Below are 55,534 nucleotides of genomic sequence, written 5' to 3' on the forward strand. Positions count from 1 at the left end.
GCTTCTTCGGCCCCTGCGGCCGGCGATCCCCACGGATCTCGAACACTGCAACCCCTGATCAGGTCAGGCGTTGCAACGATCCCTAGAACCCAAGGATCCGGGGGCCTCTTGCGTAGTACGGGTCAGGCCTTCTCGTGGGCCTTCGCCATGTCAACGAACGCCCGCCAGGCCTCCGGCGCGAAGACCAGCGCGGGGCCGGCCTGGTCCTTCGAGTCCCGAACGCCAACGACGCCGGGAAGGTTGTCGGCAACCTCGACGCAGGCCCCTTGATTACTACCGCTGCGGGTGCTCTTGCGCCAGCGTGCGCCGGTCAGGTCCATGACTTCGCCACTTCCGTTATCAGCTCGGTGGACTGTTGCAGGGTCAGCGCCTCGGCAAGGATGGCTTCCCACTGCTCACGCAAGGCGGCTAATTCGGTGGTCCGCTCGACCACCTGACCCCGGAGGCGGTTGTCGAGGTAGCCCACGTCAGCCAGATCCGCCAGGGTAGCGAGGACAAACGGCCCGTCGAGCCCAGCGTACGCGCCGACTCCACGTGGAACGACATGGATTCGCACCCGCCGCCGGTCCTGGTTGAGCTGCGCCAAGTGGAACAGTTGCTCACGCATCACGGCCGCACCGCCGACCGGACGCCGCAGGACGGCGTCGTCCAGGACCGCCACGAGATGAGGCGGGTCGTCGCTGGTAAGAAACTGTTGCCGCGCAAGCCTTCCAGCTACCCGCGTCTCGATTTCCTCGGCACTTACCCTGCCATCACTAGCGAAAACGCTGCGGGCATACGCCTCGGTCTGCAATAGACCCGGCACCCACGCGACCTCACACCATCGCAACGTGCGGGCCTGTTGCTCGAACGTGATCCACTCACGCAGCCAGAGTGGCGCGGCGTCAAGGTCGGAGAGCCGATCGAGCAGCCGAGCGAACAGACCTCCGGTCTTCAGCGCCTTGTCGATGGCCGTGGCGTAATCGCCCGTGGGCGGGCGCGAGCCAGTCTCAACGGCGCTGACGTGCGTACCCGAATAGCTGATGAGCTTCCCGAAGTCGTCCTGACTGAGTCCGCGTACGGCCCGAGCCTGCCGTAGCTCGTCGAGCAGGATTTCGGCGGCCGTCATGCTCATGTCCCCAGCCCTTCCCCACCTTCGGCCGGCATGCCCTCATGTCTCCCCACCAGGGCATTCGCTGACCGTCGCGGTCTCTCCAACGCGGTCGAACACCTTCCGACACTAGGCGGTCACGCACCAGAGTGGAATCCAGACGGCGCGGCCGGTAGGGACCCGAACCCGGCGGACGCGTTCGTGCCGGGGCCGCCCCTGACGGGCGAGCACTCACAGGGGCGGCCCATCCCACGACAGCGCGAAGGAGGCACCGTGCGCTTCACGTTCTGGCGCAGCGAGACCGTCCCGAGGGTGGGACACCTGACCCGGACGCAGCGGGAAAACGGGGGTCGAGGGTGATCTCCGCGCAGGTGTCCGGCCCCGAGCGCGGGCCGGTCGCGGACCGTCCGCGCCGGCACGGCCAGGCCCCGCCGCACACGCCGCTACGACCGCACTGGGCCTGCCGCGCCGACGGCCAGCCGTGGCCCTGCGCGACCGCACGCCTCATGCTCAAAGCCGAGTACGAGAGCAAGACGCCGAGCCTGTCGATCTACCTGGCCGGGCTGTTCTACGAGGCGATGCGGGACCTGTACCACCTCAACCCGCACGACGGGCCGAGCCCTCGAGCCCTGTACGACCGGTTCGTGGGATGGGGACCGTTCCGCAGACCGATCGTGGAGCCTGCGACCTCGCACAGCGATACGTAGACGATCTGTTCCAAGCACTCCGCGCGCGAAGGCGTCGGCGCGTCTGATGGTCGAAGACCGTGCCGGCGACGTCGTCCAGAGGCGCGGGAGGCAGCCAGGAGGGTAGATCTTGGACACTTTCCGTTCTGAGCTGACGGAAAGTGTCCAAGATTGCCAGCGATGGCGGTTGAAGCTTTCGGAGACCGGAGGTCGACTCGCCGCGACACGTCACGAACCGACGGGCGTTCGACCAGGTTGCTAGCAGTTACGCAGGATGCGCTCCACGTCCGCGCCCGACCGAATGACCAGCGCGCCGGCGCGAAGCTCCTCGGGGAGGTGGTGCCGCTGCCCCTCGTGCGCGAGCAGGGTGGGGCAGCCAGGTGGAAGCACCACGGCATCGGCAAGCCCGATGAACGTGACGAGCATGTCGAGAACCGCGCCGAAGGAGAATCGACTGATCATGAGACTCCCGAGCGTGTCGTCGGCAAGGTCGGCGTAAAGGTCTGCCGTGCCGCCGTCATCGGCGCTGATGTGCCGGTAGCGGTCTTGCGGTTCCCGGCGGTCGACGCGGGACTCAAAGACGGCCAGGAACGCGTCGGCCGCCATCGGGGCGGCATCGCCCTGCTCGAACCGCTGCACGAACAGGTCGTAGCTCACCTGCGCACGTTAGCGCCTTGAAGCCAGTGGCTCCGGGCGGCAGCCTCACGGTCCTATCAGACGAGCTGGAGGATCTCTAAGAGTCGGGAGAAGGTCGGGGTGACGATCCGCCATGAGCACTGCTGCGGATCGGTCCAGAAGTCACTGGCCACGACCTGGGGGTCGGCGGCGTCGGCGCGATAGTCGAGGGCCATTGCGACGTCGTCACCGGGGATGCGGTTGACCGCAATCAACACTGCCTGCTCCGCGTCGAGCCAGGGCAGCTCGACGCTGGCGGTGGCGGTGCTGCCGCGTGCCTCCCGGAACAGGTGCGACGACGGAGGGTCGTCGGCGAACATGGCGAGCGATCTACTCTCGCGGCGCATCCCCTCGACGCTGGTGAGGAAGTCCAGCGGAGATTCGAACCAGGGCATGAGATGGCGGAGAACGTCGTCACCTGGATGCCGCCAGCGGCCGGTGTTGAGGAGTTCGGTCATCAAGGCGGGCAGCACCAGGCCATTGACGTGCAAGGGGTTCTCCACGCGCACCGCCGCATGTTAGCCCTTCCAAAGCTGCGGAGGATGTCGTCCGACGCCTGCGACCGGGCAACGACCCTGGCGGGCTGGCCGTGCAGTGGATGGCCAGGTGCCACCTCGACCCAGGGGCCACAGGTGATCCACTCCAGTTCAGCGATGTCGGGGCTTCCCGCGCGACGGGATGCCCCGACATCGGCGACCTGGAGACGATCAAGGCGCCGGAGCCAGCCGGACCGCTCTGATTCCGCAGGGCGGCTACCTCAGCCGAGGCCATAGGCCGCCAGGGCGGCGTCGAGCATGCCCTCCTGCTGATCCGCCGGGTAGGCAGCGGGATCCGCGGCGGCGAGAGCTGCGACTCCCTCGGTCATTGCGATCAACCCCAGAGCGACCGTGCCGACCCGGTCGGCGGGCCAGTCCGGGGCGGCTGCGGCGACCAGCCGCTCGGCCCGCTGCCGCCAGGCCCGGTTGTTGCGGCGGTGCATGTCGATCAGTTCGGCGTCCGCTACCGCCGCAGCCAGGAAGCCCAACCAGACGATGCTCCAGTTGGTCGTCTCCGGATCGGTCGCCATGCCCTCGCGGAGGACCGCGCGCAACGCCGCCCGTGGCGAGGTAGCCGCGGCTTCGAGTGCCTCGACCCGCTCCCGGGTGATGTCGTGCAGCAGTTGCCGGGCGTGCAGCAGCAGCGCTCGACGGTTCGGGAAGCGGTGCATGACCAGGCCGGTCGTGCAGCCGGCCGCCGCGGCGACCGCGCGCACCGTCAACTTTTCCAGGCCCTGCTGCGCGAGCACGTCCCACACCGCGCGCGACAGTGCCTCGCCCTGGGCCGCTCGGTCGGCAGGCAGCGACACGATTTTCACCCTCCATTGTCGTCGTAACGGATGTTACCGTAACGCCTGTTACCGAGCATTGGTGAGGAGCGGCATGACCTGGATCATCACGCAGCGGCCCTGGACCGACCCGGCGGGAGAGGCGCTCCGGCTGGCGCAAAGAGCCGAACTCGACCTGCGCTACGGTACCGACGACCACGAGCCCGGCCCGCCGCCGACCGCCGAGGACATCGACCTGTTCCTGGTCGCGGTCGACGACGCCACCGGCCAACCGATCGGCTGCGCCGCGCTGCGCCGCCTCGACCCGGTCACCGTCGAGATCAAGCGGATGTACGTGGTGCCGGCACGCCGCGGCTCGGGGCTGGCGACCGACCTGCTCCGGGGGCTGGAGGACGCCGCACAGGAGCGCGGTTGGACGACCATCCGGCTGGAGACCGGGACGGCCCAGCCGGACGCGATGCGCTTCTACGAGCGCGAGGGCTACCGCGAGATCCCGCTGTACGGCGCGTACGTGGGCTCCGACAACTCGGTCTGCTACGAACGCGCCCTACCGGACAGAGCACCCGATGGCGGCCACGTCGTGGGAAGCGTTCAGATGCACGATCCCGGGTCGTCGGCCGAGCCGATGATGGCGTAGAGGGCCCGTCGCAGCTGCGCGACCTCGGCCGCCGGGATGGGCCGGACCGCGTCGGCCTCCCGAGCCTCGGTGCCGGCTGAGATAGCCGCCCGCACCGCGTCGCCCTTCGGGGTGATGGCGACGATGCGGGCCCGCCGATCTCGCGGGTTGACGCGCCGTGAGACGAGTTCCATGCGTTCGAGCCGGTCGATCTCCGCAGTGAGGGTCGTCTTGTCCATGCCGAGGGCCTGCCCGAGTTCGACCTGGGTGAGATCGGCGGTCTTGTGCAGGGCGCTGAGGACGATGTGGTCGCGCAGCGTCAGGCCGTGGCGTTCTGCTTCCGCGCCGACGAGTGCGTGCATCCGCTGGGCCGCCCGGTGCAGGAGCCACGTGAGTTCGGAGTCAGGCCCCGGTCCCAGGGTGGGGCGCTGCGGTGCCTCGTCGTCGATCGTCGGGCCGGGGCGGCTCGAGGCGGGTGAGGCCGGCATGGTCACAGTGTGCCGCTCGGGAACCGGGACGGCGGGAGCGGGATGCTGTCGTAGGCGGCGACATCGTGGGCCGGAACGACCTGCAACACGCGGCTGAGGGCGATGCTGCGCCGCAGGCCGACCCGGACGGTCTCGGCGTCGACATCGGCGACGCGGCGCATCAGCCACGGGCGTTGCGCACCACGGGAGATGCCGTCCATCTGCCAGGTGAGATCGCCGATGAACGCATACCGCTTCCCGGCGGGCAGCGTGACGAACACGACGACGGAACCCGAGGTGTGCCCCGCGGCGAGGGCCACGATCACCGAGCCGTCTCCATAGAGGTCGAAGCTCGCCGGAAAGCCGAGGTACTCCGGGCCGTCGAAGGCGTACTCCCGGATCTCCAGGCCTTGCGACACCGCGCGGAAGACCCTGCCGTGCGAGTCGTCGGCGCCGTAGCGGATCTCGGCCTCGTTGATCCACACCGGCACCCGCAGGGAGTCCAGGCCGCTGACGTGATCCCAGTGCACGTGCGTGACGAGCACGCCCAGAAGCCGGGACCGGTCATAGCCGGCCGCATCGAGTTGCTGCGCCGCGGTCCGGCCGAGCCGGTAGGGAGCACGCTCCACACGCGCCAACATCTTGATGTGCTCCGCCACGTGCTCGCCGAACCCGGCGTCGATGAGCAGGTCGCCCTTCGGGTGGGAGACGAGCACGGCGGTGGCCGCGAAATCCCGCTTGTCCCGGATGGACCCTCCGGTCACGGCGAACACCGCGCGCGTCGTATAGGTGCCGGTGGGCAGGCGGTACAGCGCCATGTCCGCCGGCGGAGTCGCCTCGGGCAGCCGGCCCGTCCAGTACGAGGAAGGTGAGATGACCACACCTGAAACCGTACGACCCAGGAACATCCGAGTCAAGACCATCCGACCCAAGAGGATCCAGTCCTGCCATCCGCGCACGGCACGGCTATCGCACCGTCGATCTTGCACTTTCTGCGGGGCCATAAGCCCTGAAACCGCTCATCTCGGCGACTGAAAGTGCAAGATCGACGGGCCGAGACCACGGGGCTCGGAGTAAGGGTTCGTCCCCGCGCAGGTGCCACCAGGGATTGCTGAGACCGGGTTGCCTGGCTCGCCCGCTCTCGTCCACGGCGGCGATCCTCCGACTGTCACGGGCGCGGCGATCCTGACCGCGCCCGGACCAGCGGTAACCCCACTCGCCGCCGCCTTTCAGCCACGGGCGAGGCAGGATGAGGGTATGGAGCGCGACAACTTTGCCACCCTACGGGAGCAGGCAGCAGCCGGTGACCAGGACGCAGTCGGCCAACTGGTCGAGCTGCTGGCCGAACGCGGCGATATGGCCGAGCTACGTCGCTTCGCCGACGCCGGCAGTCGCGACGCCGAAGACCTGCTCGTCGAACTCGCCCAGGAACGCGAGGACGTCGACGAGCTGCGGCGTCTCGCCGAGCGCGGCAACCAGGACGCCGCCGACATCCTGACCGAACTCGCCCAAGGCTAGGTGCCGACGGAGACGAGCCGATCGCGTGGATGATCCACTCGAGGTCGGCGATGTGGGGGCATCCCGTGGCGGAGGAAGCCCCGACATCGGCGATGTCGAGTGGATCAAGGACGAAAGGCCGCAGCGCCGAGGCCGCGCGCCTCAGGACACCGCGAAGATTCCCGCGACGCCCAGGATCACCATCACCAACACCGCTACCAGCGCCCCCCGTTCGCTCTCCACCGCCGGCTCGCGGTACTCGTTCACGGGGTTCGTCGTTTCGCGGGGCATGGTGTGGCCTCCTTGGCTGTTGTCGCTGCTCGCGTGGCGTCATCCAGGTCACCGGTCGGGCGGCCTGGCATGCGGACCCGCGTCGGGGGTCCTACCGTGAGGACGTTGTCGACCTCCGGGGGGCTGGACGTGCCGTTACAGGACTGGTTCCTCACTGCGCAGGAACGCGCCAACCCGGTCTCTGGGTTACCCGTTTGGACCAGGGGAAACCTCGCCGAGCCGTTGATTCACGGCGCGGCGTACTTCGACCGGCTGGTGGACGAGGTGGAGGCGTTGACCGCCGGCGACCACCTCTTCTTCACGGACTGGCGGGGTGACCCGGACCAGCGGCTGCGCCCGGACGGCCCCACCGTGGTGCAGCTCTTCGCCCAGGCCGCCCAGCGCGGCGTGGTGGTCAAGGGCCTGATCTGGCGCTCACACCTGGACGTGCTGGCCTACAGCGAGGCGGAGAACCGCAACCTCAGCGAGACGGTCTCGGCGGCCGGCGGCGAGGTGCTGCTCGACCAGCGGGTCCGCCGGGGCGGTTCGCACCACCAGAAGCTGGTGGTGTTGCGGCACGTCAACGCCCCGGAGCGGGACATCGCCTTCGCCGGTGGCATCGACCTGTGCCACAGCCGCCGCGACGACGCCGCGCACGGGGGCGACCCCCAGCCGGTGCAGATGTCGTCCCGGTACGGCCCGAACCCGCCCTGGCACGACGTGCAGCTCGCGGTGCGCGGGCCGGTGGTCGGCGCGCTGGACACCCTCTTCCGGGAACGCTGGACCGACCCGATGCCGCTGGACTCGGAGAACCCGATGGCGTACGCGCGGGACCGGCTGCGCGGCGCGGACCTGCGTCCGGACCCGCTGCCCGACCAGCCCGCCGACCCGCCCGAGTGCGGGCCGCACCAGATCCAGGTGCTGCGCACCTACCCCGCCGTACGGCCGCGCTACTCGTTCGCACCGGACGGCGAGCGGACCGTTGCCCGGGGCTACACCAAGGCGGTACAACGGGCCCGCCGCCTCATCTACCTGGAGGACCAGTACCTCTGGTCGACCGAGGTGGCGAACCTGTTCGCCCAGGCGCTGCGGGAGAACCCGGACCTGCACCTGGTCGCCGTGGTGCCCCGGCACCCGGACGTGGACGGCCGGCTCGCCCTGCCGCCCAACATGGTCGGCCGCGAGCAGGCGCTGTCGCTGTGCGAGCGCGCCGCGCCCGACCGGGTGCACGTGTTCGACGTGGAGAACCACGCCGGCACCCCGGTGTACGTCCACGCGAAGGTCTGCGTGGTCGACGACGTGTGGGCCAGCGTCGGCAGCGACAACTTCAACCGCCGCTCCTGGACCCACGACAGCGAGCTGTCCTGCGCCGTACTCGACGACACGCGCGACGAGCGGACGCCCACCGACCCGGCGGGCCTCGGCGACGGGGCCCGCGCCTACGCCCGGGACCTGCGGCTGCGGCTCTGGCGCGAGCACCTGGACCGCGACCCGGACGGCGCCGACGACGCCGATCTGCTCGACCCGGCCGACGCCGTCGCGGCCATCACGGCCGCGGCCGACGAACTGCAACGGTGGTACGACGGCGGCCAGGTCGGCGAGCGTCCGCCCGGCCGGCTGCGCCCGCACCGCCCCGAGCGGCTGCCCTGGTTCACGCGGGCCTGGGCGCTGCCGGTGTACCGGCTGGTCTACGACCCCGACGGCAGGCCGCTGCGCGCGAGACTGGCCGGCACCTGGTGAGCCGGCCGGGTCGGCTCTGGTAGACCGGCCCCGCCCGGGTGCACGCTGAGCCCTCCGGGGTAGGCGAACGACGAGCGCGGTGAGAAGTAGCCGAACCCGATAATCAGCGGGTTGGCGGGGCGCAGCGCGTACATCGGGTGTCGGGGTTGCAGGAACTCCACCGACTCGATCTCGAACGGCGTGACCGGCTCGGCCACGTACGGGTAGACCGAGCTGAGCAGTTGACCGTCGCGCTGGGTGAAGTAGCGGTGGTGCCCGCTGCTGATCACGTGCCCGGTCTGTCCGACCCGACACCGTGCGCGGATCAGCGGCACCCCGTCCGCCTCGGTCTCGGATTGCAGCGCCTCGCCGTTGAGCTTGATCGTGGTCAGACCGGCCTGCACGGGAGCGCCGCGCGCGGTGGCGTACTCGCGGACGATCCGGCTGGAGGCCACGTAGTGGGTCCACCAGCCGCCGGGGCTGAGCCCGCCGGGGGCGTCCACGCCAGCCAGCGAGACGCCGAGGTACGTCAGCGAGTACGCGCCGAAGCCGGAGGTCTGCGTCTCGTCCTCGACGACGTACTGGTTGAGGAACACCTGTCGGTCGGCACGGGGGTGCAGCCCGGTGGGGACCAGGGCGGCGACCGCGTCGGGATCCGCTGGCAACCAGCTGAAGTAGAGCGTGTGACTGTTCACGACGAGCTGGGGAGCGGTTGGATCGAGCATGGTGCCTCCGAACCGGGTGTCTACTCTGCGACGCTACGGCCGGTCCCGCCGACGGGACAACGACGGATAGGCGACAGACCTGCCCGGTTGTCGGATTTCATGTTGACCGGTCGGTGGAGCCTCCCGGACCGACCGGTCAGACCCACCGGTTGACCGGACACCGCAGGATCGCCCCGAAAATGGGTAAGGGGCCTCACAACCTGCGCGGTCGTCGCCGCTTATGGGCGTTTTGTGGCTCGACACACCTTAAGTACATCAACCTTTCGGCTAGATTTCCGGGAGCCGATCAGGTTAAGGTGACTCCCGAACGGCCCAACTGAAGCTAAACCAAAGCGCCACTTCCTTTTTGTCCGCGGACGAGGTGCAGGGAGGACCACCATGACCGCGTCAACGATCACCGAGCAGGCGAGCACCACGGCAGTCGAGCAGAAGAGCACCACCAAGCTGGACCCGCGCGCGCTCACCGACAGCGCCGCCGATCTCCTCAACGCGATGGCCGCGCTGCCCGCCAACCACCCGTCGCGTGCCGCTCTGCGGGACCGCGCGATCGAGGCCTGGCTGCCGCTGGCCAACCACCTGGCCCACCGCTACAGCGGGCGGGGCGAGCCCACCGACGACCTGGCGCAGACCGCCGCCGTCGGCCTGATCAAGGCCATCGACAAGTTCGACCCGTCGCGCGGCGTCGACTTCGCCGGTTACGCGATCCCCACCATCATCGGCGAGCTCAAGCGCCACTTCCGCGACCGCACCTGGGACATCCGGGTTCCCCGTCGTCTCCAGGAGCTGCGGCTCGCCATCTCCGACGCCAACAGCTCGCTGCTGCAGACCCTCGGCCGTTCGCCGACGGTCGCCGACATCGCCGCCCACCTCAAGCTCACCGAGGAAGAGGTCCTGGAGGGTCTGGAAGGCGCCCGCGCGTACAACGCGGTGTCGCTGTCCACCCCGACCGGCGACGGTGACCGGGCCACCGAGCTGGGCGACATGCTCGGCGGCGAGGACAACGAGTTCGAGCTGGCCGAGCTGCGGGTCGCCCTCGGCCCGGCGCTCGCCACGCTCGACGAGCGGGAGCAGAAGATCCTGACCCTGCGGTTCTACGGCAACCTGACCCAGTCGCAGATCGCCGACCAGATCGGCGTGTCGCAGATGCACGTCTCCCGGCTGCTCGCTCGGGCGCTGACCAAGCTGCGGGGCCAGCTCGACGGCACCTACTAGGGACTTCACGATCGGGGGCGGGTCAGCGTCGCCCCGGTCCTCGATCGTGTGAACACCGGCCGGGTCGCTTCCCTTCGGGGCGGCGGCCCGGCCGTTCGCGTCGGAGCCACCCGCCGAAGCGGCCCGAGGCCGTGCCGGCCATGCGGCCCCGAGCCAGGCCGGCCAAGCGGCCCGGAGCCAGGCCGGCGAAGCGGCCCGAGGCCGTGCCGGCCATGCGGCCCCGAACCAGGCCGGCCATGCGGCCCCGAGCCAGGCCGGCGAAGCAGCCCGAGACCAGGCCGGCACGCTGAGCCCGCCGGGGGCCGGTGCGAGACTGGGTCGTGCTCTCCGACGTGACAGTGGACCTGCCGGTCCGTCCCACCCTGCCGGCGGTGCTCACCGCGCTCGACGCGGCCGGCGCGGCGGTTCTGGTCGCGCCGCCGGGCACCGGCAAGACCACCCTCGCGCCGCTGGCGGTGGCCGACCGGGTCGACGGCCGGGTGGTGATCGCCCAGCCCCGTCGGGTGGCGGCACGCGCCGCGGCCCGGCGGATGGCCGACCTGCTGGGCGAGCGCGTCGGCGACCGGGTCGGTTACGCCGTACGCGGCGAGCGGCGGGTCTCCCCGGCCACCCGGATCGAGGTGGTCACCACCGGCCTGCTGGTCCGCCGGCTGCACCACGATCCGGAGCTGCCCGGCACGGGCGCGGTGCTGCTCGACGAGTGCCACGAGCGGCAGCTCGACGCCGACCTGGCACTTGCCTTCACGGTGGAGGCCCGGGCCACGCTGCGGCCCGATTTGTGGCTCCTCGCCATGTCCGCCACGCCGGACACCGACCGGTTCGCCGCGCTGCTTGGTGGGGCCACCCCGGCCCCGGTGGTCCGGGCCGAGTCGGCGCTGCACCCGGTGCGGCGGATCTGGACGCCGCCGCCCCGGCCCGTCGCGCCGCCCGGCGCCGGCCCGGTCGACCGCGCGCTGCTCGACCACGTGGCCGCCACCGTCCGCCGGGCGCTGCGCGAGCAGGACGGCGACGTGCTGGTCTTCCTGCCCGGGGCCGGTGAGATCGCGGCGGTGACCGGGCGGCTCGCCGACCTGCGGGACACCGTCGCGCTGCTGCCGTTGCACGGCCGTCAGCGCGGGGCCGAGCAGGACGCGGCGCTGCGCCCCCGGACCGACGACCGGCGTCGCGTGGTGCTGTCCACCGCGCTCGCCGAGACCAGCCTCACCGTGCCGGGCGTACGGACGGTGGTGGACGCCGGGCTGTCCCGCGTGCCCCGCATCGACCTGGCCCGTGGACTGGGAGCGTTGGTCACCGTGCCGGTCTCCCGGGCCGCCGCCACCCAGCGGGCCGGACGGGCCGGCCGCGAGGCGCCCGGATGCGTCTACCGCTGCTGGTCCGAGGTCACCCACGAGCGGCTGCCCGCCCGGCCGGAGCCGGAGATCGCGACCGCCGACCTGACCGGGTTCGCGTTGGAGCTGGCCGCCTGGGGCAGCCCGGACGGCGTCGGACTCGCGCTGCCCGACGCGCCACCGGCCGCGGCGATGACCGTCGCCCGGGACACCCTCGAAACGCTGGGCGCGGTCGACGCGACGGGGCGGATCACCGGGCGGGGAAGGGCGATCGCCTCCGCCGGTGCGCACCCCCGGCTGGCCCGGGCGCTGCTCGACGCCGCCGGCCGGGTCGGCGGCGACCGGGCGGCCGAGGTGGTCGCCCTTCTCGCCGAGGAGAGCGCGGCCGGCCCGGGCGACGACCTGGTGGCCGGTTGGCGTCGGTTGCGCGCCGGCGTCGACGCGGGGGCCACCGCCCGCTGGCGTGCCGAGGTACGCCGCCTACGCGCCGCCCTGCCCACCGACTTACCCACGACTCCCCACCGGTTGACCGACGATCTCGCCGCCGGGCTGGTCGTCGGTCTGGCGTACCCCGAGCGGTTGGCTCGGGTGCGGCGGCCGGGCGGCTCGTCGTACCTCATGACGGGCGGGACCGCCGCGGAGCTGGCGGCCGGTTCGGGCCTGGCCGGCGCCGACTGGCTCGCGGTGGCGGTCGCGGACCGCCGCCCCGGCGCGCCCTCGGCGCGGATCCGCCGCGCCACGCCGCTGGACGAGGCGACCGCCCGGGAGGCGGCGGGCCCGCTGCTGTCCACGCGCCGGGAGGTCGGCTGGTCCGACGGGGACGTGGTGGCCCGGGAGGTGACCCGACTGGGCGCGATCGAGCTGGTGACGCGGCGGCTGGACCGTCCGGACCGGGCGGAGGTGGCGGCGGCGCTGCTCACCGGCCTGCGTCAGGAGGGGTTGGGGCTGCTGCCGTGGACGCCGGCGGCGCGAGGGCTGCGCGAGCGGATGGCGTTCTGCCGGCTGCACCTCGACGACGGGTGGCCGGACGTCGACGACGAGGCGCTGCTCGCCGCCGCCCCGACGTGGCTGGGGCCGGAGCTGGCCGCCGGCCGGCGGCGTGCCGACCTGAACCGGATCGACGTGACCTCGGCCCTGCGTCGACTGCTGCCGTGGGCGCAGGCCGCGCGCCTGGACGAGTTCGCGCCCGAGCGCATCGAGGTGCCCAGCGGCTCACGCATCCGCGTCGACTACGCCGACCCGGCCGCGCCGGTGCTCGCGGTCAAGCTCCAGGAGACGTTCGGCTGGCCGGAAGCCCCGCGCATCGCCGGTGGCCGGGTGCCGGTGCTGCTGCACCTGCTCTCCCCCGCCGGCCGGCCGGTGGCGGTCACCGCGGACCTCGCGTCGTTCTGGCGTACCGGCTATCCGCAGGTCCGCGCCGAGCTGCGCGGTCGCTATCCGCGTCATCCGTGGCCCGAGGACCCGGACACCGCCACGCCCACCCGCCGCGCCGCGCCGCGACGGCGCTGAGCAGGGGTTACTCCTCGACGACGTCGGCCACCACGACGGTGACGTTGTCCGGAGCGCCCGCGTGCAGCGCCAGGTCGATCAGCTTGCCGGCGCAGGCGGACCGGTCGGGGTAGGCGGCGAGCACCTCGGCCAGGGTGTCCGGGCGGACGACGTTGGAGAGGCCGTCGCTGCACAGCAGCCACCGGTCGCCGGACCGGGGCACCATCGTCGCGTACGACGGAGAGACGTCCTCGCCCTGCAACGCCTGGGTGACGACGGCCCGGCGCGGATGGCTGCTGGCCTGGTCCGGGGTGATCACGCCCTGGTCGACGAGCATCTGCACGAAGGTGTCGTCGCGGGTGATCTGCTTGAGCACACCCTCGCGGAACAGGTAGGCCCGCGAGTCACCGACGTGGGCGAGGGCCAGGCAGCTACCGGTACGGGCGAAGAGCAGGGCGGTCAACGTGGTGCCCATGCCCTGGCGCTCGGGGTCGTCGGCGACCGCCTGCCGGATGCGGGCGGTAGCCAGCGCGATGCCGTCCTGGAGGGCGGCCACCAGGGCGTCCTCGGGTGTCTCCGCGTCCAGCGGGGCGACCGCGTCGATGGTGAGCGAGCTGGCGAGGTCACCGGCGGCCATTCCGCCCATGCCGTCGGCGACGGCGACGAGCCAGGTGCCGGCGTGCAGGGCGTCCTGGTTTCCGCTGCGGATCAGCCCACGGTCGCTCGTTCCCACGGAACGCAGCTTCAGGGTCATGGGAGGCAGCCTGCCAGGCGAAGGGCGCAGTTGTCTCTAGGAGATCAGGACGACGGCGCGTGGCGCGGCCAATCTCACGTCTCGCGTTCCGTGGTGTGACGCGCTCCGTGCCCTCGTCGGACCGCAGAACCCATCCAGTCGGATCAATTGACAGGACGTATCGCCACTGGAAACATCGAGCTTCGACCTGGGAGCGCTCCCAGGTCGCCACCGCCACCTGCCTCACCTCCCGTCCCGGAAGGACTACCCCGTGACGCCATCCAAACGTCGCCTCCTCCTGGCCGCGGCGACCGCCCTGGCCCTCACCGCCACGGGCGCCAGCGCGGCCCACGCCGCCCCTCCACCGGACGCCCCCGAGCAGATCGACAACGGGGACTTCAGCGCGGGTGTGAGCCCGTGGTTCTCCTACGGCACCGACTCACTCGGGGTCACCGACGGCCAGCTCTGCGCCGCCGTCCCCGGTGGACTCGCCAATCCGTGGGACGCCGGCATCGGCCAGGACGGAGTGCCGCTGATCGCCGGCGCCGAGTACACCCTCGGCTTCGACATCACCGCCACGCCCGGCACCGCCGTCAAGGCCGTGCTCCAGCTCGGCAGCGCCCCGTACACCACGTACGCGGCCGTGGACGCCGCCGCCACCGGCACCGTCCAGCGCGTCGAGTCGACCTTCACCGTCCCGGACGACAACCAGAACGCCCAGCTCATCTTCCAGGTCGGTGGCAGCGCGCAGGCGCAGACCATCTGCCTCGACGATGTGTCGCTGCGCGGCGGCGAGCCCCCCGCGCCGTACGAGCCGGACACCGGGCCCCGCGTCCGCGTCAACCAGGTCGGCTACCTGCCCGGCGGGCCGAAGAACGCCACGGTGGTCACCGAGGCGACCACGCCACTTCCCTGGCAGCTCCACTCGGCCGCCGGGGCCGTCCTGGCCAGCGGCACCACCACCACGCGTGGCGTGGACGCCGCCTCCGGGCAGAACGTGCAGACCGTCGACTTCTCCAGCTACCGCACCCCGGGCGCGGGCCTGACGCTCACCGTCGACGGCGAAACCAGCCACCCGTTCGACATCTCCGGCACCCTCTACAACCAACTGCGCTCCGACTCGATGCAGTTCTTCTACGCCCAGCGCAGCGGCATCGCCATCGACGGTGACCTGATCGGCGACGAGTACGCCCGCCCGGCCGGTCACCTCGGCGTCGCCCCCAACCAGGGCGACACCAGCGTGCCCTGCCAGCCGGGCGTCTGCGACTACTCCCTCGACGTGCGCGGCGGCTGGTACGACGCCGGCGACCACGGCAAGTACGTCGTCAACGGCGGCATCGCCACCTACCAGCTCCTCAACACCTTCGAGCGGACCAAGACGGCGGCCACCGCCAGCGGCGGCGCCGGACTGGCCGACAACACCCTGCGGGTGCCCGAGCGCGGCAACGGCATCCCGGACATCCTCGACGAGGCCCGCTGGGAGCTGGAGTTCCTGCTGCGCATGCAGGTGCCGGCCGGCAAGCCGCTCGCCGGCATGGTCCACCACAAGATCCACGACAAGAACTGGACCGGCCTGCCGCTCGCCCCGCAGGACGACCCGCAGCCGCGCGAGCTGCACCCGCCGTCGACCGCGGCCACCCTCAACATGGCCGCGACCGCCGCCCAGTGCGCGCGACTCTTCGCCCCGTACGACGCGGCGTTCGCGTCCCGTTGCGGCACCGCCGCGAAGACGGCCTACGCCGCCGCGAAGGCACACCCCGCGGTGTACGCCAGCCCGACCGACGGCACCGGCGGCGGCGCGTACGACGACTCGAACGTCACCGACGAGTTCTACTGGGCGGCGGTCGAGCTGTACCTCACCACCGGGGCGCAGACCTACCTGACCGACCTGACCGCGTCGCCGCACCACACCGGCAACGTGTTCGAGCCGCGCGGCTTCGGTTGGCAGAGCGTCGCCGCGCTGGGTCGCCTCGACCTGGCCACCGTGCCGAACGGGCTGCCCGCCGCCGACCTGACCCGGGTTCGCGCCTCGGTCACCGCCGCCGCCGACGCGTACCTCGCCGAGCTGCGCCGGCAGGCGTACGGGCTGCCGATGCCCGGGGACGCCGACAGCTACTTCTGGGGCGGGAACAGCAGCATCATCAACAACGCGGTCGTCCTGGCCACCGCGTTCGACCTGACCCGCGACGCCCGTTACCGCGACGGCGCCGTGCAGGCGATGGACTACATCCTGGGCCGCAACGCCCTGAACATCTCGTACGTCACCGGCTGGGGCGAGCACGCCGCGCAGAACCAGCACAGCCGGATCTTCGGCCACCAGCTCGACGCCAACCTGCCCCGTCCGCCCGCCGGCTCCCTCGCCGGTGGCGCGAACGCGGCGTTGCAGGACCCGTTCGTGGCGCAGTTGCTCGCCGGCTGCAAGCCGATGTTCTGCTACGTCGACGACATCAACTCGTACTCCACCAACGAGGTGGCGATCAACTGGAACTCGGCGCTGGCCTGGATCTCCTCCTTCCTGGCCGACCAGGGCGAGGCGGGCGCCGTACCGGCCGTCACCTGCTCGGTGAACTACGCCAACTACGGCACCTGGCAGGGCGGCACCGGGTTCACCGCCCAGTTGACCATCCGCAACACCGGGTCCACTGCCGTCAACGGCTGGAGCGTGCGGTTCGCGTTCACCGGTGACCAGCGCGTCCGGGAGGCCTGGCTGGCGAAGGTCACCCAGGCCGGCGCGACGGTCACCGCGAAGAACGAGTCGCACAACGCCAAGATCGTCCCCGGCGGCACGGTGACGTTCGGCTTCAACGCGACGACCAACGGCGGCGCCAACCCCAACCCGGGGCTGGTCACCGTCAACGGGAACGCCTGCTCGCTGTCCTGAGCACGCCCCCTGGTGGCCGCCCTTCCCCCGGGGGCGGCCACCAGGACCACCCGTCCGCCATCACGAATCCAGCACCCGGCGGAAGGCACGCTCGCCGATGCCGCGCATGAGCGGGTTGTCCGCCGAGTGCGTCAGGAACACCAGGGACAGGGCCAGCGCCCAGCCGCGCGCCCTCTCCCAGGTCGCGTCGTCCGCACGGCCGTACGCCCGCCGAAGAGCAGCACGCAACTCGGCCGTGAACAGCATCCAGGCCACGGACAGATCGGTCGCGGGATCGCCCGAGGTGATGTCGCCGAAGTCGATCACGGCGCTGAGCCGGCCCCGGGCGACGAGGATGTTGGCGGGATGCAGGTCCCCGTGCAGCCACAGCGGCGGACCGTCCCAGCCGGGTGCGGCGACGGCCCTCTCCCAGATCCGCAGCGCGTCGGCACGATCGGCCGGATCGACATGCGCGAGCCCGTTCAGGGCCCCCGGGGCGCGGCCGAGCAGGGGAATCCCACGCATCGGGTTGACGGGAGCCTCCGGCGGAGCCGGGGTGTGCAGCGCGTCCAGGAAGGCGCCGAGCGTCACCGCCGCCGACCAGGGGTCGTCTGGCTGCGACAGCGCCACGATCCGGCCCGGGAAGAACGGCACGACACTCCATGACCAGGGGTACCGGGTCGTCGGCCGCCCGACACGCACCGGCGCTGGCACCGGCAACGGCAGGCGACCGGCCAGCTCCGGCAGCCAACGCTGCTCGTGCGCGATGAGCTCGGCGGCCATGGCGCGGCGCGGCAACCGGACCAGCAACTTCGCACCGAGACGGCACACGAGGTTGTCCCAGCCGTTGGCGAGGATCTCGATCGGCAGGTCCGCCAGATCGGGGTGCTGCTGGTCGAGCAGACCGCGCACCAGTTCGACAGAGACAGGAATCTCCGCGGGCGGCATCTTCTGAACGGTCACCGCGAAACCCTACGACCGCGCTCCGGTGGGAGTGGGTCGGCTCGGCTCTCGTGCGCGGCTGGTCGGCTCGGCCGTCGTGCGCGGCTAGTTGGCGGCTAGTCGGCTCGGCTGTCGTGCGCGGCTGGTCGGCTCGGCCGTCGTGCGCGGCTAGTCGGCGGCTAGTCGGCTCGGCTGTTGTGTGCGGCGATCAGGGCCGGCAGCTCGTGCAGCGAGTCGATGCGGAACAGGCACCGGTCGGCCACGGCCGGCTGGTCGAGGATGTGCCCCCACGGCGACCGCCGGATCAGGCACGTCTTCATACCGGCCTCCTGGGCCGGACGGGCGTCGTTGTCGGGCCGGTCGCCGACGTACAGGATCGACGACGGGTCACCGCCGCCTTCGGCCAGCACCCGGTCGAAGAAGGCCGGTGCCGGCTTCGCCACGCCCCAGGAGTGCGATGTGCCGATCACGTCCACGTCGAGGTCGAGAGAGCGCAGGGTCGCCTCGGCGTGGGCCGGCTGGTTACCGGCCAGGCCCACCAGCAGACCCTGGTCGCGCAGCGCGGCGAGGCACCCACGCGCGTCCGGGTAGAGATCCTCCGCGCCGAACGTCTCCGGCTGCCCGGCGGCGGCGCGACGGGCAAGCTCGACCTCCAGGTCGAAGTCGGGCCGAAAGGTCCGGAACGTCTCCCGGTAGTCCAGGCCCCTCGCGACGACCGCGCCGAAGACCGCCGACAACGTGTGCCGTGGGACGCCGAGCCAGTCCGCCCAGGCCGCGAACTCGCGGGACTCGTCGAGAATCACCCCGCCGACATCGAAGAAGACCGCCTTGATCAACCCGTTTCTCCCGTCCCGCCGCGACCAGTGATGATCATAGGCGGATTCGACGCACGACCCAGCCCCGAATTGTCGTACACCTGTTCTAATCTCGGTCCATGGTGGAAGGGTTGGCGCGGGCGGAGGCGGCGGTTGCCGACTGCCTCGACGCTGCGGTGTGGGCCCTCCCCGAGCACGATCTCGTCGCGGCCCTCGACGCCGCGCACCGGCTCGCGCAACGCCTGGCAGCCCTGCAACTGGCGTTGGTGCGTGAGGTCGACGGCCGGGGCACCGCGCGGGCGCATGGCGCGTCGTCGACCGCGGTGTGGTTGCGGGGCCGGCTGCGGCTCGACGGTTCCGCCGCTCGCCGGCTGGTCGATCTCGCCGGGGCGCTCGATGCCGGAGCGCCCCGGGTGCGCGCCGCGTTGGTCGACGGCGACATCACCGTCGAGCAGGCGCGGGTCATCGGCGAGACCGCCCAGACGGTGCACACGGCCGCCGGCGCCGAGGCGGCCGACAAGGCCGTCGGCGTCCTCATCGGGTGGGCCGGGCAGTTCGACCCGACCCTGCTGCGCAGGCTGGGCACCCGGGTCCTCGACCATGTCGCCCCCGAGCTTGCCGAAGCCGCCGCCAGGGCGGCGCTGGAGGCCGAGGCGCGCCACGCCGATCGCGACCGTCATCTCACCCTCTCCGAGCTACGCGACGGCCGGCTGCGGCTCTCCGGTCACCTGGACGCCGAGGCGGCCGGTCTGCTGCGCGCCGCCCTCGACCCGCTGACCGCGCCGTCCGGTCCGGACGACCATCGCTGCCCCGGGCAGCGCCGGCACGACGCGCTCGCCGACCTGTGCCGGCTCGCGCTCCGCACCGGCGAACTGCCCGAGCACGGCGGCGAGCCCGCCCAGATCGTGGTGACCACCAGCTTCGACCCGCTGGCCCGGCAGCTCGGTGCCGGCGCCCTCGACACCGGGCCACAGCTCACCCCGGAGGCGGTCCGCCGCCTCGCCTGCGACGCCGCCATCCTGCCCGCCGTGCTCGGCAGCGCTGGCCAGCCACTCGACATCGGCCGGCAACGCCGACTCGTCACCGGCCCCCTGCGCCGCGCCCTGGTCCTGCGCGACCGAGGCTGCGCCTTCCCCGGCTGCGACCGACCACCCCGCTGGTGCGACGCCCACCACATCCGACACTGGGCCGACGGCGGCCACACCAGCCTGACCAACTCGGTGCTCCTCTGCGGCCACCACCACCGCCACCTCCACCACGGCGAGTGGACGGTCCGACTCGGCGCCGACGGCTACCCCGAATTCGTCCCGCCGGCCTGGCTCGACCCGGAACAGGTCCCCCGCCGCAACCAGTACCACCGACGAACGTGACGGGCCTCAGTCCGTCAGTCGCGACAAGCCCGGACCCTTGGATCGGTGGTGTGACCGGCCTCGCGTCGTTCGGGACCGCCGACTACGCCCAGCCTGCATAACGTCGCGACCATGACGGTCGACGGCGACACGTTCGAGCGGGCTACCGAACACAACCACGCCACCACCAGCGATCCGCCCAGTGACAGCAAGCGGGTCACCACGAGCGACCCGGCGACCAACAAGCTGGCCAACGCCAACGCCAACGACTCAGCCAGCACCAGCGGCAGCGGCAGCAGCGGCAGCAGCGGCAGCAGCAGCGGCAGCAGCAGCGGCAGCAGCAGCGGCAGCAGCAGCGGCAGCAGCAGCGGCAGCAGCAGCAGCGGCAGCAGCAGCGGCAGCAGCAGCGGCAGCAGCAGCAGCAGCTCAGCCAGCGACAGCGACCGGGGCGTCGCTCGCGCCTCCGCCGCGTTCATCTCGCATTGATGCGGAGCATCTCGCCGTTGCCGCCGGCGGGGCGACTGCGCACTCTCGCCCTCGCCACCCTGGCGAACTCGGTCGGTGCGGGCCTGTGGCTGACCGGAGCGGCTCTCTATCTCACCCGGGACGTGGGGCTGTCCGCCGTCCAGGTGGGTGCCGGGCTCAGCGTCGCCGGACTGGTCGGGCTGACCGCCAGCGTGCCGCTCGGCGCGCTGGCCGATCGGCGCGACCCGCGTACGCTGCGAGCCGCCCTTCAGGTCCTCCAGGCGGTGGTAGGGGCGACGTACCTGCTGGTCGACTCGTTCACGGTCTTCCTGGTCGTCGCGGTGCTCGAACTGCTGTTGGCCTCGGGCAACCTCGCGGTCCGCGCCGCATTGGTCGCGGCCGTAGCTGGTCCGCAGCGGCGGGTACACGCCTTCGCCACGCTGCGCGCCGTGGCGAACCTGGGCATCGCCGCCGGGGCCGGGCTGGCCGGGTTCGCGTTGGCCGCCGACACGCACCGGGCGTACCAGCTGTTGGTGGTCGGCAACGCGGTCACCTATCTGGTGTCGGCGGCGCTGTTGCTGCGACTGCCGGCCTACCCGCCGATGCCACGTGTCGCGACCGGTGCTGTCCTGGGCCGCGCAGGAGCGCTGCGCGACGGCCGGTTCCTCGTGGTGAGCGGCGCATCGGCGATCCTTGCCACGCACCAGACCGTTCTCACGCTCGTGGTGCCACTGTGGGCGGTGACCGTGGCCGGAGCGCCGCCGCCCGTCGTGTCGGCGGTGCTGCTGACCAACACGCTGCTGACCGTCGTGCTGGCGGTGCGGCTGAGCCGGGGCGCGGACACCGCCGTCCCCGCGGCGGCGACGATGCGCCGCGCCGGCCTGGTGCTGGCGGCCGCGATGCTGCTGTACGCCACCACGGTCGCCCTGCCGACCACGGTGGCGGTCGCACTCCTCCTGGTCGCCACGGCCGTCTACACCGCCGGAGACCTGTGGCACGCCGCCGCGGGAGCCGGGCTGACCTACGATCTCGCCCCATCGGGAGCCCTCGGCGCGTACCAGGGGGTGGACGGGATGCTCGCCGGCCTGGCCCGGGCCGTCGCCCCGGCCCTGCTGACCCTGGTCATCATCGACGGCGGGGCGGCCGGCTGGCTGGCCGTCGCCGGGCTGTTCGCCGTGACGGCTCTGACCACCCCGGCGCTGACCCGGTGGGCGCTGAGCAATCGCCGGAGCTAGCAGAATCCTCGACATGACCGATCCTTCGACCATCACCATCCGCCCCGGCGGCCCTGACGACGCCCTGGCCGTGCTGCGGCTGCTCGACGTGGCCACCGCCTGGCTGATGGAGCGCGGCCGGACCGGGCAGTGGGGCACGCGGCAGCCCTCCACCGATGCGGGCCAGATCGCCCGGGCCGAGGAGTGGGCCGCGAGTGGCGGCCTGCACCTGGCGATGCGGGGCGACCGTCCGGTCGGCGCGCTGGTGGTGGGCGCCGCCACCGAGCACGTGCCCCCGGCCACCGAGCCGGAGCTGTACGTCCGGCTGCTGGTCACCGACCGGGCGTACGCCGGGCTGGGGATCGGCGCGCGGCTGCTGGAGCACGCCGCCGAGGTGGCCCGGGCACGCGGGCTGGGATTGTTACGGGTGGACTGCTACGGCGGCGACGACCGGGCACTCGTCCGGTTCTACGAGGGTTGCGGCTTCACCCCGACCGAACCGTTCACCGTGGTCCGGTCGGGGCGTGAGCCGTGGCCGGGGCAGTTGCTCGTGCGCCGGCTCGACTGAGCGTCAGCCGATCTCCTCGTCGACGAAGCACCAGCGCCACGCCTCGCCCGGCTGCGCCGAGCGGATCACCGGGTGACCGGTGGACGCGAAGTGCTTGCTCGCGTGCTGGTTCGGCGACGAGTCGCAGCAGCCGACCTGCCCGCAGCTCAGGCAGGTACGCAGGTGCACCCAGTAGGTGTTGCCGATGGCGACACAGTCCGCGCACTCGTCCGGGGTGAGCGGCTCGGCGGTGCCCGCCTCGGCCAGGTGCTGACAGCTCACTGGTCCACCTCCTGCCGCAGCAGCGACTCTTCCAGGTCCAGGTCACGGTAGGCCTGCACCAATACCTCCTCAGGAATCCGACCGGAGTCCCGGGCAGCCCGGAACACGTCCCGCTCGGCGTCGATCATTTCTTGTCGCAGCCGACCGTACGCCTGCGAGGGGGTCTCCCGCTCGTCGCCGCCGAGCCGTTCCCAGGCCATGTTCGTGCGGTCCTCCTGCACCCGACGCAGCCGGTCCACCACGGCAGCGGGCGCGCTGTCGGCCAACTCCTCCAGGCGGTCCCGCGCTGCCCTGCTGGCCTGCTGCTGCACTCCGGCGGCGGACAGGGCGTCCTGCACCGGGTCGTCCTGGGGCAGCTTCAGCCGGCGGGCGACCATCGGGAGGGTGGCGCCCTGGCCGACCAACGTGACCACGATCACCGCGAAGGCCAGCCAGATGAACAGGGCCCGCGGGTACGGCTCGTCCTCGGCCAGCGTCAACGGCAGGGCCAGGGCGGCGGCGAGCGTCACCACGCCCCGCATCCCCGCCCAGCCGATGATGATCGGGATCTTCGGGGAGGGGGCCTCGTCGCGGCGGCGGATCCGGGGAACCAGTCGGGCCAGGTAGGTAGCCGGGAACAGCCAGACGAAGCGGGTCAGGAAGACGGTGGCCAACACCGCCACGGTGATCAGGACGAGGGAGCCGGCCGGCTCGTCGAGGTCTCGCAGCACGTCCCGCAGTTGCAGCCCGACCAGGAGGAAGACCAGCCCTTCGAGGAGGAACCGCACCAGCCGCCAGAACGCCCCGGTCTGCAACCGGGACGCCGCCGACAGCAGTTGCGGCAGCTTGTGGCCGAGGGCCAGCCCGGTGACGACCACCGCGACCACACCGGAGGCGTGCACGTGCTCGGCCGTGAACACCACCGCGAACGGGATGATCAGCGACAGCGCGTTGTCCAGCAGCGGGTCGCTGATCCGCCGGTGCAGGAAGCCGAAGACGACCGCCCCGAGCGCGCCGATCAGGATGCCGCCGCCGGTCGCGCGCAGCACCTCGACGGCCACGTCCGCCGTGCCGACGGTCGTACCGATCGTGGCCATGGTCGCGACCCGCAGCAGCACCAGCGCGGTCGCGTCGTTGACGAGGCTCTCCCCCTCCAGGATGGTGACCACCCGGCGGGGCAGCCCGACGCGGCGCGCGACCGCCGTGGCGGCCACCGCGTCCGGCGGCGCGACCACCGCGCCGAGGGCCAGGCAGATCGCGAACGGTACCTGCGGCAGCAGCAGATGCAGCACGAAGCCCACCGCGAACGCGGTGAACAGCACCAGACCCACGGCGAGCAGCAGGATCGGCCGGATGTTGTTCTTGAACGCCGGCACCGACGTCTCCAGCGCCGCGACGTACAGCAACGGCGGCAGGATGCCGATCAGCACCAACTCCGGTTCGAGGTGGATCTGCGGGAAGCCCGGAAGGAAGGACAGGGCCAATCCGAGTACGACGAGCAGGATCGGCGCGAGCAGGCCGAGCCGGCGGGCCAAGGCCGCGCCCAGGGTGGCGATCGCCAGGAAGACGACGACCGGAAACAGGCTTTCCATGGGGTACGAGCCTAGGGCCTGCTTCATGAGGGCGGCCGAGCCGAGGCGGAGTCCGGGCGGCGATCCGGCAAGGCGCGGTCAGGTCCGGATACCGGTGTTGTATGCGGACCTGACCGCAACGCCGCCGGGCGGCGTCCGGGCCCGCCGCAGGCCGGCCAGTTCTTATGAAGCAGGCCCTTGGGGCGGGTGGTCGACGCCCGATCAGGCAGCCGGACGCAACTTCGGCAGCACCTCGGCGCCGAACGCGTCGATGAACCCGCGCTGCTCCTGCCCGACGTGGTGCAGGGCGATCTGGTCGAAGCCGAGCGCCACGTACTCCTCCAACCAGCCGACGTGCCGGCCCAGGTCCGCCGAGACGTTCACCACCTGGGCGACCCGCTGGGCGGGTACGTCGGCGGACACCTCGTCGAAGTGCTCCACGGTCTCCAGGTCCCAGCAGACCGGAGGGGCGAAGACGTTGCTGCGCCACTGGTCGTACGCGATCGCCTCGGCCTGCGCCTGCTCCTGCGCCCAGGAGACGTGCACCTGGAGGTGCAGCGGTCCACGGCCACCGGCGTCCCGGTACGCGTCGATCATCGCCCGCAGGTGCTCAACGGGCGCGTTCACGGTGATCAGGCCGTCGGCCCACTCGGCGCACCAGCGGGCGGTGGCGACGCTGACGGCGGCCCCCACCAGCGCGGGCGGCTCCTCGGGACGGGTCCACAGCCGGGCCCGGTCCACCCGGACGAGGCCGTCGTGGCTGACCTCCTCACCGGCCAGCAGCGCCCGGATCACGTCCACGCACTCACGCAGCCGGGCGGAGCGGACGTCCTTGCGCGGCCACGCGTCACCGGTGATGTGCTCGTTGCTGGCCTCGCCGGTGCCGAGGGCCGCCCAGAACCGGCCCGGATACATCGCGCCGAGGGTGCCGATCGCCTGCGCGATGATCGCCGGGTGGTAGCGCTGGCCGGGAGCGTTGACGACGCCGAACGGCATGCCGGTGGCCTGCAGGGCGGCACCCAGCCAGGACCAGGCGAAGCCCGACTCGCCCTGCCGCTCGCTCCACGGCGAGAAGTGGTCGGAGCACATGGCGGCGTCGAAGCCGGCCCGCTCGGCGTGCAGCACCGCTTCCAGCAGGGCGCGGGGGTTGATCTGCTCGTGGGAGGCGTGGAACCCGAACGTCGTCATGGGCGCATCTCCTACCCACGACGACGTCCGGTGATGCGTGCTACTCGGCGTGCGCGCCCGCGCCGGCCGACGCCGCCCCTTCGCCCACCCACACCGTCTTGGTGTTGCAGAACTCCCGCATGCCCAGCTCGGACAGCTCCCGTCCGTAGCCGGAGTTCTTCACGCCGCCGAAGGGCAGCTCCGGGTACGAGGTGGTCATGCCGTTGACGAAGACGTTGCCGGCGTCCAGGTCGGTGGCGAAGCGGTCCTGCTCGGCCGCGTCCCGGGTCCAGGCGTTCGACCCGAGCCCGAAGCTCGTGCCGTTGGCCACCTCGATGGCCTCGTCGTAGGACGACACCCGGTACAGGCCGGCGACCGGACCGAACACCTCCTCGGACCACATGCGCATCTGCGGCGTCAGGTCGGTGACGACGGTCGGCGGATAGAACCATCCGTCGCCGGTGGGCAGCTCACCGCCGCAGAGCACCGTCGCGCCGTTGTCCACCGCGTCGCGCACCTGGGCGTGCACCTCGTCGCGGCCGTGCTCGCTGGCCAGCGGCCCCACGTCGGTGTCGCCGTCCATCGGGTCGCCGACCCGCAGCGCGGCCATGTTCGCGGCGAACTTCTCGGCGAACGCGTCGAAGACGTCGGTGTGCACGATGAAGCGCTTGGCGGCGATGCAGGACTGGCCGTTGTTCTGGCAGCGGGCGGTGGTGGCGACCTCGGCGGCCCGGTCCAGGTCCGCCGAGGGCATCACCACGAACGGGTCGCTGCCGCCCAGCTCCAGCACCGTCTTCTTGAGTTCCCGCCCGGCGATCTGCGCGATCGACCGCCCGGCCGCCTCGCTGCCGGTGAGCGTCGCGGCGCGTACCCGCGGGTCGGCGAGGATGCGCTCGACGGCGTCCGAGCCGACCAGCAGGGTGGTGAACGCGCCCTCCGGGAAGCCGGCGCGGCGGAACACGTCCTCCAGCAGCAGCGCGGTCTGCGGCACGTTCGAGGCGTGCTTGAGCAGGCCGGTGTTGCCGGCCATCAACGCCGGGGCGGCGAAGCGCATCACCTGCCAGAGCGGGAAGTTCCACGGCATCACGGCGAGCACCACGCCGATCGGCTGGTAGCGGATGAACGCCCGGGTCGCCTTCACGGCGGCGGCGTCGGCCGGCTCGTCGGCGAGGAACGTCGGGGCCTTGTCGGCGTAGAAGCGGGCGGCCGTGGCGCACTTGGTCACCTCGGCCTGCGCGGCGGCGTACGTCTTGCCCATCTCCGTGGTCATGATCCGGGCGATCTCGTCCCGCTCGGTGTCGAGGAGGTCGGCCGCGGCGTTCATCCACCGGGCGCGCTCCTCGACGCCGGTGCCGCGCAGCTGCCGGTACGCGAGATCGGTGCGCTCGATGGCGGCGTCGAGCTGTTCGGTGGACATCGCCTCGTAGGTCTTGAGCACCTGACCGGTGGCGGGGTTGGTGGTGGCGATGTGTGGCATTTCGTTTCTCCTGTCACTCGAACAGCGAGTGTCGTACGCCCGGCTCCTCGCGGCGGCGGGCGGCGCGGCGGCGTTGGATCACGACCAGATCGACCACGGCGACCACCGCGAGGATCGCGCAGAGCACGCCGAGCCAGGCGATCCCGGCCCAGAACGCCAGCACCGCGAAGATCACCATGATCACCAGTCCGAAGCTGGCGAGGGTGAGCCGCAGGTTGAGGGCGCTGTACGCGTGCCCGACCGTGCCACGGGCGCGCCGGGGCTGCGATCTCGTCATACCCAACGATCTACCCGCGATCGGGGGTGTTAACCGGTGGCCAGACGACCCCACGCGCGGCGGCACTTATAGCATCCCGACGGCAGGTCCGAGGCCCCTTCGCCGCATACCCGACAGCAACTTCCCGCCCAACCGGGTCCAGCGCTTAGAGTTACCGCGCTGTCGCTCTGTGCTGCGAGACAGGGGATGTCATGCCTCGACGCTGGATCGCCGCCCTGGCCTGCCTCGCCGCACTGGTGGCACTGGCCTGCGAGGGTGGCACGTCGGCGTCACCGCGCCCCACGAAGAGCGCGCCGTCGTCCGGCGGTCCCGGCGGCATCGCCGCGCTCGGCGACTCGATCAGCACCGGCTTCGCCTCCTGCCTGGTCCTCACCTCCTGCGAGCGCAACTCGTGGTCCACCGGGGACGGTCTGCGGGTCAACAGCCACTACCGGCGACTGCTCGACCAGGACTCCGCGATCCGCGGCCGGGCGTACAACCACGCGCGGCCCGGCGCCCGCGCCGACGCCCTCGAAGGCCAGGCCCAGGCAGCGGTACGGGACCGCGTCGACTACGTCACCGTGCTGATCGGCGCCAACGACATCTGCCGGGGCGGGGTGGACGCCATGACGCCGGTGACCACGTTCCGTACCGACGTCGACCGGGGCCTGCGGGCGTTGCGTACCGGCCGGCCGAAGGCGCGGGTACTGGTGGTGAGCATCCCCGACCTGTACCGACTCTGGGAGGTCGGGCACACCGACGGACGGGCGACGCGCGCGTGGAAGCGGGGCATCTGCCCGGCGCTCCTGGCCAACGCGACGTCGAACGCGGCCGCCGACAAGGCCCGCCGGGCCGCTGTCCGGGAACGGATCGACGCGTACAACGTGCAGTTGGTGGCGGCCTGCCGGGCGTACGGCTCGCGCTGCCGGCACGACGGAGGCGCGGCGCACCGGGTGCGCTTCACCCTGGACCTGCTCAACCCGCTGGACTGGTTCCACCCCAACGCCACCGGCCAGGACCGGCTGGCCGAGGTGACCTGGCGCTCCTCCGGACTCGCCGACTGAGTCAGCCCGCGCGCGAGGGCGGATCAGGAACGGCGGGGCTCCGGAACGGCGGTGCCGCGGCGACCGTAGAGCGCCCGCGAGCGCTCGGCCAGGTCCTTCGTGGCGGACGAGTTGGCCCAGGTGCCGAGCACGATCGCCGCCCCAGGGACGATCTTGGCGATGACGCGCTTGGCCGCCCGCACACCGGCCATCTGGGCGAGCCGGACGCCGAGCTGCAACATGACCCGGCCCAGCGGACGCTGACCGCCCAGGCCGAAGAGCGCGTCGGCGCGTTCCCGGCCGGCGGCCACCCCGAGCGCCAGGCGGGCGCTCTCGGCGACCTTGTGCACCCGTTGGAGCACGAGCAGATCGGTGGCCCGGTCGCTGTGCAGCGGGTCGACGTCGTACGCGGCGGCGACGTGCAGGACCATCCGTGCCTGGGTCCAGGCCAGCACGCCGACGTCGAGGACCGCGCCGGGCAGCCCGGCCGCGCCGGAGACCGCCCCGGACAGCCGGGCCAGGTTGACGAACTTGCGGACCGCCTGGTCGGCCAGGACGTCGGACGAGACGCCGGGGTGGTCGTTGCGGGCCCGGGCGGCCCACTGCGCGGCCTCCGGCCCGAGTCGGCGCACCGCCTCCAGCGCGAGGTGCTCCGGGGCGTACTGCGGATCGTCACGCATCCGGTCCCACAGCCGCGCCGGCGGGCCTTCGGGCGTGGCCGGCGGCGCGACCGGCGCGTCGGCCGACGGCTCGGGGGTGGGCGCGGCGGGTTGACCGCCGGCGGGCGGGGTGTCGGTCACCGGGTCTCCCCAGGGGTGGGTACGGGCAGGACGGCCGGTGACGCGGTCAGCGACGGCGGTTGGACAGGCGGCTGGCCAACCCCTTGAGCTTCTGCTGGTTCTCCGGCTTGGCCAGCTCGCGCCGACCCCGGTCCACCAGTTGCTGACCCTTGGGCGATCTCAGGAAAGTGCTGATCCGCTGCATTAGAGACATAACGTCCTCCTGTCGGTGATCCCTCAGTCATGTGTACCCCGCACCCGCAACGGATGTACCCGGGACGCGACAGGCTCAACCCTCACCGTCCATAGTGGTCGGTAGGCTACCGCCCGCTCGGCACGATGGCGTCGACGACCCGGGTGGCCCGCCATTCGTGCTGCTGGTAGTACTCCGGGTACGCGGAGACCTGCACCGCCTGGGCGGCGTCGGTGAGGCGCATCTGCTGCCAGCCGGGCACCTGTTCGAGTGCCGTGAGGAACTGCCGGGTCGCGAACTCCGGGTCCATCAACCGACCGACCGGACCCCAGCCGCTGCTGGAGCGCTGCTGGAACAGACCGACCGAGTCGTGGTCCCAGCCGACGCCCTGGTGCGGGTAGTCCTGCGACTCCGGCAGGACGCCGCTGGCGACGTTGTAGAGGTTGCTCTCCTGCATGGCGGTCGCCACCGCGATGACCAGGCCACGGCGCGGGACGCCCATCTTGCGGCCGGCGCGGACGATCGCCTCGGCGTTCTCCATCTGGGCCTTGTCCAGGCCGGCGACGGGCGCCGGGCGGGTCGGCTTCGCCGGGGCGACCTTGCGGGCGCGGGGGGTGGTGTCCGGGTCGGCGGGGGTGGTGGACGCCGACGGGGTGGCGGACGGGGCCGCCGAGCGGTCGAGCCCGCGGGATGCGGTCTGCTGCTCGGCGCGCTGCGCCAGCTCGACGCCGGCGGTCTTCTCGCGCGACTGCGCGCCGGTGTCCTGGTCCCGGACCTGCACGGCGGCGGCCAGACCGAGGCAGCAGACCACGCCGGTGGCGAGCGCCACCTGGGCGCGGCGTCGACCGCTCAGGTCGCGGGCGTACGCCCGGAGCCGACTCGCGGCGGTTGTCCGTTCGGCTGAGGTGCCTTCCTCTGTTTCGGCAGTGGGGCTACTCGGGGCGTACGGGTCGTCGAGGGTGCCGTCGTCACGCATCAGCCGAGGCTAGGCAGGCCGGAGCCCCGATCACGCACGGTGATCACGTGGTCATCGCCACAGAAACAGGCATCACCGGTGGACGACTGGGGCGGGTCGACCCGCCCGGGGAACGAACCTCGCGTACCGGAGGAAAGCGGCGCGGCGTGCAGGCGGGCACGGACCGCGACAGGGACGGACATCGGTCCGCGCGACCCGACATGATCGACAAACTCGGCCTTTGGGCCGAACCGCCCATCGGCCGATCGGCGTAATCGGGTGGTTCGTCCGATCGTGCCCACCGGGCGGGCGACGGATCGCCCGACGCAGGAATGCGCCAGGATGGCGGGTACGTTGCCCGAACCGAGTGCTGTCCGTCGCGACGGCACCCGAACAGGCACATTCCAGGGAGGTCCGCACCGGTGCTCGACCCACACGAGCTCTACCAGCTCACCGACGATCTGCCCGACCTCGGGCAGCCGGTCCTGATTCAGGCCCTCACCGGGTTCGTGGACGCCGGCAACGCGAGCCGGCTGGCCCGCGAGCAACTGCTCACCTCGCTCGAGGGTCGGCCGATCGCCACCTTCGACGTGGACCAGCTCTTCGACTACCGCTCCCGGCGACCGGTGATGACCTTCAACGAGGACCACTGGGAGAGCTTCGACGCGCCGGAGCTGGAGCTGCACCTGCTGCACGACGACGATGAGACCCCGTTCCTGCTGCTCACCGGCCCCGAGCCGGACCTGCAGTGGGAGCGGTTCACCGCCGCCGTCGCGGGGCTCGCCGCCCGGCTCGACGTACGGCTCACCGTCGGGCTCAACTCGATCCCGATGGCGGTCCCGCACACCCGGCCGACCGGGGTGACGGCCCACGCCACCCGTCCCGAGCTGATCAGTGGGTACGAGCCGTGGCTGCAACGGGTCCAGGTGCCCGGCAGCGTCGGCCACCTGCTGGAGTTCCGCCTCGGCGAGCAGGGCCGCGACGCGCTCGGCTTCGCCGCCCACGTGCCGCACTACGTGGCGCAGACCGAGTACCCGGCCGCCGCCGAGGTGCTGCTGAGCGCCGTGTCCCGCAGCACCGGGCTGCTGCTGCCCGGCGACGGCCTGCGCTCGGCCGCCGAGGTGGTCCGGGTGGAGATCGACCGGCAGGTCGCCCAGACCGAGGACGCCGCCGCGCTGGTCCAGGCCCTCGAGGAGCAGTACGACGCGTTCGCCCGCGGACGCGGCGAGCGGAGCCTGCTCGCGCCGGACGCCGGCCCGCTGCCCACCGCCGACGAACTCGGTGCGGAGCTGGAACGGTTCCTGGCCGAACAGACCCGCCCGGGTGACACTCCCGGGAGCTGACCCGGCGGCGACACGGCACGCGGCTGAGGCGGCGTCGGGGCGGCGGATACGGCAGGGTGGACGTATGCGCCTGGCGACCTGGAACGTGAACTCGGTGAAGGCCCGGCTCCCCCGGCTGCTGGAATGGCTGGACGGCACCGGGCCCGACGTCGTCTGCCTGCAGGAGACGAAGTGCCCCGACGGCGCGTTCCCGGTAGCCGAGGTGGGCGAGCTGGGCTACACCGTGGCCAGCCACAGCGACGGCCGGTGGAACGGGGTCGCGATCCTGTCCCGCGTCGGCCTCGACGACGTCCGCGTCGGCTTCGCGGGCGAGCCCGGCTTTCCCGAGCCGGAGGCTCGGGCCATCTCCGCCACCTGTGACGGGGTGCGGGTCTGGTCGGTGTACGTCCCCAACGGGCGCACGCCCGACGACCCGCACTACGCGTACAAGCTCGCCTGGTTCGCGGCGCTGCGCGACGCGCTGGAAGCGGAGCTGGCCGGCGGCCGGCCGGTGGCCGTCTGCGGTGACTTCAACGTCGCCCCGACCGACGCCGACGTCTGGGACCCGGCGGTGTTCACCCACTCCACACACGTCACCCCGGCCGAACGGGCCGCCCTCGCCGCGCTGCGCGACCTCGGCCTCAACGACGTGGTGCCGACGCCGATGAAGGGGCCGCACCCCTTCACGTACTGGGACTACCGCGCGGGGATGTTCCACCAGAACAAAGGCATGCGGATCGACCTGGTGTACGCCTCCGCGCCGTTCAGCCGAGCGGTCCGCTCGGCGTACGTCGACCGGGAGGCCCGCAAGGGCAAGGGCCCCTCCGACCACGCGCCGATCGTGGTCGACGCGGACCTCGTTCCGGCGGTCGAGGCGTTCTGACCTCCGGCGCTCCCGCCGCAGGGGCGCCGGGGCTGGCTAGGGTGGGCAGATGGCAGTCGTGAAGATCAACGCAATCGAGGTTCCCCCGAACGCCGGCCCCGAGCTGGAGAAGCGGTTCGCGGCGCGGGCGGGCGCGGTGGAGGGCTCCCCCGGCTTCCTCGGCTTCGAACTGCTCCGCCCGGTGGCCGGCGAGACCCGCTACTTCGTCTACACGCGGTGGGAGAGCGAGGAGGCGTACCAGGCCTGGGCCTCGGGGTCCGCCCGCGCCGCGCACGCCACCGCCCCCGGCGAGACGCCCCGTCCGCCGGTCTCCAGCGGCGCGACCCTGCTGGAGTTCGAGGTGGCGTTGCGAGTCCCCCAGCCCTGACCGACGCTGCGGCCGGTTGATCGACTCGGTCTCGGCGAAATCGGGGTGCAGCTCCACCGGGACACCCCGACATCACCGAACTCGTGTGGATCAAGCCCGGCGGTCAGGGCTTGCGGGACGACTGGAGGGTGGCGAACGCGATCACGTTGTCCTCGTAGCCGGTGCGACCGCCGATGAACTGGCCGCCGCAGGTGATGAGCCGGAGCCCAGCGGGGCCCTCGTGCCCGTAGATGCGCTCGGCGGGGAGTTGGTCCTTCGGGAAGCGCTCGACCGTGTCGACCTTGAACACCACCGTCGACCGGTCCGCCCGGACCACCTCGATCAGGTCACCGGGCTTCAGCTTGCCCAGGTTGTAGAAGACCGACGGGCCGCTCTTGGTGTCCACGTGCCCGACGATGACGGCCGGACCGGGCTCGCCGGGCGTCGGCCCCCGGTCGTACCAGCCGGTCTCGTTCTGCTTCTCCAGCGGCGGAACGGCGATCGTGCCGTCCGACGCCTGCCCGACCGGCGCCACCGGCGCCTCCACCTTGATCGCCGGGACGGTGAGTCGTACCGGGCGGCTGGCCGACAGGCCGACCGTCTCGCTGCGCGCCGGACGGTCGCCACCGGCCGGGGTCAGGTCGAGCGGGCCGACCGAACGACCCAGCCCCGCGCCGGTGGCGAAGACGCCCACCAGCACCAGCACCACGGCCAGCGGCACCGACCAGGGGCTACGCCCGGTCGGACGGCTGCGCCGGGGAGCGACGGCGGTCGGCGGACGGGCGGCCACCGCCGGGCCTTCGCCGGAGACACGCGACGCGCGGGACACCGGCGAGGGCTTCGCGCCAACGGACGGGCGCGAATTGCCGGCCTGCTGGGCAGCAGCGGATTGCCGGGCATCCCCGGACGGGCGTGCGACAGCGGGTGGGTGGGCCTCGCCGGGTGGGCGGGCATCGCCGGGCAGCCACGAGCCGGCGGACGGGCGCGAACCCATGGGCGGACGGGATCCGGGCGGCGGCGGTGTGGGGCGGAAGATTTCCATGGCGGCCTCAGCGGCGCGCGACGCTACGGGGCCGGCGCAGGGCCACCACGGCGAGGACCAGGCCAGCGACCGTGAAGGCGGCACCGCCGGGCAGCAGCAGTTTGCCGGTCATTCCCCCGGCGGTGCCACCGAAGCCCGTCGCCGGCCCTCGGCTGGGACCCGAGGGGACCTTCTTGACCACCTGGAGCATGGTCGAGGCCGTCTCACCGTCGCGGCACTCCAGCTTGACCCGGTAGTTGCCGGGGCGGGTGCGCTCGCGCACCATCGGGGCGGCGGTGAGCACGCCGCCCTGCGGTTGCACGCCGACGGCGCCGAACGCGTCCGAGACGACGGTGGCGCCGATCGAGTTGTCCCGGCAACTGGCCCGGATGCCGACCAGGTAGCCGGGCTGCACCGTGCTGGGGCTCACCTCGACGAAGACGTCCACCACGGGAGTGGGCTGTGGCGCACCACCCGGCACGCCTCCGGGCTGCGGCGCGAGCGCGGCAACCGGCAGGACGTCGAGCGGCGCGGGCGCGGGCGCGGCAACCGGCAGGACGTCGAGCGGCCGGGCGGCTGCGGCGCCGGCCGACAGCGGATCGAGCGGCCAGTCGGAGGCGGTCGACAGGGGGTCGGACGGCCCGCTGGGCGCAGTGGCGGGGGCCGGCGGCGTGGCCAGCGTTGCCGGGGCGGCGAGCGCGGGAGCGGTGCTGAGCAGGGGGATGGCGAGCATGGCCGCCACCGACAGGAGCACGCCGCCGCGGGTCACTGTCACGATGCCCCCTCTCGACGCCGTCGGACCGCGCCGGGCAGCGGACCGCCCGGCCTGCCGTACCAATCGGATCCTCTCATTCCCGGTCGCACATCACATCCGATCCGCAGACGAAGTCGCGTACGCTCGGGGCGCTGTGACCATCACCGACCCTGACCCCGCCATCGTCCCGCCCACGGGCCGGACGATCCGCACCTTCCACCCCCGTCGGGGGAGGATGAGCGGCCGGCAGACCGACGCGCTGGACCGGCTCTGGTCCTCGTACGGCCTGGACGTGTCGGGCGAGCCCGTCGACCTGGCCGCCCTCTTCGGCCACCGGGCCCCGGTGGTGCTGGAGATCGGCTCGGGCATGGGAGACAGCACGGCCGCGATGGCCGCCGCCGACCCGGACCGAGATTATCTGGCGGTCGAGGTGCACACGCCGGGAATCGCGAACCTGCTCGACCTGGTGGACCGCGCTGACCTGGGGAATGTCCGGGTTGCTCGGGGTGACGCATTGGAGTTGGTCAGCGGCCTGCCGGAGGGCGCGCTGGACGCCGTACACGTGTTCTTTCCCGATCCGTGGCCGAAGGCCCGGCATCACAAGCGGCGGATCATCCAGCCGTCGCACGTGGCCCTGCTGCGCTCCCGGCTGACGCCCGGTGGGGTGCTGCACTGCGCCACCGACTGGGCCGAGTACGCCGAGGCGATGCGGGAGACCCTGGACGCGGACCCGGAGCTGGTCGACGCGTACGGCGGCTTCGCGCCCCGCCCGGCGCACCGCCCGGTGACGAAGTTCGAGCGGCGGGCGATCACGGCGGGCCGTCCGGTCGCCGATCTCATCTACCGCCGACGGTAAGGAAGGGCCCCCTGTTAACGCCTGGCGTTGTAAAAGGGGCCCTTCCCAACGCCTTGAGCGGGTCGCACGACAACCTGGTTGGCGCCGGAGGGCATGATCCAGGCACCATGGACACGCTATGACGCTCACCGCCGCGCTGCCGAGAAGCGCCGACCCCGACACCCTCTTCGACGCGTTCGCCGGCTGGGCGAAGGAGCGCGGCCTCGACCTCTACCCCCATCAGGAGGAGGCGGTCATCGAGATCGTCTCCGGCGCCAACCTGATCATGAACACGCCCACCGGCTCGGGTAAGAGCCTGGTGGCCGTCGCCGCGCACTTCGCGGCTCTGGCCGACAACCGGACGACGTTCTACACCGCGCCGATCAAGGCGCTGGTGTCGGAGAAGTTCTTCGCGCTCTGCGAGGTGTTCGGCGCCGAGAACGTCGGCATGCTCACCGGTGACGCCAGCGTCAACGCCGACGCCCCGATCATCTGCTGCACGGCGGAGATCCTGGCCAACCTGGCGCTGCGCGAGGGCGACCGGGCCGACGTCGGCCAGGTGATCATGGACGAGTTCCACTTCTACGCCGAGCCCGACCGGGGCTGGGCGTGGCAGGTGCCGATCATCGAGCTGCCACAGGCCCAGTTCATCCTGATGTCCGCCACCCTGGGCGACACCACCCGCTTCGTCGACGACCTGACGCGCCGCACCGGGCGGCCCACCGCCGTCGTGCGCTCGGCCGAGCGGCCGGTCCCGCTGATCTTCTCGTACGCGATGACGCCGCTGCACGAGACGCTCGAGGAGCTGCTGGAGACCAAACAGGCCCCGGTGTACGTCGTGCACTTCACCCAGGCCGCCGCGCTGGAACGCGCCCAGGCGCTGATGAGCGTCAACGTCTGCACCCGCGCCGAGAAGGACATGATCGCGCAGGCGATCGGCGGCTTCCGGTTCACCTCCGGCTTCGGCAAGACGCTGTCCCGGCTGGTCCGGCACGGCATCGGCGTACACCACGCCGGCATGCTGCCCAAGTACCGCCGCCTCGTCGAGACCCTCGCGCAGGCCGGCCTGCTCAAGGTCATCTGCGGCACGGACACGCTCGGCGTCGGCATCAACGTGCCGATCCGCACGGTGCTGTTCACCGGCCTGAGCAAGTACGACGGGGTCCGTACCCGCCTGCTCAAGAACCGTGAGTTCCACCAGATCGCCGGGCGGGCCGGCCGGGCCGGGTACGACACCATCGGCCGGGTCGTCGTGCAGGCCCCCGAGCACGTCATCGACAACGAGAAGGCGCTCGCCAAGGCCGGTGACGACCCGAAGAAGCGGCGCAAGGTGGTCCGCAAGAAGCCGCCGGAGGGCTCGATCGGCTGGGGCCAACCCACCTTCGACCGCCTTGTGGAGGCCGAGCCGGAGCCGCTGACGTCCAGCTTCCAGGTCAGCCACTCGATGCTGCTCAACGTGATCGGCCGCCCCGGCGACGCGTTCACGGCGATGCGGCACCTGCTCACCGACAACCACGAGGAGCCCGCCGCGCAGCGCCGGCACATCCGCCGGGCCATCGCCATCTACCGGGCGCTGCGGGCCGGTGGGGTCGTCGAGGAGCTGCCCGAGCCGGACGAGACCGGCCGCCGGGTACGGCTCACCGTCGACCTCCAGCTCGACTTCGCCCTCAACCAGCCGCTCTCCCCCCTCGCCCTCGCCGCCATCGAGCTACTCGACGCCGAATCCCCGTCGTACGCCCTCGATGTGCTGAGCGTGATCGAGTCGATCCTCGACGACCCCCGCCAGATCCTGTCCGCGCAGCAGTTCAAGGCGCGCGGCGAGGCGGTCGCCGCGATGAAGGCCGAGGGCATCGAGTACGAGGCCCGCCTCGAACTGCTCGACGAGGTGACCCACCCGAAGCCGCTCGCCGAGCTGCTGGAGGCCGCGTACGAGATGTACCGGCAGGGTCACCCCTGGGTCGCCGACCACCAGCTCTCCCCCAAGGCCGTCGTCCGCGACATGTACGAGCGGGCCATGACCTTCACCGAGTACGTGCAGTTCTACGGGCTGACCCGCTCGGAGGGCCTGGTCCTGCGCTACCTGGCCGACGCGTACAAGACGCTGCGCCAGACCGTCCCCGAGGACGCCAAGACCGAGGAGCTGATCGACCTCATCGAGTGGCTGGGCGAGCTGGTCCGCCAGGTCGACTCCAGCCTCATCGACGAGTGGGAGCGGCTGCGCAACCCGTCCGACGTGGCCGAGGTGGCCCAGGCGCACGCCGCCCTGACCGACCGGCCACCGGCGGTGACCCGCAACGCGCGGGCGTTCCGGGTACTCGTGCGCAACGCGCTGTTCCGTCGGGTCGAGCTGGCGGCGCTGCGCCGCTGGGACCTGCTCGCCGAGCTGGACGCCGCCGACGGCTGGGACTACGACGCGTGGGCCGACGCCCTGACGCCCTACTTCGAGGCGTACGACTCGATCGGGGTCGGTCCGGACGCCCGCGGCCCGGCGCTGCTCATGATCGAGCAGGGCCGGGAGAAGTGGACCGTCCGGCAGATCTTCGACGACCCGGACGGCGACCACGACTGGGGCATCAGCGCCGAGATCGACCTCGTCGCCTCGGACGAGGTCGGCGCGGCGGTCGTCCGGATCACCGACGTCGGTCAGCTCTGAGGTGCCGCGCCCGGTGGCGGTATCGTCCGCCGCCGGGTGCTCCGGAACCGAGCAGAGTCGCGGGACGGCGCGCGGCCACGTCCTCGATCCAGCCGAACAGCAGCACCGCCCCGGCGGTCAGGAGGCACACTCCGGCCAGCCTCAGCACGATCGACACCGCCGAGGTGTACGGCAGCACCGGCGCGAGCAGGACGAACATTCCGAGGCTGGCGGGGACGTGCCAGAGATAGATGGTGACCGCCCGGGCGTTGACGACCCGCAGCACGGCGCCCAGCGGCACCCGGCCGACGAGCCGGGGCCGCACTCTCAACAGCACGGCGACGAGGGCCATCGACCACAGTGTCGTGCCACCCGCGACGTGGTTGAGGTCGACGGCCACGCCGGCCACCATGGCGGTGACGACCCAGGTCCCGCCGGCCACGGCCAGACCCGCGACGAGGCAGCCGTACCAGCGCCACGGCACACGATGCAGCAGCCGATCGTGGTGGGCGAAGCCCAGCAGCCAGCAGGACAGGTAGGCCGCGACGAAGTATCCGGTGCGCACCCCGGCGAGGTGCAGGCCGATCGGCAGTGCGGTGGCGACCCCGACGCTGGGCCACGGCCAGCGACGGAACACCCGCCGCAGGATGGGTGACAACAGCACCAGCCAGAGGTACGTGACGATGTACCAGAGCCCGATGTGGAAGACCCAGGCCCAGGACGGTCCGCCCACGGGAGGCACCCGCAGGGGCAGGATCCACCAGACCAGTCCGGCCCATTCGCCCACGCCCTGTGGCCGCCACCTGACGGCCAGCACCACCAGCGTGATCACGCCGAACACCCAGAACGGCAGCAGCAACCGGCGCAGCCGCCTGGCCACCGCCCGGGGACCGTCGCGATCGAGGGAAGCCGCGATCAACGTGCCGGCGATGCCGAACATCAGACCCATCGCCGGCACCAGCAGGCTCAGCCAGACCCAACCGGTCACGTGGAAGAGCACGACGCGGACCAGGGCTGCGGTGCGCAACAGGTCCAGATAGCCGTCGCGAGCAGGCGCGGCACTGTCGGACCGGACGGTCCGCCTCGCAACCTCGTCGCCCGCAGTGATCGAGCGAGCAGCCCCAACAACCACAAGGCACACTAACGCCACAAGTGTCACAAAACTGGCAATTGTTGACATCTGCGGCTGCCGAAAACAGGCGCACAGACGGGGCGTCCGCAGCCCGAACTTGGCTGGGCAATGTCAGACCCGTCGATTAGAATGTATGTACTAATAGAGATCCTGACCTGCAGGATTACGACTGGGAGGACGCCCGTGACCGCGCCCACCTCCACGCCCCTGACGCCCTACGCCACCCTGCTCGGCTTCACCCGCTACGTCGACCGCACCGGCCCCACCAAAGCGACCTTCGTGGGTGGGCTGCGCAAGCAGCGCGCCAGCCGCTCCGGCTTCAACCCGCACGGCCAGTTCGTCAAGGCGCTCAAGGCCGACATCGCCTTCCACACCGGCGGCACCCACCTGGCCGGCGTGGTCGACGTGGTCAAGCCGCGCTGGCGCCCGCTCTACCAGGCGCTGGTGCCCGGCGCCACGGCCTGGCTGCACTCCCTCGGCGACCCGGCAACCCTCGACCTGGCGCAGACCCGCGACGCCCTGGCCATGCTCGGCGACCTACCCGTCAAGATCAACCCCCATTTCGGCGTACGGCACACCGACGGTCACGCCGACGCGATCCGACTGCACTTCGACGAGGCGCCGCCGAGCGAGGAATCCGTGCTCGCCACCCTGCACCTGATGGCCCGCCACATGGACGCGGTCCTCCCGCACGCCGAGCCGGTCCTGGTCGACGTCCGGCGTGGTCAGGCCCACCGCATGCCTACCGACGCAAAGCCCGAACAGATCGAACGCTGGCTGGCCGGCGAAGCCGCCGCCTTCCGCGCCATCTGGTCCACCGCCGCCTAACCACAACCCACCGCCCGCACCCGCACCCGCACCCGCACCCGCACCCGCACCCGCACCCGCACCCGCAAGATCGTGCTGGAACATGGATGTAGTGGTCTCCGTCAGGCTGGGAGGCCACTACATCCATGTTCGAGCGTGATCATGGGGAGGACGGCTCGCACCTCGTCCGACCCCGCTGCGGCGGTTATCCACAGGGGCAGCGCGACGCGGGGCAGGTCGGCCAGCCTGATGCGCATGCCGAAAGCTCCTCGCCGGCCTCCGCAGTTGCGGGGACGCGTCTTCCGTGGCTCGCTCGCCGTCTCGCGTGGGTTACTCACCCGTAACGAATTGCGCAGCTCGGCGTGGCGACCGCTGTTCCGCGACGTTTATGTCGACGCCCAGGTCCCGGTCACCCACACGGTCAGATGTGGCGCCGTCAGTAGTTGGCTGGTGCCACCCGGCACGGCCATCGCGGGCCGCGCCGCGGCAGGTCTCTACGGCTGCGCGAGACCGACAACGAGCGAACCGCTCGACGTCCTCGTGCCCGCCGGCACCCGGATCGGCCCCAGCGTCGGGCTCCGTGCGCACCAGAGCGAGGCCGATCCGGGAGACACGGTGGACCGGGCCGGGGTCACCGTCACCAGCCCGACGCGTACCTGCTGGGACCTGGCACGTTGGCTCGACGTCGTCGAGGCGGTGGTCATCATCGACGCCATGCTGGCCCGCCGGCTGACCACCGTGCCAGCCCTTCGGGAGTACGCGGTGAACCGGGCCGGTCGCCGTGGTTGGCGGTCGCTGCTGCGCGCGGTCGACCTGGCCGACGCGGGCGCGGAGTCACCGCAGGAGTCCCGTACCCGGGTCCGGCTGGTGCTCGCCGGCCTGCCCCGCCCGGAGACGCAGTGGGTCGTGGCCGATCAGGGCCGGTTCGTGGCGCGGCTGGACCTCGCCTGGCCACAGTTCAAGGTCGCCGTGGAGTACGACGGACTCTGGCACGACAACTCGGAACAGTTCCAGAACGATCGCCGGCGGCTCAACCGCCTGCTCGGCGGCGACTGGATCGTGCTGCACGTGACCGCCAAACGGCTCCGGGACGACTTCGACGGCTTCCTCGCCGAAGTCAAAGCCGCGCTGGCCACCCGCGCCCGCGCCGCCAGCTCCCAAGATCGTGCCCGAACATGGAAGTAGTGGCCTCCCTCTAGTCGGGAGACCACTACTTCGTGGTTCGGGCACGATCATGAGGATCGACGGTCGCATCCGGGGGCGGAGCGGGCGGGGTCAGGTGGCGGGGAGGTACTTGGCCAGGTCGTCGAGGATCTTGTTGGCGGCGCCGACGCCGATGCCGGTCATCCAGATCTCGTCGGAGACCGGGTACGCCTTGCCGGCCTTGACGGCGCCGAGTCCCTTCCAGAGGGTTCCGCCGGCCACCTTGCTCTGCTCGGCGGCGGCCTTGTCGCCGTACGCGGTCACGAAGATGACGTCGCCGTCGACCTCGTTGATCCGCTCGGGGCTGACCAGGTCGAAGCGCTTGTCCTCCTTGTTGGCGAGCAACTGCCGCTCGGGGCGGCCCAGGCCGGTGTCACCGATGACGATGCCGGAGAAGGAGTCCGGGCCGTACACCCGGATGTTGCCCGGGATGAACCGCACGATGGATACCTTGCGGGCGGCCGCGTCGCCGAGGGTCGCGCCGAAGTCCTTGGCCCGCTTCTCGTACGCGCCGAGCAGGTCCTTGGCCTGCTGTTCGCGGCCGAGCGCCTTGCCATCGAGGAGGAAGTTCTCCTTCCAGGTGATGCCCACCTTATCGGTGAACACGGTCGGCGCGATGGCGGCGAGCTCGTCGTAGAACTTCTCCTGGCGGAACTTGCTACCGAGGATCAGGTCCGGCTTGAGGGCGTTGATGGCCTCCAGGTCGGGCTCGGTGAGCACCCCGACCTCCTTGATGCCGGCGAGCTTGTCCGCGCCGAAGTACGTGGGCCAACTCTTGGCCTCGCCGGCGGTCGCCGCGCCGACGGGCGTGATGCCCAACGAGAGCGCCGTGTCGATCTTGTCGGTGTCGAGCACGACGACGCGCTTGGGTTCGGCCGGCACCTTGGTGGTGCCCATGGCGTGGGTGATCTCCCGGGTCTCCCCGGTGGCGGAGCCGGCGACCGGGTCGCTCTCACCGCAGGCGGTGAGGCCGGCCCCGAGGGCGACGGCCGCGGCGAGAGCGGCGACGAGACGACGCATCAGTGTCCTTTCGAGGGGTACGTGTCGGCGAGCGGGGTGGCCGCGTCACCGTCGGCGGATCGGGCGTCCGGTACGGACGCCGTCGACGAATCGGGGTCGCCGGGGCCAGCCGCGGGAAGGGCCGGGCCGCCGGTGTGCGCGGGCACCACCAGGGGTGCGCCGGTCACCGGGCAGGGCACGACGACGCAGGCCAGCCCGAAGACCTCCCGGACCAGGTCGGCGGTGAGGATCTCCCGGGGTGGGCCGGCGGCCACCACCTCGCCCGCGCGCATCGCGACCAGGTGGTCGGCGTAGCGGGCGGCCTGGTTGAGGTCGTGCAGGACGGCGACCACGGTGCGGCCGCGCTCGGCGCGGAGCCGGTGCAGGAGGTCCAGCACCTCCACCTGGTGGGCCAGGTCGAGGAAGGTCGTCGGCTCGTCCAGCAACAGCGCCTCGGTGTCCTGGGCGAGCGTCATGGCGATCCACACCCGTTGCCGCTGGCCACCGGAGAGGCTGTCCACCGGCCGGTCGGCGAGGTCGGCCACGTCGGCCAGGGCCATCGCCTCGTCGACCGCCGCGGCGTCGGACGACGACCACTGCCGCCACCACCGCTGGTACGGCTGCCGTCCGCGTCCGACCAGGTCGGCCACGGTGACGCCCTCGGGCACCAGCGGGCTCTGCGGCAGGACGCCGAGCCGGCGGGCCACGTCGCGTGTGGGCAGGTCACGGATGGCGGTGCCGTCCAGCAGGACGGTGCCCTGTCGCGGGGTGAGCAGTCGGGCCATCGTGCGCAGCAGGGTGGACTTGCCGCACGCGTTGGGGCCGACGATCACGGTGAACGCGTCGGTGGGCAGGTCCAGGGTGAGGCCGTCGAGCACGGTCCGCTCGTCGTAGCCGACGACCAGGTCGCGGGTGGAGAGCATCACACGACTCCTCACAGGCGTCACGACGACCGCCGCCGTCCACGAAGCAACAGGAAGATCAGGTACGGGCCGCCGATCGCGGCGGTCAGCACGCCCGCCGGCAGCTGGGTGGGCGCGAACAGTCGGCGGCCGGTCAGGTCGGCGAGGACCAGCAGGAGCGCCCCGAGAAGCGCGGCGCAGACGAGCGGGGGCCGTTCGGCGCGGACCAGCCGGCGGGCCAGCTGCGGTGCGACGAGCGCCACGAAGTCGACGGCGCCGACCTGGGCGGTGACCATGGCGGCGACGAGCACGCCGGTGCCGGCGAGCCCGATCCGGCGGGCCACCGGGCGCAGCCCGACGCCGCGCGCGGTGTCGTCGTCGAGGGCGGTGCTGTTCAGCGCCCAGCCGGCCCACGCCAGCACCGGCAGCAGCACCGCGAGTGTGCCGGCGATCCAGGCCGCCTCGGTCCAGCCCTTGCCGGCGAGGGTGCCGATCAGCCAGATCTGCGCCCGCAGGCCGTCGATCGGGTCGGCGGTGAGCATGACCACCTCGGTCAGCGCCCGGAAGGCGAACGCGACCGCCACCCCGGCGAGGACGAACCGTTGCGCGGCCAGCCCGTGCCGGGCACCGAGGGCGAACAGCAGCACCGCCGCCAGCAGACCGCCGACCAGCGCGCTGGGCGCCACGAGCACCGCCGCCGCACCGCTGGTCAACGCCACGGTCGCGGCGAGGCCGGCGCCCTGGGTGATGCCGATGACGTCCGGGCTCGCGAGGGGGTTGCGCGCGACGCTCTGGATCAGCGTGCCGGCCACGCCGAAGGCCGCGCCGGCCACCGCCGCCAGCACGACCCGGGGCAGGCGAAGATCAAGAACCACGAGGTCGTACGGGGTGCCCGCACCGGAGAGCGCCCGGAGCACGTCGGCCGGGGCGACGTACGGGGTGCCCAGCGAGAGGCTGAGCACGACGGCCAGCAGGAGCAGCGCGCTCAGCACGGCGGCGACCAGCGTCGCGCGACGACGGATCAGCAGGCTGACCGGCCCGATCCGCAGCAACGACCGTCCCGCCGGTCGGGCCTGGCCGTGGCCGGGCGCACCGGGCAGCCCGGTCACGGCTGCGCGCCCGGCCGCGCCGGACGCTTCGGCGGCACGAGCCGGACCAGCCACGCCAGACGCATCCCCAGCACGAGCCGGACCAGCCGCGCCGGATGCATCCCCAGCACGAGCCGGACCAGCCGCGCCGGATGCATCCCCAGCACGAGCCGGACCAGCCGCGCCGGACGCACCGGCGGCGCGAGCCGGACCAGCGACCGGGTCGGCGGCAGGGGCCGGGCCGGCGGTGCCGGACGCTTCGGCGGGACGGCCGGCGGTCACGCGGTCACCACCCGGGCGCGGCGGACCAGCACGGCCAGCAGCGGCGCGCCGATCAGGGCGGTGACGATGCCGGCGGGTATCTCGCCGGGCGGGGCGACGAGTCGGCCGACGACGTCGGCCCCGAGCAGCAGCGCGGGCCCGAGCAGGGCGGAGACGGCGAGGGTCCAGCGGTGGTCCGCGCCGACCAGGGCACGGGCGAGGTGCGGCACGGCCAGCCCGACGAAGGCGACCGGGCCGGCGGCGGCCACCGCGGCGCCGGTGAGCAGCACGGCGGCGATTCCACCGCCGAGGCGGACCAGGCCGATGCGGTGGCCCAGTCCGCGGGCCACGTCGTCACCGAGGGCGAGGGCGTCCAGGCCCCGGGCCACCAGCGCGGCGAGCAGCAGCCCGACGAGGACGAACGGCAGCACCTGGGCGGTGACGCCGAGGTCCCGTCCGGCGAGTCCGCCCACCACCCAGAACCGGTACTCCTCGAAGGTGCGGGCGTCGATGCTGAGCAGCGCGTACACCCCGGAGGCGAGACTGGCGTCGAGCGCCGCGCCGACCAGCGCGAGGGTGACCGGGCTCGCGCCCTCGCGGGCCCGGCTGGCGATGGCGAAGACCAGCAGGCCGGCGGCGAGGGCGCCGGCGATGCCGAACCAGACGTACCCGGCGAGCGTGCCGATGCCGAATACGGAGATGGCGAGCACCACGCCGAAGGACGCGCCGGCGCTGATGCCGAGGATGCGCGGCTCGGCGAGCGGGTTGCGGGTGAGCGCCTGGAACAGCACGCCCGCCACGGCGAGCGCCAGCCCGACGGCGAGCCCGAGCGCGGTGCGTGGCATCCGCAGTTCCCGGACGATGGTGCTCGCGTCGCTGCCGTCCGGCGCGACGAGGGCGTGCCAGACCGCGCCGACTCCGAGTTGCCGACTGCCCAGCGCGAAGCTGGCCAGTACGGCGAGCAGCAACACCAGCGCGGCGCCGACGGTGACGGCGACCCGCCGACCGGTGCGGGCACCGGAGGAGTTGCGGGCCGGCGTCGGCCGGGCGGCGAGGGTGGTCACGAAACTCCTGCACGTTCGAGCTTAGGTTCGCCTAACCTTAGCCGACCTGCGGAAAGTGACCTAACCGGCGTCGGTCGATGCCGCCGGGGCGGCCTGCGGCACCGCCACCGAGCCGCCGTCCCCGGCCGCCGCCGCGCCGCGCGGCAGCACGTTGAGGGGCCGCATCATCTCGTTGTCCTCGTGCTCCAGAAGGTGGCAGTGCCAGGAGAAGCGGCCCGGCAGGTCGAAGCGGGCCTTGATCCGGGTCACCTCCCACGGGTACGCGAGCACGGTGTCCATCCATCCCCGCTCCCCCGGCTCCGGCTCCGCCCGGCCCGACCGTCCACGGCCCAACAGCTCGAACTGGGCCTGGTGCAGGTGGACGGGGTGGACGTTGCGGGTGAAGTTGCGCACCTCCCACACCTCGGTCGCGCCGACGAGGGGCTGTTCGGTCGCGGGGTCGCTCCAGCGCATCGGCCGGCCCCGGCCGCGCTCGTCGAGGGTGCCGAGCAACATCACCATCGACCGGCCGGACATCCGCTCGTTGAGTGACAGCCGCCGGACCCGCTCCGCCGCACCGAGCCGGGGGTGGGCCGGCAGTTGCAGGTGCTCCGGCGGCACGCTCGGGTCCGCGCCGGTGGCCTCGGTGACCACGAACCGCATCACCTGGCCGGTGGTCCGTGGGTCGGACGGCGGAAAGTCCACCCCGGGCCGGCCACCCCGGTACGCCCACTCGGGCCCCTCGTTGACGAAGAACAGCTCGGTGCCGGCGGGCACGCCGGTGAAGTCGACGATCACATCGGCCCGCTGGGCGGGGCCGAGGGTGACGCGGTCGTGCGCCACCGGCTCGGGCAGGAAGCCGCTGTCGCTGCCGATCTGCCAGACCGGCAGCACCGGACGGGCCGGCCGTGCGGTGGCGTGGGCGGCGACGCTGAGCATCAGGAAGCGGCTGTTGCAGCCGTTGAGCAACCGGAACCGGTAGCGCCGGCGCTGCACGGTCAGGCTGGGCCAGGTCCGGCCGTTGACCACGATGGTGGTGCCGGAGAACGCCGACGTCCACGCCGAACCGTCGTGGTGACCTCCGGGGTAGACCAGCTCGCCGTCGGCGCTGAAACTGCGGTCCTGGATGAGCAGCGGGATGTCGTGGTAGTCGGTGTCCGGCGGATCGTCGTGACCCGGCGTCGGGCCGGGCAGCACCCCGTCGGGCAGGTCGTCGCCGCCCAGCAGGTAGAAACCGGCCGGCCCGGCGTAGACGTTCTCCCTGGTGAGGCCCAGCGTGTGGTCGTGGTACCAGAGGGTGCATGGCCGCTGGTCGTTGGCGTACTCGAAGGTGGCCGAACCCGCCGCCCAGCGCAGGCCGGACCCCTCGGCGAAGCGGGACCGGAACTCGCCGTACGCGCCGCCCGTGACGGCGAAGTCGGCCGGCAGGTCGCGGGCCACCGGCAGGTACCACGCCTCGGCGTGCCCGTCGCTCTCCTGCGTGCTGTGCCCGCCGTGCAGGTGGACCACCTGGGGCACCGGTCCCCGGTAGCCACGGCCGCTGCCGTCCGAGCGGCCGTGCCCGTCCCGGCCGTTGCGGCCACCGGCCGGGTTGGCCCAGTGCAGGGTCGGATCGACGGGCAACAGGTGGGGCAGGTAGTCGCCCCGGTCGTCGACGAGTTCGTTGACCCAGGTCACCCGTACCGGGCGGTTCACCCGCGCGACGATGCTGTGCGCCGGGTAGCCGAAGCTGTCGGGGTGGGCGGTGGAGCCGTAACCCCACACGGTCGTACGCGGCCAGGACAGCGGCAGGATCTGCTGGCGGAACTGCCGCACCCCGACGACGTACGTGTCCCGCTCGGGATCGTTCGCCACCCGGGGCATGGCCGCGGGGATCCGCAGCGGCGCGACGTACTTCGGGATGTCGGCGGCGCGCAGCACCGTCCCCGCGGCGAGCGCGCGGCCCGCGGCCGTCGATCCCGCCGGGACCAGAAGCGCGGCGCCTCCGGCGGCACCGGCCACGAGCACCTGTCGTCTGCTGACCATGCCGCACCCCCACTCGTATCCGACCTCGATAAGAGAATGAGTTTCGCGGACGGGGGCAAGTGGGGCGGATGGCGGATAACACCCGTAAGAGGGACACCGAGCGCCATAGGGTGTGGGGTATGCGATTCGACCAGCACACGGTCGTCCTGCTGACCCGACCGTCGGATCCGCCGGAGCTGCCACCGGAGGCGATCGACCGGCTACGCGACGCCCATCTGGCCCACCAGGCAGGGCTCGTGGAGCAAGGACTGGTGCTCGCGGCCGGCCCGCTCCTGCACGCCGACGACGACCGGATGCGGGGCTTCGTCGTCTTCTCCATCGCCCCGGACGAGGTACGCGGGCTCTACGCCGACGACCCGGCCGTCCGTGCCGGCCTGCTCGTCGCGCGGGTGGCGAGCTGGATGGTGCCCGAGGGCAACGTGCGGTACGAGGGCGTGCCGATCCGCGCCTCGATGCTGGAGGCGGCGGCGGGCGACTGACGCGGTCAGCCGGGCAGGTCCGCGATCGGCAGCACCCGCAGGTCGTCCGGCTCGCCCACGATGACCCGCAGCGCCGGGAAGTACGCGCTGAGCACCGGCCGGCACCTGTCGCAGGGCCCGACGACCGTACGACCCCGGTCGGCGACCGAGACGATGGTCTCCAGCTCGGTCACGCCCTGCGTGGCGGCGGTGCCGATGACGACCAGCTCCGCGCAGGTGTCCCCGCTGTCATGGTGCAGGTTCACCCCGGAGAACACCCGCCCGTCGGCGGTACGGGCGGCCGACGCGCCGGTGTGGTGGCGGCTGCGGCACCGGAGTTTGGCGACCGCCGTGGCGGCCTGCACCAGCGCTCGATCGGTGTCCCGCAGCTCCATCCCGGCCCCCCAGCGCTCGACGTCGGGCGCAACTGTAGACCGCCGTCCGCGCGCCGAAGCACCCACGCGCGGTAACCCAGGGGCGGTCCGCCGCCGGGCTGCCTATCCTTGGGCACGACATGCAGAATCCAGCTTCCTCCGCCGCGACCGATCCCGTCCGCGACCTGCACCGCCGCCTCAGTCCCCTGATGTTCCGCGACCAGCGCCGGCTCCAGCGACGCCTGGACGGCGCCCGCAAGCTGCGCGACCCGCAGCGCCGGGAGGCGGCCCTGACCGAGATCACCGCCGAGCTGGCGCGGGCCGAGCAGCGGTTGGCCGACCGGCGGGCGGCGGTGCCGACGATCGCGTACCCCGTGGGGTTGCCGGTCAGCGAGCGCAAGGACGACATCGCCGCCGCCATCCGCGACCACCAGGTGGTGATCGTGGCCGGTGAGACCGGCTCCGGCAAGACGACCCAGTTGCCGAAGATCTGTCTTGAGCTGGGGCGCGGCATCAACGGCCTGATCGGGCACACCCAGCCCCGGCGGCTGGCCGCCCGGACGGTGGCCGACCGGATCGCCGACGAGCTGGGTACCGAGCTGGGCGACGTGGTCGGCTACAAGGTGCGCTTCACCGACCAGGTCAGCGAGCGCAGTCTGGTCAAGCTGATGACCGACGGCATCCTGCTCGCCGAGTTGCAGACCGACCGGATGCTGCGCCAGTACGACACGTTGATCATCGACGAGGCGCACGAGCGCAGCCTCAACATCGACTTCATCCTCGGTTACCTGCGCGAGCTGCTTCCCCGCCGGCCCGACCTCAAGGTGATCATCACCTCGGCGACGATCGAGACCGACCGCTTCGCCAAGCACTTCGCCGACGCCGAGGGCAGTCCGGCGCCGGTCGTCGAGGTCTCCGGACGCACCTATCCCGTGGAGGTCCGCTACCGGCCGCTGGTCGAGGTCGCCGAGGGCGACGAGGACGGCGACGCCGACGAGGAGAACGTCCGTGACCAGATCCAGGCGATCGGCGACGCCGTCGAGGAGCTGGCCGTCGAGGGGCCGGGCGACATCCTGGTCTTCCTCAGCGGCGAACGGGAGATCCGTGACACCGCCGACGCGCTGGGCAAGCTGGTGCAGAAGAAGCGGTCGCTGCTGGGCACCGAGATCCTGCCGCTGTACGCGCGGCTCTCCGCCGCCGAGCAGCACCGCGTCTTCGCCGCGCACTCCTCGCGACGCGTGGTGCTCGCCACCAACGTCGCGGAGACCTCGCTGACCGTGCCCGGCATCAAGTACGTGGTGGACCCGGGCACCGCCCGCATCTCCCGTTACTCCAGCCGACTCAAGGTGCAGCGGCTGCCGATCGAGCCCGTCTCGCAGGCGTCGGCCAACCAGCGCAAGGGCCGCTGCGGTCGTACGTCGGACGGTATCTGCATCCGCCTCTACGACGAGCAGGACTTCCTGTCCCGCCCCGAGTTCACCGACCCGGAGATCCTGCGCACCAACCTGGCGTCGGTCATCCTCCAGATGACCGCGATCGGACTGGGCGACCTGGCCGCGTTCCCGTTCATCGACCCACCGGACAGGCGCAACATCACCGACGGCGTCAACCTGCTGCACGAGCTGGGCGCGCTCGACCCGACCGAGACCGACCCGGCGAAGCGGCTCACCGCGCTGGGCCGGCGGCTGGCCCAGCTCCCGGTCGACCCGCGGCTGGCCCGGATGGTGGTCGAGGGCGAGCGCAACGGCTGTGCCACCGAGATCCTGGTGATCGCCGCCGCGCTCTCGATCCAGGACCCCCGCGAGCGCCCGGCCGAGAAGCAGGCCCAGGCCGACCAGGCACACGCCCGGTTCGCCGACAAAGAGTCCGACTTCGTGGCGTACCTGAACCTGTGGCGGTACCTGCGTGAGCAGCAGCGGGAGCTGTCGTCCAGTGCGTTCCGCCGGATGTGCAAGGCGGAGTACCTGAACTACCTGCGGATCCGCGAGTGGCAGGACATCGTCAGCCAGTTGCGCCAGGTGCTGCGTACCCCGGCCGAGAACGACCGGCGCGGCGGGCGGGCGGCGCGGGACACCCCGGCCGAGGCGGACGCCGGCCGGGGCGCGGGCCGGCGGGGGGGCGCGGACCTGCCGGAGGAGATCGACACCCCGAAGGTGCACCAGTCGCTGCTGCCCGGCCTGCTGTCGCACATCGGCCTCAAGGACGCCCAGAAGCACGAGTACCTGGGTGCGCGGGGCGCGAAGTTCGCGCTGTTCCCCGGCTCGGCGCTGTTCAAGAAACCGCCGCGCTGGGTGATGGCCGCCGAGTTGGTGGAGACGTCCCGGCTGTGGGGGCGCATCGCCGGGCGGGTCGAGCCGGAGTGGGTCGAACCGCTGGCGCAGCACCTGGTCAAGCGCAGCTACAGCGAGCCGCACTGGGAGAAGAAGCAGGCCGCGGTGATGGCCTACGAGAAGGTCACCCTGTACGGCATGCCGCTGGTCGCCTCCCGCAAGGTCAACTTCGGGCGGATCGACCCGACGCTGAGCCGGGAGCTGTTCATCCGGCACGCCCTCGTCGAGGGCGACTGGCAGACCCACCACCGGTTCTGGGCCGACAACAAGCGACTGCTGGGCGAGATCGAGGAGCTGGAGAGCCGGGCCCGCCGCCGGGACATCCTGGTCGACGACGAGACCATCTTCGGCTTCTACGACCAGCGGATCCCCGCCGACGTGGTGTCCGGCCGCCACTTCGACACCTGGTGGAAGAAGACCCGCCACGAGCGTCCCGACCTGCTGACCTTCACCCGCGACCTGCTGGTCAACGACGGTCGCGGTGGTGTCGACGAGAGCGACTACCCCGACGAGTGGCAGACCCAGGGGGTGACCCTCCCGCTGACGTACCGGTTCGAGCCGGGCACGGCGACCGACGGCGTCACCGTGGACATCCCGCTGCCGCTGCTCAACCAGGTGCCGGCGGATAGCTTCGACTGGCAGGTGCCGGGGCTGCGCGAGGAGACGGTGATCGCGCTGATCCGCTCGCTGCCCAAGGCGATCCGGCGCAACTTCGTGCCGGTGCCGGACTACGCCCGCGCCGCCCTCGCGGCGATCACCCCCGGCGAGACGTCACTGCTGGACGCGCTCACCCGTGAGCTCCGGCGGATGACCGGTGTCACCGTGCCCCGCGACGCCTGGGAGCCGGCCAAGCTCCCCGCGCACCTGCGGGTGACGTTCCGGGTGCTCGGCGACGACGACAAGCCGGTCGCCGAGGGCAAGGACCTGCCGGCCCTGCAACGTCAACTGCGTCAGGAGGTACGCCAGGTCGTGGCGGCCGCCGCGCCGGAGGTCGCCCGGACCGGCCTGCGCGAGTGGAGCGTCGGCACGCTGCCCCGGACCATCGAGCAGGTCCGTGCCGGGTACGCGGTGACCGCGTACCCGGCCCTGGTCGACGAGGGCACGACGGTCGGGGTGAAGGTGTTCGACTCCCCCGCCGAGGCGGAGGCCGCGCACTGGGCCGGCACCCGCCGGCTGCTGCGGCTCACCGTGCCGTCCCCGGCCCGGTTCCTCCAGGGTCGGCTGAGCAACGAGGCGAAGCTGGCGTTGAGTCGCAACCCGCACGGCGGCGTGCAGGAGCTGATCGAGGACGCGGCCGGCGCGGCCATCGACCGGCTGATCGACGCCGCCGGGGGCCCGGCGTGGGACGCCGAGGGCTTCGCCGCACTGCGGGAGAAGGTCCGCGCCGACCTGGTCGACACCGTCGTCGAGGTGATGGACCGGGTCCGCAAGGTGCTCGCCGCCGCGTACGCGGTCGAGCAGCGGCTCGGGGCGACCCGCAACCTGGCCGTGGTGGCGGCGCTGGCCGACATCCGCAAGCAGCTCGCCGGGCTGGTGCACGCCGGCTTCATCACCGAGACCGGGTACGCCCGCCTGCCCGACCTGCTGCGCTACCTCACCGCGATCGAACGTCGGCTGGACCGGCTCGGCGGCAACCCGCAGCGCGACCGCCAACAGCAGGACCGGATCGCGGCGGTGCAGAAGGAGTACGACGACCTGCTCGCCGCCCTACCGCCCGCGCGCCGGCAGGAGGCGGCTGTCCGGCAGATCCGCTGGATGATCGAGGAGTTGCGGGTGAACGTGTTCGCCCAGGCGCTGGGCACCCCGTACCCCGTCTCGGAGCAGCGGATCTATCGCGCGATGGACGACGCCGAGGGCCGCTGAGCCCGCCGGCCTGGCCGCCGTCGGCCTGCTCGCGGCGGCGGCCCCGGCCGGGTCAGCCCAGCGGCTCCACGCCCGGCGGCAGCTCGCCCCGGTCGATCGCGGACTGGACGTAGTCGAGCAGGATCCGCCGGAGTTCCCGGCCGGCGTGCGTCGGAACGACGTCGCGGCGACGGGCCACCGCGATGGTCCGCGTCACCCCGGGGGTCGCCAGCGGCGTGATGCGCACCCCGGGTCGGCGGGCCAGCACGATCCCGGGCACCAACGCGATGCCGAGTCCCGCCTCGACGAAGCTGAGGACGGCGTCCATCTCGCCGCCGTCCACCGCGAAGCTCGGCTCGAAGCCCGCCTCCCGGCACGCCGCGATGGTGGCGTCCCGCAGGTCGTAGCCCTCCCGGAACATCACCATCGGCTGGTCGCGCAGGTCGGTGATCCGCAGCTCACCCGTCGCCGAGGCGGTCGGCACCTCGCCCACCGAGGCCACCACCAGGCTCTCGCGCAGGATCGGGTCGACACGCAGGCCCGGGTCGGCGCCCTGCGACGGCATGATGATCAGCGCCAGGTCCAGGTCGCCGCGCAACAGGTCCCGGACGAGGTCCTGGGACCCACTCTCCTCGACGCGGAGGTCGACGGTGGGGTGCGCGTCGCGGAACCGGCGCAGCACCGGCGGGGCGAGCGAGGTGGCCAGGCTCGGGGTCGCGCCCAGTCGTACGCGCCCTCGGCGCAGGCCGACCAGCTCCTGCACCTCCCGGGTCGCGGTCTCCACGTCGGCGAGGATCCGGGTCGCCAACGGCAGGAGCACCTCCCCGGCCGCGGTGAGGGCGATGTTGCCCCGTACCCGCTCGAAGAGCGGGGCCCCGAGGTCGGTCTCGAGGGCGTGAATTTGCTTACTCAACGAGGGCTGGGTTATGCCGACGATGTCGGCGGCTTGGGTGAAATGTCGTACTTCGGCCACCGCGACGAAGTACCGGAGCTGATGGAGCTGCATCTACATAGCTTATGGCTATCAACGCTGCGAGTTCGATGCATTGGACGACTGATCGAAGTGCTCCTAGCGTCAGATCCGTGGTAATGACGAAAACTCGGTCGCCCATCCGCTCGAACGTCGGCCTCAAGGCTGTCATGGCGGTGACGGGCATTGTGCTGGTGCTGTTCCTGATCGCGCACATGCTCGGGAACCTGAAGGTGTTCACGGGGGAGACCTCGTTCGACCACTACGCGCACTGGCTGCGCGACATCGGCAAGCCACTGCTGCCCGGTGTCTGGTTCCTGTGGATCCTGCGCACCGTCCTCGTGGTGGCCGTCGTCGCCCACATCGTGGCCGCCACCGTGCTGGCGCTGCGCGCCCGCGCCGCCCGCCCGGTGAAGTACGCCCACCGCAAGAAGGTCCGGGGCAGCTACGCGGCCCGCACCATGCGCTGGGGTGGCGTGATCATCCTGCTGTTCGTGATCTACCACCTCCTGGACCTGACCACCGGGACGCTCAACCCGGTCGGGACCGAGGGCAAGCCGTACGGCAACGTCGTCGCCGACTTCGCCCCGGAGCGCTGGTACGTCACGCTCTTCTACACCCTGGCGATCGTCACGCTCGGCTTCCACCTGCGCCACGGCGCCTTCAGCGCGTTCCGCAGCCTCGGGCAGCAGACGCCCCGGGGCGAGCGCCGGGCGCGCGCCGCCGCGCTCGTCTTCGCCGTGGTGCTCTGCGCCGGATACCTGGTGGTCCCGTTCGCCGTACTCACCGGATTGGTGTCCTGACATGGAACTCTTTACCGAGGGCGACCCGATCGCCGACACGAAGGCGCCCGCCGGCCCGGTCGAGAAGCGCTGGGAGACCCGGCGCTTCGAGGCCAAGCTGGTCAACCCGGCCAACCGCCGCAAGATGACGGTGATCGTGGTCGGCACCGGCCTGGCCGGCGGCTCCGCCGCCGCGACGCTGGCCGAACAGGGCTACCACGTCAAGTCCTACTGCTACCAGGACAGCCCGCGCCGGGCCCACTCGATCGCGGCGCAGGGCGGCATCAACGCCGCGAAGAACTACCGCAACGACGGCGACTCCGTGCACCGGCTGTTCTACGACACCGTCAAGGGCGGCGACTTCCGCTCCCGGGAGTCGAACGTGCACCGTCTGGCCGAGGTGTCGGTCAACATCATCGACCAGTGCGTCGCCCAGGGCGTGCCGTTCGCCCGTGAGTACGGCGGGCTGCTGGACACCCGCTCCTTCGGCGGCGCGCAGGTGCAGCGCACCTTCTACGCCCGGGGCCAGACGGGCCAGCAGCTGCTGCTCGGCGCGTACCAGGCGCTGGAGCGGCAGATCGGCCTCGGCAACGTGGAGATGAACGCCCGGCACGAGATGCTGGAGCTGGTCATCGTCGACGGCAAGGCCCGGGGCATCGTCGTCCGGGACCTGGTCACCGGCGAGATCAGCACCGAGATGGCCGACGCGGTCGTGCTCGCCTCCGGCGGCTACGGCAACGTCTTCTACCTCTCGACGAACGCCAAGGGCTGCAACGTCACCGCCACCTGGCGGGCGCACCGCAAGGGGGCGTACTTCGCCAACCCCTGCTACACGCAGATCCACCCGACGTGCATCCCGGTCTCCGGCGACCACCAGTCGAAGTTGACCCTGATGAGCGAGTCGCTGCGCAACGACGGCCGGGTGTGGGTGCCCAAGCGCAAGGGCGACGACCGCAGCCCCAAGGACATTCCCGAGGACGAGCGGGACTACTACCTGGAGCGGATCTACCCGTCCTTTGGCAACCTGGTCCCCCGCGACATCGCCTCCCGCGCCGCCAAGAACGTCTGCGACGAGGGCCGGGGTGTCGGTCCGACCAAGCTCGGCGTCTACCTCGACTTCGCCGACGCGATCGACCGGCTGGGCCGCAAGGCCATCGAGGCCAAGTACGGCAACCTCTTCGAGATGTACGAGCGGATCACCGGCGAGGACCCGTACGAGGTGCCGATGCGGATCTACCCCGCCGTGCACTACACGATGGGTGGGCTCTGGGTCGACTACGACCTGCAGTCCAGCATCCCGGGCCTGTTCGTGATCGGCGAGGCGAACTTCTCCGACCACGGCGCGAACCGGCTCGGCGCCTCGGCGCTGATGCAGGGCCTCGCCGACGGCTACTTCGTGCTGCCCACCACCATCGCCAACTACCTGGCCTCGGGCCCCCTCGAGAAGGTCGACGCCAGCCACCCGGCGGCGGTCGAGGCGCGTACCGACGTCGAGGACCGGATCCAGCGGCTGCTGGCGGTCGACGGCGACCGGACCGTGGACTCGTTCCACCGGGAGCTGGGCCAGATCATGTGGGAGCACTGCGGCATGGAGCGCAGTGAGGCCGGTCTGCGCAAGGCGATCGGCGAGATCCGCGACCTGCGCGAGCAGTTCTGGCAGCGGGTCAAGGTCTCCGGCACCGGCGAGGAGCTGAACCAGTCGCTGGAGAAGGCCGGCCGGGTGGCCGACTTCTTCGAGCTGGCCGAGCTGATGTGCATCGACGCCCTGCACCGCGAGGAGTCCTGCGGCGGTCACTTCCGG

At 72.1% G+C, this 55,534-nt stretch carries 54 protein-coding genes (1 of these 54 cut by a window edge); 22 read left to right on the forward strand and 32 right to left on the reverse strand.

Going from position 1 to position 55,534, the window contains the following annotated elements; translation table 11 throughout:
- Window positions 1-122 precede the first annotated feature (122 nt).
- Together ABZ272_RS13470 and ABZ272_RS13475 are read right to left on the reverse strand one after the other, a co-directional pair.
- Complete coding sequence (locus tag ABZ272_RS13470; protein WP_355050224.1) at window positions 123-320, reverse strand: DUF397 domain-containing protein; 198 nt, start codon at window positions 318-320, stop codon at window positions 123-125.
- Window positions 311-1,114 carry a helix-turn-helix transcriptional regulator gene (locus tag ABZ272_RS13475; protein ID WP_355050225.1) on the reverse strand — a complete coding sequence of 268 codons (804 nt, stop codon included), beginning with the start codon at window positions 1,112-1,114 and terminating at the stop codon, window positions 311-313. Before ABZ272_RS13475 ends, ABZ272_RS13470 begins: the two co-directional genes overlap by 10 nt.
- Before the next feature lie 335 nt (window positions 1,115-1,449).
- On the opposite strand from ABZ272_RS13475, the gene ABZ272_RS13480 reads away from it, so the two are divergent.
- Window positions 1,450-1,797 carry a hypothetical protein gene (locus ABZ272_RS13480; protein ID WP_355050493.1) on the forward strand — a complete coding sequence of 116 codons (348 nt, stop codon included), beginning with the start codon at window positions 1,450-1,452 and terminating at the stop codon, window positions 1,795-1,797.
- A 237-nt stretch (window positions 1,798-2,034) separates the two neighbouring features.
- On the opposite strand, the gene ABZ272_RS13485 is transcribed toward ABZ272_RS13480, so the two are convergent.
- The 3 genes from ABZ272_RS13485 to ABZ272_RS13495 all read right to left on the reverse strand — a co-directional run bounded on the left by ABZ272_RS13485 (window position 2,035) and on the right by ABZ272_RS13495 (window position 3,796).
- Window positions 2,035-2,433: a hypothetical protein gene (locus ABZ272_RS13485; protein ID WP_355050226.1), complete on the reverse strand. Its 399-nt coding sequence runs from the start codon at window positions 2,431-2,433 to the stop codon at window positions 2,035-2,037.
- 56 nt (window positions 2,434-2,489) lie between these two features.
- Complete coding sequence (locus tag ABZ272_RS13490) at window positions 2,490-2,960, reverse strand: hypothetical protein (protein ID WP_355050227.1); 471 nt, start codon at window positions 2,958-2,960, stop codon at window positions 2,490-2,492.
- 248 nt (window positions 2,961-3,208) lie between these two features.
- The gene (locus tag ABZ272_RS13495; protein WP_355050228.1) at window positions 3,209-3,796 is read right to left on the reverse strand and encodes a TetR/AcrR family transcriptional regulator; all 588 of its coding nucleotides are present in this window, start codon (window positions 3,794-3,796) and stop codon (window positions 3,209-3,211) included.
- 73 nt (window positions 3,797-3,869) lie between these two features.
- Here ABZ272_RS13495 and ABZ272_RS13500 point away from each other — a divergent pair, with 73 nt between their 5' ends.
- Complete coding sequence (locus tag ABZ272_RS13500) at window positions 3,870-4,412, forward strand: GNAT family N-acetyltransferase (RefSeq protein ID WP_355050229.1); 543 nt, start codon at window positions 3,870-3,872, stop codon at window positions 4,410-4,412.
- Here ABZ272_RS13500 and ABZ272_RS13505 read toward each other — a convergent pair.
- A complete protein-coding gene (locus tag ABZ272_RS13505) occupies window positions 4,367-4,879 on the reverse strand; it encodes a MarR family winged helix-turn-helix transcriptional regulator (RefSeq protein WP_355050230.1) in 513 nt (170 codons plus the stop codon). The two genes, ABZ272_RS13500 and ABZ272_RS13505, sit on opposite strands and share 46 nt — an antisense overlap.
- A 2-nt stretch (window positions 4,880-4,881) precedes the next feature.
- Entirely contained in the window at window positions 4,882-5,676 is a 795-nt protein-coding gene (locus tag ABZ272_RS13510; protein WP_355050231.1) for an MBL fold metallo-hydrolase, read from the reverse strand.
- Between the two features lie 439 nt (window positions 5,677-6,115).
- Between ABZ272_RS13510 and ABZ272_RS13515 the strand changes: the two genes are divergently transcribed.
- Window positions 6,116-6,376, forward strand: a complete 261-nt coding sequence (locus ABZ272_RS13515) for a hypothetical protein (RefSeq protein ID WP_355050232.1) — start codon at window positions 6,116-6,118, stop codon at window positions 6,374-6,376.
- Between the two features lie 141 nt (window positions 6,377-6,517).
- Here the strand turns inward: ABZ272_RS13515 and ABZ272_RS13520 are convergent, their stop codons facing one another.
- Window positions 6,518-6,646, reverse strand: coding sequence for a hypothetical protein (locus ABZ272_RS13520; protein WP_355050233.1), 129 nt, complete (start codon window positions 6,644-6,646; stop codon window positions 6,518-6,520).
- A gap of 129 nt (window positions 6,647-6,775) precedes the next feature.
- Here ABZ272_RS13520 and ABZ272_RS13525 point away from each other — a divergent pair, with 129 nt between their 5' ends.
- Entirely contained in the window at window positions 6,776-8,365 is a 1,590-nt protein-coding gene (locus ABZ272_RS13525) for a phospholipase D-like domain-containing protein (protein ID WP_355050494.1), read from the forward strand.
- Here ABZ272_RS13525 and ABZ272_RS13530 read toward each other — a convergent pair.
- Entirely contained in the window at window positions 8,314-9,069 is a 756-nt protein-coding gene (locus tag ABZ272_RS13530; protein ID WP_355050234.1) for a hypothetical protein, read from the reverse strand. The genes ABZ272_RS13525 and ABZ272_RS13530 overlap by 52 nt on opposite strands.
- Window positions 9,070-9,447: 378 nt before the next feature.
- Here ABZ272_RS13530 and ABZ272_RS13535 point away from each other — a divergent pair, with 378 nt between their 5' ends.
- Window positions 9,448-10,281 (forward strand): SigB/SigF/SigG family RNA polymerase sigma factor, encoded by an 834-nt coding sequence (locus ABZ272_RS13535; RefSeq protein WP_355050235.1) that lies wholly within the window; start codon window positions 9,448-9,450, stop codon window positions 10,279-10,281.
- A gap of 320 nt (window positions 10,282-10,601) precedes the next feature.
- Complete coding sequence (hrpB, locus tag ABZ272_RS13540) at window positions 10,602-13,118, forward strand: ATP-dependent helicase HrpB (RefSeq protein ID WP_355050236.1); 2,517 nt, start codon at window positions 10,602-10,604, stop codon at window positions 13,116-13,118.
- Window positions 13,119-13,125: 7 nt separating this feature from the next.
- Here hrpB and ABZ272_RS13545 read toward each other — a convergent pair whose 3' ends face one another.
- Complete coding sequence (locus ABZ272_RS13545) at window positions 13,126-13,851, reverse strand: protein phosphatase 2C domain-containing protein (RefSeq protein WP_355050237.1); 726 nt, start codon at window positions 13,849-13,851, stop codon at window positions 13,126-13,128.
- A 250-nt stretch (window positions 13,852-14,101) separates the two neighbouring features.
- Between ABZ272_RS13545 and ABZ272_RS13550 the strand changes: the two genes are divergently transcribed.
- Window positions 14,102-16,711 (forward strand): glycoside hydrolase family 9 protein, encoded by a 2,610-nt coding sequence (locus ABZ272_RS13550; RefSeq protein ID WP_355050238.1) that lies wholly within the window; start codon window positions 14,102-14,104, stop codon window positions 16,709-16,711.
- A 60-nt stretch (window positions 16,712-16,771) separates the two neighbouring features.
- On the opposite strand, the gene ABZ272_RS13555 is transcribed toward ABZ272_RS13550, so the two are convergent.
- Window positions 16,772-17,653 (reverse strand): aminoglycoside phosphotransferase family protein, encoded by an 882-nt coding sequence (locus tag ABZ272_RS13555; RefSeq protein ID WP_355050239.1) that lies wholly within the window; start codon window positions 17,651-17,653, stop codon window positions 16,772-16,774.
- A gap of 158 nt (window positions 17,654-17,811) precedes the next feature.
- Window positions 17,812-18,468 (reverse strand): HAD family hydrolase, encoded by a 657-nt coding sequence (locus tag ABZ272_RS13560; RefSeq protein WP_355050240.1) that lies wholly within the window; start codon window positions 18,466-18,468, stop codon window positions 17,812-17,814.
- 98 nt (window positions 18,469-18,566) lie between these two features.
- Between ABZ272_RS13560 and ABZ272_RS13565 the strand changes: the two genes are divergently transcribed.
- Window positions 18,567-19,817, forward strand: coding sequence for a DUF222 domain-containing protein (locus ABZ272_RS13565; RefSeq protein WP_355050241.1), 1,251 nt, complete (start codon window positions 18,567-18,569; stop codon window positions 19,815-19,817).
- A 14-nt stretch (window positions 19,818-19,831) separates the two neighbouring features.
- Here the strand turns inward: ABZ272_RS13565 and ABZ272_RS13570 are convergent, their stop codons facing one another.
- Window positions 19,832-20,272 carry a hypothetical protein gene (locus tag ABZ272_RS13570; RefSeq protein ID WP_355050242.1) on the reverse strand — a complete coding sequence of 147 codons (441 nt, stop codon included), beginning with the start codon at window positions 20,270-20,272 and terminating at the stop codon, window positions 19,832-19,834.
- A 9-nt stretch (window positions 20,273-20,281) separates the two neighbouring features.
- Here ABZ272_RS13570 and ABZ272_RS13575 point away from each other — a divergent pair, with 9 nt between their 5' ends.
- Both ABZ272_RS13575 and ABZ272_RS13580 read left to right on the forward strand, forming a co-directional pair.
- Complete coding sequence (locus ABZ272_RS13575) at window positions 20,282-21,496, forward strand: MFS transporter (protein ID WP_355050243.1); 1,215 nt, start codon at window positions 20,282-20,284, stop codon at window positions 21,494-21,496.
- A 13-nt stretch (window positions 21,497-21,509) separates the two neighbouring features.
- Complete coding sequence (locus ABZ272_RS13580; protein WP_355050244.1) at window positions 21,510-22,043, forward strand: GNAT family N-acetyltransferase; 534 nt, start codon at window positions 21,510-21,512, stop codon at window positions 22,041-22,043.
- A 3-nt stretch (window positions 22,044-22,046) separates the two neighbouring features.
- On the opposite strand, the gene ABZ272_RS13585 is transcribed toward ABZ272_RS13580, so the two are convergent.
- The 5 genes from ABZ272_RS13585 to ABZ272_RS13605 form a co-directional block, all read right to left on the reverse strand.
- Window positions 22,047-22,304: a UBP-type zinc finger domain-containing protein gene (locus ABZ272_RS13585; protein WP_355050245.1), complete on the reverse strand. Its 258-nt coding sequence runs from the start codon at window positions 22,302-22,304 to the stop codon at window positions 22,047-22,049.
- A complete protein-coding gene (locus ABZ272_RS13590) occupies window positions 22,301-23,875 on the reverse strand; it encodes a Na+/H+ antiporter (protein WP_355050246.1) in 1,575 nt (524 codons plus the stop codon). Before ABZ272_RS13590 ends, ABZ272_RS13585 begins: the two co-directional genes overlap by 4 nt.
- 201 nt (window positions 23,876-24,076) lie before the next feature.
- Window positions 24,077-25,042 (reverse strand): TIGR03885 family FMN-dependent LLM class oxidoreductase, encoded by a 966-nt coding sequence (locus tag ABZ272_RS13595; RefSeq protein WP_355050247.1) that lies wholly within the window; start codon window positions 25,040-25,042, stop codon window positions 24,077-24,079.
- A 40-nt stretch (window positions 25,043-25,082) separates the two neighbouring features.
- A complete protein-coding gene (locus ABZ272_RS13600) occupies window positions 25,083-26,498 on the reverse strand; it encodes an NADP-dependent succinic semialdehyde dehydrogenase (protein ID WP_355050248.1) in 1,416 nt (471 codons plus the stop codon).
- Between the two features lie 13 nt (window positions 26,499-26,511).
- A complete protein-coding gene (locus tag ABZ272_RS13605; RefSeq protein WP_355050249.1) occupies window positions 26,512-26,775 on the reverse strand; it encodes a DUF6343 family protein in 264 nt (87 codons plus the stop codon).
- Between the two features lie 191 nt (window positions 26,776-26,966).
- Here ABZ272_RS13605 and ABZ272_RS13610 point away from each other — a divergent pair, with 191 nt between their 5' ends.
- On the forward strand, window positions 26,967-27,818 hold the full coding sequence (locus ABZ272_RS13610) for a GDSL-type esterase/lipase family protein (protein ID WP_355050250.1): 852 nt from the start codon (window positions 26,967-26,969) through the stop codon (window positions 27,816-27,818).
- 23 nt (window positions 27,819-27,841) lie between these two features.
- Here ABZ272_RS13610 and ABZ272_RS13615 read toward each other — a convergent pair whose 3' ends face one another.
- The 3 genes from ABZ272_RS13615 to ABZ272_RS13625 form a co-directional block, all read right to left on the reverse strand.
- On the reverse strand, window positions 27,842-28,597 hold the full coding sequence (locus tag ABZ272_RS13615; protein WP_355050251.1) for an EcsC family protein: 756 nt from the start codon (window positions 28,595-28,597) through the stop codon (window positions 27,842-27,844).
- Between the two features lie 46 nt (window positions 28,598-28,643).
- Entirely contained in the window at window positions 28,644-28,790 is a 147-nt protein-coding gene (locus ABZ272_RS13620) for a hypothetical protein (RefSeq protein ID WP_355050252.1), read from the reverse strand.
- A 106-nt stretch (window positions 28,791-28,896) separates the two neighbouring features.
- Window positions 28,897-29,745, reverse strand: coding sequence for a peptidase M23 (locus ABZ272_RS13625; protein ID WP_355050253.1), 849 nt, complete (start codon window positions 29,743-29,745; stop codon window positions 28,897-28,899).
- Between the two features lie 401 nt (window positions 29,746-30,146).
- Here ABZ272_RS13625 and ABZ272_RS13630 point away from each other — a divergent pair, with 401 nt between their 5' ends.
- The 3 genes from ABZ272_RS13630 (at window position 30,147) to ABZ272_RS13640 (ending at window position 32,296) form a co-directional block, all read left to right on the forward strand.
- On the forward strand, window positions 30,147-31,067 hold the full coding sequence (locus ABZ272_RS13630) for a PAC2 family protein (protein ID WP_355050254.1): 921 nt from the start codon (window positions 30,147-30,149) through the stop codon (window positions 31,065-31,067).
- 64 nt (window positions 31,068-31,131) lie between these two features.
- Window positions 31,132-31,929, forward strand: a complete 798-nt coding sequence (locus tag ABZ272_RS13635; RefSeq protein WP_355050255.1) for an exodeoxyribonuclease III — start codon at window positions 31,132-31,134, stop codon at window positions 31,927-31,929.
- Window positions 31,930-31,978: 49 nt separating this feature from the next.
- Window positions 31,979-32,296: an antibiotic biosynthesis monooxygenase gene (locus tag ABZ272_RS13640; RefSeq protein ID WP_355050256.1), complete on the forward strand. Its 318-nt coding sequence runs from the start codon at window positions 31,979-31,981 to the stop codon at window positions 32,294-32,296.
- Between the two features lie 103 nt (window positions 32,297-32,399).
- Here ABZ272_RS13640 and ABZ272_RS13645 read toward each other — a convergent pair whose 3' ends face one another.
- Together ABZ272_RS13645 and ABZ272_RS13650 are read right to left on the reverse strand one after the other, a co-directional pair.
- Window positions 32,400-33,065 carry a class F sortase gene (locus ABZ272_RS13645; RefSeq protein ID WP_355050257.1) on the reverse strand — a complete coding sequence of 222 codons (666 nt, stop codon included), beginning with the start codon at window positions 33,063-33,065 and terminating at the stop codon, window positions 32,400-32,402.
- A 259-nt stretch (window positions 33,066-33,324) separates the two neighbouring features.
- On the reverse strand, window positions 33,325-34,074 hold the full coding sequence (locus ABZ272_RS13650; protein WP_355050495.1) for a hypothetical protein: 750 nt from the start codon (window positions 34,072-34,074) through the stop codon (window positions 33,325-33,327).
- 211 nt (window positions 34,075-34,285) lie between these two features.
- Between ABZ272_RS13650 and trmB the strand changes: the two genes are divergently transcribed.
- Both trmB and ABZ272_RS13660 read left to right on the forward strand, forming a co-directional pair.
- Complete coding sequence (gene trmB, locus ABZ272_RS13655; RefSeq protein WP_355050496.1) at window positions 34,286-34,906, forward strand: tRNA (guanosine(46)-N7)-methyltransferase TrmB; 621 nt, start codon at window positions 34,286-34,288, stop codon at window positions 34,904-34,906.
- 118 nt (window positions 34,907-35,024) lie between these two features.
- The gene (locus ABZ272_RS13660; RefSeq protein ID WP_355050258.1) at window positions 35,025-37,538 is read left to right on the forward strand and encodes a DUF3516 domain-containing protein; all 2,514 of its coding nucleotides are present in this window, start codon (window positions 35,025-35,027) and stop codon (window positions 37,536-37,538) included.
- Here ABZ272_RS13660 and ABZ272_RS13665 read toward each other — a convergent pair.
- Complete coding sequence (locus ABZ272_RS13665) at window positions 37,516-38,697, reverse strand: acyltransferase (protein WP_355050259.1); 1,182 nt, start codon at window positions 38,695-38,697, stop codon at window positions 37,516-37,518. The genes ABZ272_RS13660 and ABZ272_RS13665 overlap by 23 nt on opposite strands.
- A 135-nt stretch (window positions 38,698-38,832) precedes the next feature.
- Between ABZ272_RS13665 and ABZ272_RS13670 the strand changes: the two genes are divergently transcribed.
- Together ABZ272_RS13670 and ABZ272_RS13675 are read left to right on the forward strand one after the other, a co-directional pair.
- Complete coding sequence (locus ABZ272_RS13670) at window positions 38,833-39,477, forward strand: hypothetical protein (RefSeq protein WP_355050260.1); 645 nt, start codon at window positions 38,833-38,835, stop codon at window positions 39,475-39,477.
- A 234-nt stretch (window positions 39,478-39,711) separates the two neighbouring features.
- A complete protein-coding gene (locus tag ABZ272_RS13675) occupies window positions 39,712-40,641 on the forward strand; it encodes a hypothetical protein (RefSeq protein ID WP_355050261.1) in 930 nt (309 codons plus the stop codon).
- A gap of 90 nt (window positions 40,642-40,731) precedes the next feature.
- Here ABZ272_RS13675 and ABZ272_RS13680 read toward each other — a convergent pair whose 3' ends face one another.
- From ABZ272_RS13680 to ABZ272_RS13705, 6 genes are all read right to left on the reverse strand, one after another.
- Complete coding sequence (locus ABZ272_RS13680) at window positions 40,732-41,679, reverse strand: iron-siderophore ABC transporter substrate-binding protein (protein WP_355050262.1); 948 nt, start codon at window positions 41,677-41,679, stop codon at window positions 40,732-40,734.
- Window positions 41,679-42,596, reverse strand: a complete 918-nt coding sequence (locus ABZ272_RS13685; protein WP_355050263.1) for an ABC transporter ATP-binding protein — start codon at window positions 42,594-42,596, stop codon at window positions 41,679-41,681. Before ABZ272_RS13685 ends, ABZ272_RS13680 begins: the two co-directional genes overlap by 1 nt.
- 5 nt (window positions 42,597-42,601) lie before the next feature.
- On the reverse strand, window positions 42,602-43,669 hold the full coding sequence (locus ABZ272_RS13690; protein ID WP_355050264.1) for an iron ABC transporter permease: 1,068 nt from the start codon (window positions 43,667-43,669) through the stop codon (window positions 42,602-42,604).
- Complete coding sequence (locus ABZ272_RS13695) at window positions 43,666-43,815, reverse strand: hypothetical protein (protein WP_355050265.1); 150 nt, start codon at window positions 43,813-43,815, stop codon at window positions 43,666-43,668. Before ABZ272_RS13695 ends, ABZ272_RS13690 begins: the two co-directional genes overlap by 4 nt.
- A gap of 111 nt (window positions 43,816-43,926) precedes the next feature.
- Window positions 43,927-44,973, reverse strand: a complete 1,047-nt coding sequence (locus ABZ272_RS13700; RefSeq protein WP_355050266.1) for an iron ABC transporter permease — start codon at window positions 44,971-44,973, stop codon at window positions 43,927-43,929.
- A gap of 60 nt (window positions 44,974-45,033) precedes the next feature.
- A complete protein-coding gene (locus ABZ272_RS13705) occupies window positions 45,034-46,977 on the reverse strand; it encodes a multicopper oxidase domain-containing protein (RefSeq protein WP_355050267.1) in 1,944 nt (647 codons plus the stop codon).
- 119 nt (window positions 46,978-47,096) lie between these two features.
- On the opposite strand from ABZ272_RS13705, the gene ABZ272_RS13710 reads away from it, so the two are divergent.
- Window positions 47,097-47,456, forward strand: a complete 360-nt coding sequence (locus tag ABZ272_RS13710) for a YciI family protein (RefSeq protein WP_355050268.1) — start codon at window positions 47,097-47,099, stop codon at window positions 47,454-47,456.
- A gap of 5 nt (window positions 47,457-47,461) precedes the next feature.
- On the opposite strand, the gene ABZ272_RS13715 is transcribed toward ABZ272_RS13710, so the two are convergent.
- Window positions 47,462-47,830, reverse strand: a complete 369-nt coding sequence (locus tag ABZ272_RS13715; protein ID WP_355050269.1) for a cytidine deaminase — start codon at window positions 47,828-47,830, stop codon at window positions 47,462-47,464.
- 119 nt (window positions 47,831-47,949) lie between these two features.
- On the opposite strand from ABZ272_RS13715, the gene hrpA reads away from it, so the two are divergent.
- Window positions 47,950-52,002, forward strand: coding sequence for an ATP-dependent RNA helicase HrpA (gene hrpA, locus ABZ272_RS13720; RefSeq protein ID WP_355050270.1), 4,053 nt, complete (start codon window positions 47,950-47,952; stop codon window positions 52,000-52,002).
- A 52-nt stretch (window positions 52,003-52,054) separates the two neighbouring features.
- Here hrpA and ABZ272_RS13725 read toward each other — a convergent pair whose 3' ends face one another.
- A complete protein-coding gene (locus tag ABZ272_RS13725; RefSeq protein ID WP_355050271.1) occupies window positions 52,055-52,987 on the reverse strand; it encodes a LysR family transcriptional regulator in 933 nt (310 codons plus the stop codon).
- Between the two features lie 83 nt (window positions 52,988-53,070).
- On the opposite strand from ABZ272_RS13725, the gene ABZ272_RS13730 reads away from it, so the two are divergent.
- Together ABZ272_RS13730 and ABZ272_RS13735 are read left to right on the forward strand one after the other, a co-directional pair.
- A complete protein-coding gene (locus tag ABZ272_RS13730; RefSeq protein WP_355050272.1) occupies window positions 53,071-53,754 on the forward strand; it encodes a succinate dehydrogenase cytochrome b subunit in 684 nt (227 codons plus the stop codon).
- A gap of 1 nt (window position 53,755) precedes the next feature.
- Window positions 53,756-55,534 carry the 5' portion of a fumarate reductase/succinate dehydrogenase flavoprotein subunit gene (locus ABZ272_RS13735; RefSeq protein WP_355050273.1) on the forward strand. 159 nt of this gene lie beyond the right edge of the window, so only the first 1,779 of its 1,938 coding nucleotides appear in the window; it begins with the start codon at window positions 53,756-53,758; its stop codon lies beyond the right edge, outside the window.

Source organism: Micromonospora sp. NPDC005979 (genome assembly GCF_040614415.1).
Lineage (GTDB): Bacteria > Actinomycetota > Actinomycetes > Mycobacteriales > Micromonosporaceae > Micromonospora.

Bases quoted from the DNA above. Each gene is read 5' to 3' on its own strand.
- ABZ272_RS13470 (WP_355050224.1), bottom strand. From the start codon at position 320: ATGGACCTGACCGGCGCACGCTGGCGCAAGAGCACCCGCAGCGGTAGT.
- ABZ272_RS13475 (WP_355050225.1), bottom strand. From the start codon at position 1,114: ATGAGCATGACGGCCGCCGAAATCCTGCTCGACGAGCTACGGCAGGCT.
- ABZ272_RS13500 (WP_355050229.1), top strand. From the start codon at position 3,870: ATGACCTGGATCATCACGCAGCGGCCCTGGACCGACCCGGCGGGAGAG.
- ABZ272_RS13505 (WP_355050230.1), bottom strand. From the start codon at position 4,879: ATGCCGGCCTCACCCGCCTCGAGCCGCCCCGGCCCGACGATCGACGAC.
- ABZ272_RS13510 (WP_355050231.1), bottom strand. From the start codon at position 5,676: ATGGCGCTGTACCGCCTGCCCACCGGCACCTATACGACGCGCGCGGTG.
- ABZ272_RS13515 (WP_355050232.1), top strand. From the start codon at position 6,116: ATGGAGCGCGACAACTTTGCCACCCTACGGGAGCAGGCAGCAGCCGGT.
- ABZ272_RS13520 (WP_355050233.1), bottom strand. From the start codon at position 6,646: ATGCCCCGCGAAACGACGAACCCCGTGAACGAGTACCGCGAGCCGGCG.
- ABZ272_RS13530 (WP_355050234.1), bottom strand. From the start codon at position 9,069: ATGCTCGATCCAACCGCTCCCCAGCTCGTCGTGAACAGTCACACGCTC.
- ABZ272_RS13535 (WP_355050235.1), top strand. From the start codon at position 9,448: ATGACCGCGTCAACGATCACCGAGCAGGCGAGCACCACGGCAGTCGAG.
- ABZ272_RS13545 (WP_355050237.1), bottom strand. From the start codon at position 13,851: ATGACCCTGAAGCTGCGTTCCGTGGGAACGAGCGACCGTGGGCTGATC.
- ABZ272_RS13565 (WP_355050241.1), top strand. From the start codon at position 18,567: ATGGTGGAAGGGTTGGCGCGGGCGGAGGCGGCGGTTGCCGACTGCCTC.
- ABZ272_RS13570 (WP_355050242.1), bottom strand. From the start codon at position 20,272: ATGAACGCGGCGGAGGCGCGAGCGACGCCCCGGTCGCTGTCGCTGGCT.
- ABZ272_RS13575 (WP_355050243.1), top strand. From the start codon at position 20,282: ATGCGGAGCATCTCGCCGTTGCCGCCGGCGGGGCGACTGCGCACTCTC.
- ABZ272_RS13580 (WP_355050244.1), top strand. From the start codon at position 21,510: ATGACCGATCCTTCGACCATCACCATCCGCCCCGGCGGCCCTGACGAC.
- ABZ272_RS13590 (WP_355050246.1), bottom strand. From the start codon at position 23,875: ATGGAAAGCCTGTTTCCGGTCGTCGTCTTCCTGGCGATCGCCACCCTG.
- ABZ272_RS13595 (WP_355050247.1), bottom strand. From the start codon at position 25,042: ATGACGACGTTCGGGTTCCACGCCTCCCACGAGCAGATCAACCCCCGC.
- ABZ272_RS13600 (WP_355050248.1), bottom strand. From the start codon at position 26,498: ATGCCACACATCGCCACCACCAACCCCGCCACCGGTCAGGTGCTCAAG.
- ABZ272_RS13605 (WP_355050249.1), bottom strand. From the start codon at position 26,775: ATGACGAGATCGCAGCCCCGGCGCGCCCGTGGCACGGTCGGGCACGCG.
- ABZ272_RS13610 (WP_355050250.1), top strand. From the start codon at position 26,967: ATGCCTCGACGCTGGATCGCCGCCCTGGCCTGCCTCGCCGCACTGGTG.
- ABZ272_RS13620 (WP_355050252.1), bottom strand. From the start codon at position 28,790: ATGTCTCTAATGCAGCGGATCAGCACTTTCCTGAGATCGCCCAAGGGT.
- ABZ272_RS13625 (WP_355050253.1), bottom strand. From the start codon at position 29,745: ATGCGTGACGACGGCACCCTCGACGACCCGTACGCCCCGAGTAGCCCC.
- ABZ272_RS13635 (WP_355050255.1), top strand. From the start codon at position 31,132: ATGCGCCTGGCGACCTGGAACGTGAACTCGGTGAAGGCCCGGCTCCCC.
- ABZ272_RS13640 (WP_355050256.1), top strand. From the start codon at position 31,979: ATGGCAGTCGTGAAGATCAACGCAATCGAGGTTCCCCCGAACGCCGGC.
- trmB (WP_355050496.1), top strand. From the start codon at position 34,286: ATGAGCGGCCGGCAGACCGACGCGCTGGACCGGCTCTGGTCCTCGTAC.
- ABZ272_RS13660 (WP_355050258.1), top strand. From the start codon at position 35,025: ATGACGCTCACCGCCGCGCTGCCGAGAAGCGCCGACCCCGACACCCTC.
- ABZ272_RS13665 (WP_355050259.1), bottom strand. From the start codon at position 38,697: ATGTCAACAATTGCCAGTTTTGTGACACTTGTGGCGTTAGTGTGCCTT.
- ABZ272_RS13675 (WP_355050261.1), top strand. From the start codon at position 39,712: ATGCCGAAAGCTCCTCGCCGGCCTCCGCAGTTGCGGGGACGCGTCTTC.
- ABZ272_RS13680 (WP_355050262.1), bottom strand. From the start codon at position 41,679: ATGCGTCGTCTCGTCGCCGCTCTCGCCGCGGCCGTCGCCCTCGGGGCC.
- ABZ272_RS13705 (WP_355050267.1), bottom strand. From the start codon at position 46,977: ATGGTCAGCAGACGACAGGTGCTCGTGGCCGGTGCCGCCGGAGGCGCC.
- ABZ272_RS13710 (WP_355050268.1), top strand. From the start codon at position 47,097: ATGCGATTCGACCAGCACACGGTCGTCCTGCTGACCCGACCGTCGGAT.
- ABZ272_RS13715 (WP_355050269.1), bottom strand. From the start codon at position 47,830: ATGGAGCTGCGGGACACCGATCGAGCGCTGGTGCAGGCCGCCACGGCG.
- hrpA (WP_355050270.1), top strand. From the start codon at position 47,950: ATGCAGAATCCAGCTTCCTCCGCCGCGACCGATCCCGTCCGCGACCTG.
- ABZ272_RS13725 (WP_355050271.1), bottom strand. From the start codon at position 52,987: ATGCAGCTCCATCAGCTCCGGTACTTCGTCGCGGTGGCCGAAGTACGA.
- ABZ272_RS13730 (WP_355050272.1), top strand. From the start codon at position 53,071: ATGACGAAAACTCGGTCGCCCATCCGCTCGAACGTCGGCCTCAAGGCT.